Origin of the sequence: Sandarakinorhabdus glacialis, from assembly GCF_014643455.1 — a bacterium.
Classification (GTDB): domain Bacteria; phylum Pseudomonadota; class Alphaproteobacteria; order Sphingomonadales; family Sphingomonadaceae; genus Sandarakinorhabdus; species Sandarakinorhabdus glacialis.
This window is the reverse complement of the sequence record NZ_BMJM01000002.1, coordinates 1-57,671: the sequence shown is the minus strand read 5'-3', so window position 1 is coordinate 57,671 and position 57,671 is coordinate 1. Positions and strand designations below refer to the sequence as shown.

The following is a 57,671-nucleotide window of genomic DNA, read 5'->3' as shown; positions in this document are numbered from 1 at the left end:
CGCTGCTCGCGGATGACACCGTTCGCCCTGTACGCCGGGACACGGTCACCACCGAATAACCGGCACAACCGGCCTACTCCTTAAGATAGCCCTTGGCGCAGGGGCATTGCCGGGCGAAATGATTTATATCTTTCGGCCTTCCCGAAAAATGTGACGGAGGCGCGATCCTGTCGACCCCGGCGAAAGTGGCGATCATTGGCGGGGGATGCGGCGCGTTGGCAGCAGCATTCGAACTGACGCGGCCCGAACACGGCGGCCGGTTCGACGTCACCATCTACCAGCTCGGCTGGCGACTGGGCGGCAAGGGCGCTTCGGGGCGCGGCCCGTCGGGCCGGATCGAGGAGCATGGCCTTCATGTCTGGCTCGGTTTCTACGAAAATGCCTTTGCCATGATGCGCGACTGCTACGCCGAGGCGGCGCGATCGACGGGCGTTTTCGGCGACTGGCAGGACGCCTTCCTGCCCGAACCCGATATCGGCCTGTTCGCGCCGCATGGCAGCGAAGGCTGGCATCGCTGGCACGGACGTTTCTCGCCGCGCCCCGGCCTGCCCGGCGATGTCGCGCTCGGCATCGACGGCCAGGACCAGGATCCGTCGAGCCTCGCCGATTACATGAGCGCGGCGGTCGGCATGCTGATCACCTTGCTGCTCGATACCGAAGTCCGGCGCAGCGACAGCCCGCCGCCGCCCGCACCCGATGATCCCGACCAGATCATCGCCGCGATGCGCGCGCTGCTCGGCCGCGGCGTCTTTGCCGGCGGCGTTGTGCTCGTCGAAGCGCTCGGCCTGCTCCAGATCGCCATCGCCGGGCTTCCCCGGGGCTTCGAATCGATGCTGGTCCGCCTCGTCGACACGATCGCCAGTGGCATGCGCGAATGGCTCGAGACCCATCTGCTCGGCGACGACCGGCGCAGCCATGTCTGGGAGATGGTCGACCTCGTGCTGGCGTGCATCGTCGGTTGCTTCCGCGACAAACTATTGACCGATCCGCGCGGGCTCGATGCCATAAACGCGCATGATTGCCGCGACTGGCTGCGGCGGCACGGTGCCTCCGAACGCGCCGTCAATTCGGCCTTTGTCCAGGGCTTGTACGATCTCGCGCTGGCCTATGAGGACGGCGACGCCACCCGCCCCGGCATCGCCGCCGGCCAGGGCATGCGCGGCGCCTTGCGGATGTTCTTCGCCTATCGCGGCGCGCTGTTCTGGCGGATGCGCGCCGGCATGGGCGACGTCGTCTTCGCGCCGCTGTACCATGTCCTGCGTGAACGCGGCGTCCAGTTCCGCTTCTTCCACCGGCTTACCAACGTCGGCCTCGCACCCGGCGGCGAACTTGGCCCCGGTGACCGCACTCATGTTGCCGCGCTCGATTTCGACGTACAGGCAAAGCTCCACGCTGAACACTACAACCCACTCATCACCATCGCCGGACGCCCATGCTGGCCGGCCGAGCCCGACTTCAGCCAGTTGATCGATGGCGAGAAACTCGCCGCCGACAATGCCGACCTCGAATCGCACTGGGACCGCCGCCGCGCCGACACGGCGCGGCTCGAGGTCGGCCGCGACTTCGATTTTGTCGTGCTTGGCGTGTCGGTCGGCGCCATCCCCGATGTCTGTCCGGAAATTCTCGCGCGCGACGCCCGCTGGCGGCGCATGACGGCGGCGGTCAAGACCGTCGCCACCCAGGCCTTCCAGGTCTGGCTCGACCAGGACCTCGAAAGCCTCGGCTGGCACGGGCCGCCATGGCTGGCATCGGCGTTCGCCAAGCCCTTCGACAGCTGGTGCGACATGGCGCACACCATTCCCGAGGAAGCCTGGGCCGCACCGCCCGCCACCGCGGTCTATTTCTGCGGCGTGCTGCCCGACGGCCCCGCGCCGGCCGACGACGACCACGACTATCAGTCCCGTCGCAACGCCGAGGTGAAGCGCAACGCAGTCGATTTCCTCGCATCGCAGGCCAGCCGCATGTGGCCCGGCATCGGCAAGGGCGCCGACGGCTTCCGCTGGGACCTGCTCGCCGATCCCGAGCCGGGCGCTGGCGCCGCCACCGGCCCGGCGCGTTTCGACAGCCAGTATTGGCGCGCCAACGTCAACCCGACCGACCGCTATGTCCTGTCGCTGCCCGGCAGCCTCGAGCACCGCATTTCGCCGCTCGACATGACCTATGACAACATGACCATCGCCGGCGACTGGACCGATTGCGGGCTCAACACCGGCTGCACCGAAGCCGCGGTCATGGCCGGCCGGCTGGCGGCGCACGCGCTGTCGGGCGCCCCGGCGCTGAACCGCATCATCGGCTACGACCACCCCTGAGATCAACCATTCAAGGAAAGGGCGCACCATGGCAGTCGACGACAAACCCGCTCGCAAACGGCGCCCCGAACCGACGCGGACCGCACCCGATCGCACCGGCTGGAGCGGCGACCCGGCGCCGGTGGAGGCAGCCGTGGAAAACGTGCGACGGAAGAAGCCTCCACCTGCCAAGCCCGATCCCAATCCCGATCCCGATCCCACCCCCGCCGGTAGCGGCGACCTCCCCGAAGTCAGCCAGATCGTCGCCGAGGCGGTCCGCATCGGCTATCACGTCATCGGCGAGAACCTCAAGCAAGGCCGCACCGCCGCCGATCGCTTTCGCGCCGGCTCTTACCAGGCCGATGACCTGCCCAGCGACATCAACCGGCTCGGCAAGCGCATGCTGCAATTGTCGCGCGATCTCAGCACCACGGGCTTCGACCTGCTTGCGGCGGTGCTGCGCGATCCCAAGATTCTCGCCGCCATCAGACCAAGCGGCGACGACAACAGCGACAGGCCGCCGCGCATCCCGAAACCGACCCCGCAGGACCCAGTGCCGCTGACCTGCGTGTTTCGCGGCACGCGCGGCGGAACGGCGACGCCGACGACGCTGCAACCGCCGCCGCGGCCGACCATCCTGACGTTGCAGGCGCTCAAGCCGGTCGGCGGCGACCATCCCGCGATCACCGGCACGCGCTTTCGCCCGGCGCAGGCCGGCCGGGGCATCGTCGCGGTCATCACCATCCCCGACGACCAGCCCGCGGCCACTTATACAGGCGACGTCACCGACGAGGCGAGCAACACCGTGCTCGGCACACTGACCATCGAGGTGCGACCACCCGGCGCCACCCCGCCATGACAGCGGCGGCGGCGACACTCACAGCACCGCATACATTGGCACGGCAGACGCCTGCGATCGTCCCCGCGCTGCTGCGCGAATACGGCGCAGCGACCCGGGTGGCGGTCGAACAGGCCTTGTCTTCGGTCGCCGCTGCCCCTTATCTCGGCGCGCTGGTCACCGACTATCCGCGCCGGCGCGGCAAGATGATGCGGCCGTCGATCTGCATCGCGGTGGCGCGGGCCCATGGCGCCCCGCTCGATGAAATCATCGGCAGCGCGGCGGCGATCGAGATCTTCCACAACGCCCTGCTCATCCACGACGACATCGAGGACGGCAGCGAGATCCGTCGCGGCACCCCGACGCTGCACATGCTCCACGGCGTGCCGCTGGCGATCAATACCGGCGACGCGATGATGGCGATCGCGCTGCAGCCGCTCCTCGACAGCCTGCGCGCACGCGGCGACGACATCGCCTGGCAGGCGATGTCGGCCACGCTCCACATGGCGCGCCAGACCGCCGAGGGCCAGGCGCTCGAGCTCGGCTGGCGCGACGGCAACCGCACCGACCTGACCGAAACCGATTATCTCGAAATGGTGCTCAAGAAGACCGCCTGGATGTCGACGATCTGGCCGGCGCAACTCGGCGCGCTGGTCGGCAGCGGGCACGGTCGCCATGCCGCTCACCCCAACGCGGTCATCCGCTTCGGCTTTTTCCTCGGCGCCGCCTTCCAGATCCAGGACGATCTCCTCAATCTTGTTGCCGACGCCGCCTACGGCAAGGAAGCTAATGGCGACCTTTACGAAGGCAAGCGCACGCTCGTCCTGATCCGCGCCCGCCAGCGCGCCAGCCCCGCCGGCCGCAGCGACCTCGACGCGTTCCTGCGGCTCGGGCGCACCGATCGCACCGCCGCGATGGTCAACGATATCGCCGGCCTGATCGAGCGCACCGGCGCCGTCGAATACGCCCGCTGCGTCGCCGGCGGGCTCGCGGGTGCCGCCGCGCATGAATTCGGCGCCGCCTTCGGGCATCTGCCGCCATCGCGCGACACGACGTTTCTGGAAGGCTTGGTGCCCTGGGTGTTCGAGCGCCAATGACCGGCCGGGTCCTGCTTTACGGTGCCACCGGCTTCAGCGGCGGGCTGATCGCCGAGCGCATGGTCGACCTCGAGTTAATCCTTGCCGGGCGCAACGCACCGGCGCTGGCGGCGCTCGGCGCGCGTTTGCAGCTCGACTGGCGCGCCTTCGAACTCGGCGACGCGGCGGCAATCGACGCGGGACTCGCCGGCATCGGCCTGTTGGTCAACGCCGCCGGGCCGTTCATCCATACCGCCCCCGCCATGCTCGCCGCCTGCCTGCGCTGCGGCGTCGACTATCTCGATATCACCGGCGAATGGCCGGTCTTCGAACGGGCGATGGGCCTGTCTGACGAAGCCGCCGCTGCCGGTATCATGCTGATGCCAGGCGTCGGCGTCTGCATCGTCGCCACCGACTGCCTCGCCGCGATGGCGGTGCAGCGCAATCCCGGCACCACCGCGCTGCGGCTAGCGGCGTCGCGGCACAACCGGCTCGTGCGCGGCTCGGTGCGGACCATCGGCGGCATGAACGCCGCCACCATCCGGTCGCTGCGCGGCGGCGCCATCGCCTACACCCCCGCGGGCCACGACACCCGCCACTTCGATTTCGGCAACGGCCCGGCGCCGGCAGTGGCGGTGACCTGGCCGGAGATCGTCACCGGGCAATTCAGCACCGGCATCGCCAATATCGAAACCTATGCCGAGGGTGGCACGCCGACCCGGCTGGCAGTCCGCATGGCGGGCGCGCTGGCGCCGCTTGGCGAAACGGCGGCGGGACGCAGCTGGTCCCGCGCTTTCGCCGACCTGTGGCCGGCAACCGGCAACGAGGGCCCGGACGCCACTGATGCCGAGGCACTTGATGACAACGGCTTCGTCCTCGTCGCCGAAGCCATCGACCGCTGGCGGCGCGTCGCCACGCTGCGGTTGCGCATCGGCGACGGCCATGTCGTCACCGCCATCACAACCGATGCCATCGTCCGCCGCGTGCTGTCTGGCGACCGCAAGCCCGGCTTCTGGACCCCCTCAAAGCTGTACGGCAGCGATTTCATCCTCGAACTCGGCTGCGCCGAAGTGCTTCAGGAGCGATCATGACCTTCGTCGAATCGACCGATTGCCAGCAAAGCCCGCAACCCTATGTCTTCGAGGCGGTCAGCGTCACCGGCTGCACGCTGGCGGCGACCGACATCAACCTCCAGGCCTGGTGCGACCGCTTCCTGAATATCGGCGACTCGCACCAGTTCCGGCCGCTGATGCCCTTCGTCTGGGCCTGCGTCAGCCACTATCCCAAAATGTTCATCGAGGGGCAGGAGGAGCTCGGCTACACCAGCCAGAACGAATTCTTCTTCATGTTCCCGGTCATCCGTTACAGCAATATCTGGGGCATCTGGTTCCCGACCGAGCTCAGCTGGGCCTTCCCCTATATCGGTGTCACCAACGGCACCTCGGCGATCAGCGGCCAGGCTGTCCTCGGTTTCCCCAAGATGCTCGGCACCATCACCATGGAAACCGGCAGCGACGGCATCTTCACCGCCGCCGTCGCCATGCCCGGCTTCGTCCGCCGCGACCGCAACACCGAGCAGGAGATACTCCCCGTCGTTGCCATCCGCACCGGCGCCCCCGCAAGTCCGGCCAGCCCTGTGGTCGCCGCCGGCCCCACCATCACTGCTGCCCCCGCCACGCACCCCTTCCCCTGGTCGCTAGTCAGCACAGGGCTCCTGACCAGCATTTTCGAGGACGAAATCATCGATCTCCTCGAGGAAATCGACCCCGGCCTGTTTTCAGTCACCAACCTCAAGCAAATCCGCGACGCCGAGCATTCGACCCTGGCCTGCTACCAATCGCTCGTCCGCGCCGAATGGCGCCTCGCCGACTCGGCAATGACACTCTTCGACGGTGCCGAGGTCGACGTGTTCGACAATACCAGCGTCGCCATCGCCGCCGACCTCGGCCTCGTCGGCGGCGCCCCGGTCACTTCCGCACCCTCGGGCGGCAAACCCGCACCGGGCCTGCGCTTTCAGGCAATCGCCGCGTTCTCGATGCACACCGACATGCGCTTCGGCGATGTGACCAACCTCGAGCTGTAAACCAACACTTGTCATCGTCGCCCCCCGCCCTAAGTTGACGCCGTTTACATAAGGTCAGCGGCGCAACATGGCATCGGCAACATCGAAGAAAACCTACCACCACGGCGACCTCCGCACCGCGGCGATCGAGACCGGGCTGGCGCTGCTTGAGAGCCGCAAGTTCAACGACCTCGGCCTGCGCGAAATCGCCCGCACCGTCGGCGTCAGTGCCACCGCGCTCTACCGGCATTTCCCCGACAAGGACGCGCTATTGTCGGCGCTGGCTGCCGAGGGCCGCCACCGGCTGGCGGTCGCGCAACAACAGGCCGCGGACAAGGCCGGCGGCGGCAAGGCCGGCTTCAGCGCCACCGGCGCCGCCTATGTCCGCTTCGCCCTCGCCAACCCTGCGCTGTACCGGCTGATCTTCATCGGCGGCTCGAAACTCGGCGACGAGAACGGCGACGAGGCGATGCGGCTGCTCATGCAGAACGCCCGCATGATCAAGGGTGCCAATTCGCACGTCATCGCCGCGCGCGCCTGGTCGATGGCGCATGGATTGGCGATGCTGATCCTCGACGGCCAATTGCCCGCCGACGACACGCTCATCGACAGTGTCATCGACAGCCACCATCTCTAATGTTGACGGCGTTAGCTTTGCGGGGTATGTAAACGCTGTCAACTTCACAATGGAGCGCAAAATGGCAACCGACATGGCAATCCGCGAACCCGTCACGACCCTCGAACATCCGTTCCTGTCGGGCATGCACCGGCCGATGACTTCCGAAGTCAGCCTCGAGAATTTGCGCGTCACCGGCACCATCCCCCCTACCCTTGATGGCCGTTACCTCCGCATGGGCCCCAACCCCATCGACGCCGACGCATCGAAATATCACTGGTTCTCGGGCGACGGCATGGTCCACGGCCTCGCCATCAAGGACGGCCAGGCGCTCTGGTACCGCAACCGCTGGATCCGCTCCAAACGCGCCGCCGCACTGCTCTGCGAAGACGCCGCCCCCGGCCCGCGGCACGGCATCTCCGACAACGTCAATACCAATGTCGCTTCGATCGGCGGCCGCACCTTTGCCATGGTCGAGGCCGGCAGCTTCCCCGTCGAGCTCTCTGCCAGCCTGCAGGAACAGGCGTATAATCCGTTCGGCGGCACGCTGAAGGGCAGCTTCACCGCCCACCCCCACCGCGACCCGCTGACCGGCGAACACCATGCCATCACCTATGACGCGATGGCGCCGACGCTCGTCCACCACGTCGTCATCTCCGCCGCCGGCGCCGTCATCCGCGAGGAATCCGTCGCCGTCGAGCACGGGCCCTCAATTCACGACAGCGCCTTTACCGCCCGCTACGCCCTGATCCTCGACCTGCCCGTCACCTTCTCGATGGAGGCAGCCATCGGCGGCTTCGGCTTCCCCTACCGCTGGAACAAGGACCACCAGGCCCGCATCGGGCTACTGCCCCGCAATGGCGCCGGCACCGACACCATCTGGGTCGATGTCGAGCCTTGCTACATCTTCCACGTCGCCAACGCTTATGACCGCGCCGACGGCAAGGTCGTCCTCGATGCCGTTGTTTACGACCGCATGTTCGCTGACAGCACCGAAGGCCCCGACAATTCACCGCGCGGCTTCGAACGCTGGATCATAGACCCGGTCGCCCGCACCACCGAACGCTTCACCATCGACAGCGCGGCTCAGGAATTTCCCCGCCCCGACGAGCGGCTGTTCGGCCAGCCCTATCGCTACGCCTATACGCTCGGCCTGCCAGCGACCGACTCCGCCTTTCTCGGCGCCACCTTCCTGATCAAGCACGACCTCAGCGCTGACCTTGGGCCAGGCGCCCGCGAAATCCATGATTTCGGACCCGGCCGCTACCCTGGCGAGTTTGTCTTCGTGCCGGCAGCCGCCGACGCCGAAGAAGACCATGGCTGGCTGATCGGCCTCGTTGTCGATCTACCGACCGAATCCACGGAGCTTGTCATTCTCGATGCCCATGATTTCACTGCTGCGCCGGTCGCCAGGGTCCACCTCCCCCACCGCGTCCCGCCCGGCTTCCACGGCAACTGGATCGCTGCCTGATCGCGGCACGCTGACTTGAAAAACCCCTGTCACGCCGGCCCGGTATCCGACCATTTCGACGGCCAGCGCTTCTTCAACCCCGGCCAGGAGTCCACCGACCGCAGCCTCGCCGAGTTGCTGCGCTGGCAACGATCGGGCAAGCGCGTGCCGTGGCCCCGGCAAGCGCCCCCCATCGTCCCGGTCGTACCGCCGGCCCGCTCGACCTCGCTTCGCGTTACAATGGTCGGCCACGCCTGCGTCCTAATTTAACTCGCCGGCGTCAACCTGCTCGTCGACCCGCTCTGGGCCGACCGCGCCGGCCCTATGGGTCGCCTCGGCCCGGTGCGCGTCGACCCGCCCGGCATCAGGTTCGACGACCTGCCGCCGATCGACGCCGTGCTGCTAACCCACAATCACTACGATCACCTCGACGCCGTCACCACCCGCCGCCTCCACGCCGCACATTGCCCGCGCTTCATCACCCCGCTCGGCAACGACGTCCTGCTCCGCCGGATCGCCCCCGGCGTCGAAGTTACCGCCGGCGACTGGGGTGACAGTTTCGACCTCGCCGGCCTGATGGTGACGATCTGCCCCGCCCACCATTGGTCGGCGCGCACCGGCTTCGATCGCCGCATGGCGCTATGGGGCGGTTTCATCGTCAAGAATGCAGCAGCGACCGTCTATGTCGCCGGCGACACCGGCTATGGTAACGGCGCCATCTTCCGCGCCATCGCTGCCGACCATGGCCCACCAACGCTCGCCGTCCTGCCCATCGGCGCCTATGAGCCGCGCTGGTTCATGAAGGCCCAGCACGTCGATCCGTCCGAAGCTGTCGCCATCATGCAGGATTGCCGCGCCGCGTCGGCGATCGGCGTCCACTGGGGCAGTTTCCAGCTCACCGACGAGGCCCGCGAGGCCCCGCCACAAGCCCTCGCCGCCGCGCTGACCACCGCCAACATCGACCCCGCCCGCTTCCCGGCCTTCCGGCCCGGCGATATCTGGACCTAGTCGAACCCCACGAACACCGAAGCCTCGCCCACCGACCGCCGCTCAGAAACCACCGCATTCGCCGGAAAGCTCTCGTCCGGCCAGCCCAGCGCGATGCTCTTCATGATGACCTGGTCGTCGGCGATCCCCGCATGTTCGCGCACCACCGGCGACTGCATGATGCCCTGGCTGTTGATCACCGTCCCCAACCCGCGCGACCACGCCGCGTTGACCAGCGCCGTCGCCACCGCACCGCAATCAAACGGCGTGTCGTCGCTGCCGTCGAGCACCTTGTCATAGGTGATGATCACGCACACCGGCGCGTCAAACTGGCGGAACCCACGCAGTACCCAATCCTGCCGCATTTCCTTGTCGTCGCGGGCAATGCCCATCGCCGAAAAGAGCTGCTTGGCAACGCCCACCTGGCGGTCGCGGTGCTGGTTGGCGAATGCCTGGCCCGTGCGAAACTCGCGCGATTGCGGGACCCCGGACAAGGTCCGCTCGGTGTTGCCGGCACGAATCCGCGCCAGCGGCTCGCCAGTAATCACATAGAAATTCCACGGCTGGGTATTCATCGACGACGGCGCCCGCATCGCCAGCCCGATGATCTCCTCGATCAGCGCGCGCGGCACCGGTTCGGGCTTGTAGCCGCGGATGCTCCTGCGTCCCAGCACGACCTCGTCGAACAGCATTCTTGAACCTCTGAAACACCTTGTCGCCCGTCCGATACAGGATTTCGGCGCCGTCGCCAGCCGCCACTATTCGCTAGCTGCAGCGCGCGCCGCAGGTTTCGGCGTGCGCCGTAATGATCTATGCTGTCCCGCGCGATCGCTGGCAGGAGAACAGTCATGGTCAACCCCAACGGCACCCCGGTCTGGTACGAGCTCCAGACCGCAGACCCCGATGCGGCAAAGACTTTCTACGAGGACGTCATCGGCTGGTCGATCGCGCCGCCGCCCGCCGAAATGGACTATCGGATGATCGATACCGGCAACGGCTTCGTCGGCGGCGTCATGCGCCTGTCCGATGAAATGGCCGCCGGCGGCGCCCGCCCTGGCTGGAAATTTTACATCGGCGTCGACGATGTCGATGCCACCTTCGACGCCATCAAGAACGCCGGCGGCAGCCAGCACATGCCGCCCTGGGACATGCCCGGCGTGGGCCGCATGGCCGTCGTCGCCGATCCGCAGGGCATCGATTTCTACGTCATGCGCGGCGCCAGCCCGGAAAGCAGCACTGCCTTCGACCCGGCCGGCCTCGGCAAATGCAGCTGGAACGAGCTCAACACCTCGGACCAGGCCGCCGCGAGGGACTTCTACGCCGCGGTCTTCGGCTGGACCTACCCCGACAGCATGCCGATGGGCGAGGCCGGCGACTATGTCTTCATCCAGGCCGGCGACCAGGCCATCGGTGCCACAATGACCGCACCCACCGACGGCCCCCGCCCGGACTGGTGCTTCTATTTCCGCGCCCCCGATATCGACGCAGCCGCCGCCAAGGTCACTGCTGGCGGCGGCACCGTCCATGCCGGCCCGATGGAGGTGCCCGGCGGCGACCGCATCATCGTCGCCAGCGACCCCCACGGCGCCATGTTCGGCGTCGTCGGGTCGGCGTGAACCCGCCTCAGTCGAAACCCGCCCCCAGGCTGGCATGCGCCACCCCGCCATCGACGGTCAGGGTGTCGCCGACGACATAGTCCCCCGCCCGGCTGGCGAGGTAGATCGCGGCGCCCGCCATGTCCTCGTCGACGCCGATCCGCCGCGCCGGGATGACCTTCGCCACCGCCTCGCCCTGGTCGCGCGCCACCCGGTTCATCTCGCTGGCAAACGCCCCCGGCGCGATCGACGTCACATGGATCGCATCGCGCACCAGCCGCGCTGCCATCCGCTTGGTCAGGTAGATCAGCGCCGATTTCGACGCGTGATAACTATAGGTCTCGCCCGGATTCAGCCGCATGCCGTCGATCGACGTGATCATGATCACCTTAGCCGGGCGTTCTCGGCTGGCGGACTTTTTCAGCACCCCGTGGAGCGCCTGCGTCAGGAAAAACGGTGACTTGACGTTCAGGTCCATGACCTTGTCCCAGCCGCTTTCCGGAAACTCCTCGAAAGCCGCCCCCCACGCCGCGCCGGCATTGTTGACGAGAATATCGAGCTGCGGCTCCAGCGCCGCAAACCGCTCCGCCAGCGCCTGGCAGCCGGCCACCGTTGACACATCCTGCGGCAACGCGATGCAGTTCGGCCCAAGCTCGGCCGCCGCCGCCTCGCATGCCGCCGCCTTGCGCGATGAAATATAGACCTTGGCCCCCTGCGCGATGAAGCCGGCCGCAATCATCTTGCCGATGCCGCGACTGCCCCCCGTCACCAGCGCAACACGGCCATCGAGGCGAAACAAACTGGTCGTATCCATAAAATGATATCCGTGTTGAGATCAGGCCAAAACGGCTTAACGGTGTCGATGGCGAGGAACAACCTATGCAACTTCTCTATCAGACCCACTCGCCCTACGCCCGCAAGGCGCTGGTCTTCGCCCACGAATCCGGCCTCGCCGACCGCATCGAGGTCATCCACCACGAGACCAGCCCGACATTGCGCAACGAAACCGTCTGCGCCCGGAATCCCCTCGGCAAGGTCCCCGTCCTGCTCCGCCCCGGCCGGCCGCCCCTCTTCGATTCCGACGTCATCTGCGCCGTCCTCGACACCCTCCACACCGGCCCCAAACTCATCCCGCCCGAAGGCGATGCGCGCTGAGCCGCCCTCACCATGCAGGCCGTCGCCCAGGGCCTGTGCGACGCCGCATCGCCATCCGCTGGGAGACAGTCCGCCGCCCCGAACACCTCCGCCTGCCTGCCCTCGCCGCCGGCTATACCGAAAAACTCGTCGCCAGCTACGACTGGCTCGAAGCCGCGCTAGATCCGGAAACGCCCCTCCATGTCGGCCACATCTCCGTCGCCACCGCGCTCGACTGGCTCGAATTCCGCGACCTTCCCGGCTTCCGCACCAGCCACCCCAAACTCACCGAATGACAGGACGCCTTCACCCAGCGCCCCTCGATGCGCGCTACCCCGCTGTCAGGCGATGCAGTCGACTCACGCTAACCTATCAGAATCGTCACCCCGGCGAAGGCCGGGGCCCATCTCCCGCCCGTTCCCGGTAAAGCTCCCCGGCAGCCAGGAGCCGCCGTCGTCCCTCAAACTTCACAAATCCGGCAAAACCTGATCCGCCCGTCCCCAATTTGCCAGGTCCTTCGACGCCGCCCGCTTCACCATCTCCGCCCCATCGCCGATATGCCAGCGCGCCGGGCTGTCGAGATCGCGCAGTTCCTCCCACGTCACCGGCACCGCCACCGGCGCAAACGGCCGCGACCGCGCGCTATACGGCATCACCGCCGTCGCCCCCCGCTGGTTGCGCAGATAATCGATGAAAATCCGCCCGGTCCGCTTCGCCTTGGCCAGCGCCGCCGTATAGCGATCGGGCTCGGCCTGCGCCAAGGCCGCTGCGAACCGCTGCGCGAAATCCTTGACCTGCGGCCATTCCGCCGTCGGCGTCAGCGGCGCGATGACGTGCACGCCCTTGCCGCCGGTGACCATCGGAAATGTCACCAGCCCCATTCCGCCGAGCACGTCGCGCAGCTGGAACGCCGACGCCTTGACGTCCTCGAACGCCAGCCCTTCGTCGGGATCGAGATCGAACACCAGCCGGTCGGCCTTTTCGACATCCTCGATCCGCGCCCCCCAGCCATGAAATTCGATCGTCCCCATCTGCACGCACGTCAGCAGCCCTGCCGGCGTATCGACAAACAGATAAGGCTCGTCATGGCCATCCTTTTCGCGGATCGCGACATGCTTGACGTCATCGCCGAAGCTGCCGGCGTCATGCTTCTGGAAAAAGCATTTCTTGTCACGGCCTTGCGGACACCGCACCAGGCTGATCGGGCGGCTGCCCGCCCAGGGCAGCATGATCGGCGCCACCGTCTCGTAATAATCCGCCAACTGCCCCTTGCTCAGCGACCCTTCCGGAAAGATCACCCGCTCGCGGTTGCTGATCTTCACCCCGCTGTGTTCGGCCTCCGCCGCCGGCCCTGCCACCTCGAGCACCACCGCCTCGGGCTTCTTGTCCTCGCGCAAGCCCAGATAGCTCGAATGCCGCAGCACCCCCTCGTCGGTAAACTCGATGAATGCCACCTCCGCCACCAGCTTCGGCGTTATCCAGTGCGCCCCGCGCACCGCCGCCCGCGGTGCCTCGACGGTCGGCTTGTCCTGCTCCAACGGCGCCATCAACCCCATCAACCGCTCGATCTCATCGCCGTTGAACCCGGTCCCGACCTTGCCGGCGAATCGCAATTTGCCGTCCTCGTTGACGCCGAGCAGCAACGACCGAAACCCCCGCTGCTTGTCGGAAGGCAGCCAGCCGACGACGACGAACTCCTGCCGCCGAATGCACTTGGTCTTCACCCAGCCACCACTCCGCGCCCCAATATAGCGCCCGTCGACCCGCTTCGAGATCACCCCCTCCAACCCGGCGCCGCAGAAACGGGTGAACAGTTCCTCGCCGCGCCCGATGATATGGTCCGAATAACGCAAATGCCCCTGCCCGGCCCCGATCAGCGCCGCCAGCTTTTCCTTGCGCTCGGTCAACGGCAATTGCGTCAAATCCTCGCCATTCAACTCGAGCAGGTCGAAAGCAAAATAGTCGATAGCCCCCGGATTGCTCTTCAGGGCCGCCTGCAATGACTGGAAACTCGTCCGCCCATCCGGCAGCATCACCACCGCCTCGCCGTCGATCAGCGCGCTCTCCACATCCAGCCCGGCCGCATCCGCAACCAGCCCCGCAAAACGGTCCGACCAATCGAGCCCCGACCGCGTATACGCCCGCCCCTCGCCGCCGCCGACCGCGAGCAACGTCCGATAGCCGTCATACTTCAGCTCGTGCAGCCAGCGATCCCCCGGCGGCACATGATCGACCAGCGCCGCCAGCTGCACCGGCTGGAACGGCGGCAATGTTCCGCCCTTGGCGCTCTTCTTCGGCTTCGCCCCACCCGCCTTCGCATTCTTCGCCGCAGCCACCGCTTTTTTCACCACAGCCTTCCCAGCTGCAATCTCGTCCATCGTCCGCTCGCTGTCGACGCTCGTCAGAAACCCCCCGACCAGGTCGTCCGACCCACCGGCGAATTCATCACTGACCTTGCGCAGCAGCCAGTTCTCGCCCTTCTCCTTCCCCCGCGGTTTCAACCGAAACAAAATCCATTCCCCCTGCATCCGCCGCCCATGCAGCACGAAATGCAGATGCCCCTCGGGCAAGGTCTGGCGCGGATCCTTGCCGGCAATCGACTCCCACGTCCCGTTATCCCAAAGCATTACCGTGCCGCCGCCATATGCGCCCTTGGGGATCGTCCCCTCGAACCGCGCATAATCGAGCGGATGGTCCTCGGTCCGCACCGCCAGGCGCTTGTCGTCGGGGTTGGCGCTCGGCCCGCGCGTCACCGCCCAGCTCAGCAGCACGCCATCGAGCTCGAGCCGAAAGTCATAATGCAACCGGCTCGCCGCATGCTTCTGCACGACAAAGCCATTGCCCGTCGTCGCCTTGCTCGCACCCGCCGGCTCGGCCGTCCGCGCAAAATCGCGCTTGGCCTTGTAGATCGCCAGGCTGTCGCTCGCCTCCGTGACCTTCGTCGCCATATCGATCACTCCAGATGCTGCGCTATTCAATCCATAGCAGCCTCGCTTCGTTCCGCTCCCGCTTCACTCTCCGATCCTGCGCGCAAAGCGATAACTCGTCTGTTCGAACTGCAACGCCCGGAAGAAATTATGCGAATTCCGCACCTCGGTATCGCTCATCACCTCGACCCGCACACACCCCGCCTTGCCCAGCGCCGCCGTCGCCGCATCGAACATCGCGGTCGCGATCCCCCGCCGGCGATGCCCCTCATCGACAACCATCACCGTCAACCGCCCGATCAGCCCATGCTGCACCGTCGGCACCAACGCCCAGCCGCAACAGCCCACGATTTCTCCAAGTTCGGCAACGACCATTCCGCCCTTGGCCTTGCGGACCACCGTCAAATTCCGCTCAGCCGCGACTGCATCGATATTCACCCCCGTCAACTGCCCCAACAAACCCGCAATCCCGCCTGCATCGCCCGCTTTTGCCGCCCGCACCACCAGCACCGGCTCAGGCTCAGGCACAGGCGCAGGCTCAGGCGCAGGCTCAGGCTCAGGCTCAACCTCCGGCTCGGACACCGCTTCGACCTTCGCCGTCCGCGGCGATACTTTCCCGACTTTCCGCCGCTTCCCGGCAACCGGCTCGTCCTCCTCCACCACCTCATGCACAGCCGCCGGCCGCTCCGGCGTCGTTTCCGCCGAAACCTGCCAGCTACTCACCGCGCCCTTGCGCAGATACGCCTCGATATCCCCGGCCGACGCCGTCAGCCCGTCATCCCCCACCCCGAGCAGCGCCTTGCCCGCCGCATCGACCAGCCCATATTTGCCGAAGTCTCCCGTCCCGGCTTTGCGCCGCCGCGACTTGACCAGCTTCAAGCCGCGATGCTCGGCCATGCCGCGCAGTTTCTCGTCGATATCGGCCATATCGCTACAACCCGCCCCGGTCCGACCGGTTCAAGCCGGCCACCGACTCGTTCCGACGCAAAATCGATTTGCCCTGCCGCGGCCCGAGGAACGCCGTTCCCGCCTGCACGCTCAAACGCTTATGCGAGCCTGCCGCTTCCCGACCTCCGCCATGATCGACCGCGCCGCGTTCGACGACGACGCCCACACTCTCACCATCTCGTTCCGCCAGAGCACCAAATACGTCTATTACGACGTGCCCGCCGCCATTTTCGAGACGCTCTGCAAGGCCGCATCCGCCGGCACCGTCTTCAACGAACAGATCAAGGGCCACTACCGCTGCCGACGCGACACCGACCGCCGCCGCTACGGTCCGGGCTCCGAAACCTGAGCTCCCGCCCCTCACGACCTACCGAACCAGGGCCAGGCAAACTCCACAAACTGTCATCCCGGGCTTGACCCGGGACCCAGTTGCTTCTCTGCGCAGGCTGAACCCTAGGCCCGCTTCTTGGCCGGAGCCTTCGCCAGAGCCTTCGCAGCAGCCTTCGCCGGCGCCTTCCCCTCGGCCTTCGCAGCCGCCTTCGGCGCCTTCGCCTCACCCCCGCCCAGCGACTTCTTCAAAGCCGCCATCAAATCCACCACATTGCTGCCCCGCGGATCGGCACTCCCCGGCTCGGCGTCGATATTCAGGGTCTTGCCCTTTTTCTTGCGCTCGATCAGCTCGCGCAGCGCATCGACATAGCGATCGTGAAAGTCGCTCGCATTGAACTTGCCGGTCTTCTTGTCGATCAGCGTCGTCGCCAAGTCGAGCAACTCGTCATCGGGCGCACCATCGCCGATCTCGTGAAAATAGCTCGACGCCTTCGTAACCTCATCGGCATAGCGCAGCGTCTCCATGACCATGCCGCGCCCGCAAGCCTTGATGCTGACGACATACTCCCGCCCGCGCATCGCTAGTTGCCCGAGCCCGATCTTGCGGCTCCGGCGCAGCGCCTCACGCAAAACGATGAACGCTTCCTCCGCCAAGTCATCCGCCGGCACGACATAATAAGGCTTCTCGAAATAGATCGGGTCGATGTCATGGCTGTCGACGAACTGGGTCAGTTCGAGCGTCTTTTTGCTTTCCAGCCGAACCCCCTCAATCTCCTTCTCGTCGAGCAACACATATTCGCCCTTGGCATATTCGAAGCCCTTGACGATATCGTCGACATTGATCGGCCCGATGCCCGGCACGACCTTTTCATATTTGATTCGCTGCCCCGAAGGCTCGTGGATCTGGTTGAAGGCGATCGCCGCGCCACTTTTCGTCGCCGAATAGATCTCGACCGGGATCGACACCAGCGCCAGCCTGATCTGGCCCTTCCAATATGGTCGTGCCGCCATGTTCGTCCTCCCGTGACTTGCTCTTCAATAATTCGCGGGGCCCGGCAATGTTCCAGCCCCGGCACGGCCGGCTGGAACGCCGCCCGCCCCCGCGCATTGACCAGCCATGGCATTTCCCCTGCCCCTCACCCTCCCCCCGATGGAGGCAAAGCTCGTCGGTGCCCTGCCCACCGAACCCGGCTGGCAGTTCGAGCCCAAATGGGACGGCTTTCGCTGCCTCGTTTTCCGCGACGGCGACAACCTCGAACTCATGTCCAAATCGGGCAAACCGCTGTCGCGCTACTTCCCCGAAGTCGTCGCCGACCTTCTCACCATCCCCGGCAAGCACTTCGTCATCGACGGCGAACTCGTCATCACGCAGGGGGACACGATGTCGTTCGACGCCCTCCAGGCGCGCCTTCACCCCGCCACCAGCCGCATCCTCCGCCTCTCGGTCGAGACCCCGGCAACGCTGATCGCCTTCGACTGCCTCGCCGCTGACGGTGAATCCCTTGCCGACGCCCCGCTCACCGCCCGCCGCGCCGCGCTCGAACGCCTCGACGCAACCTCCGCCGCATTCCGCCTGTCGCCCTACCTCGATGATGCCGAGGCAGCTGGCGAAGCCTGGCTCACCGCCCCCAGCGCCGCCATCGACGGCGTCATCGCCAAGCGCACCGCCGACCCATACCGCAGCGGCGAACGCGCCATGCTCAAGATCAAGCGCCGCCACACCATCGACTGCGTCATCGGCGGCTTCCGCGTCACCGAGGACGGCAAGCTCGCCTCGCTCCTCCTCGGCCTCTACAACGACGCCGGCCAGCTCGATCACATCGGCTTCGTCGCCTCCCTGCCGCCCGAAATCCAGCACGGCCTGCAGGATCGCCTGCAAGCGCTTGTCGCCGCCCCCGGCTTCACCGGCAAATCCCCAAGCGCGCCAAGCCGCTGGACGGTCAAGGACAAACCTGAATGGCGCCCGCTTGAACCCGATCTCGTCGCCGAGATCAGCTACGATCAGGTCACCAGCAACCGCCTCCGCCATGCCGCCCGCTTCATCCGCTGGCGCCCCGACAAATCACCCACCCAATGCCGCCTCGACCAACTCGTCCAGGCACCCTAACCTGTCATCCCGGGCTTGACCCGGGAGCCAGTTTCTTCTTCCGCCCCGCAGCACCTACTTCGCCGCAATCAAGCCCAGCTGATCCCCATCGACTTCAACCCGCGCCGGATCGGCCAGATACGGCGCCGGCACCCCGAACCACCGCGCCCGCGCCGCCGCCCGCCCCAGCGCCGTGCTCGAACTCAGCGTGATCAGCCACGGCGCACTCGCCAGCCCGAAGATGATCGGCGACAGCCACAGGCCCAGCACCGGCTCGAACAGGCTCAGCCCGACCAGCACCGCGCACAACAGCCAATGCAGCCGCACCGTCGGCAGTATCGCCGCCAACGACAGCCGCCCGCCCTCGCGGTTCTGCGCATTCCATGCAGAGCCAACCCCGAACAACAGCCCGAACAACGCCCGCGTCTGGTTGACCGCGACCACCGGCGCCAGCAGCATCGACAGCAACGTCTCGAGCAGCACCGACTTCAGGAACGCCGCCGCCCCGCCGAACCCTGCCCGCCGCGTCCGGTTCTCGAGCACCCAGATCACCGCCATCAAGCGCGGCCCGAACAGGTACAAGATGGTCAGCACCAGCACCCGCATCGGCGGGCCTTCGGTCAGCAGGCTCTCGCGCCCCTGCAACGTTTGCGCGCACTGGATCAGGATCAGCACCAGCCACGCCGTCGAGGTCAGATACGCCGTCGCACCGATAAGCAAATGCAGCCGGCTCGTCCAGTGAAACCCCGCCGCATCGAGCAGCCGCAGATGCTGGAGATTGCCCTGCGCCCAGCGCCGGTCGCGGATGGCATGATCGACGATCGTCGGCGGAAACTCCTCATAACTGCCGTCGATCATCACCATGTGCACCGCCCAGCCGCGCCGCCGCATCAGCGCCGATTCGGCCATGTCATGGCTCTGGATCAGCCCGCCGAACGGCGGCTTGCCCGGCAATTCCGGCAGCCCGCAACACGCCGCAAAAGCGCGGATCCGCACGATCGCATTATGCCCCCAGAAATTGGCCTCCGACCCCGACCACCACAACAGCCCCGCCGACGAAATCGGGCCATAGGCGGCGGTCGCGAACTGCATCCAGTGCTGGAAAAACGTCGACGCGTTGATGATCAGCGGCACCGTCTGCAACAGGCCCACCGTCGGCCGGTTTTCCATGATCGACGCCAGCCCGGTCATGGCACTGCCGCTCATCATGCTGTCGGCATCGAGCACCAGCATATATTCATACGCTGCCCCGAAGCGCCGCACCCATTCGGCGATATTGCCCGGTTTCTTGCCGATATTCTGCGGCCGCCGCCGGTAATAGACGCGCATCGGCGCCGCGCGCGCCAGCCGCTGCCACGCCGCCTGTTCCTCCTGGCCCTGCGCGTCTCCCGAATCACTCAGGATGAAAAAATCGAACAGCGCACTGCCGCCCGCTGCGGCTATCGAGTTCGTCATCGCCTCGACCCGCGCAAACGTCGCCGCGATATCCTCGTTATAGACCGGCATCAGCACCGCGGTCCGGTGATGCAAATTGTCCGCGGGCTTGGGCACCGGCGTGAAACCCGGATGATCGCGCAGCATCATCGATCCGAACCCGACGAGCGAACTGACGAACCCGAACGCTATCCAGCAGACCAGCGGCACGAACAGCAGCAGGAACACCCCGTCGAGCAGCGTCATGCCATCGAGCGCCAGGACGAACCGCACGTCGATCGACGCCGCCAGCCCCAGCACCGCCGTCGCCGAGATCAGCAGCAACCGCCGCCCCAGCACGTTCGGCGGCCGCGTATGGAGTTCGATTGTCGCCGGTGCATTTCCGTCGAACCGCTGCACCGGCATCTCGAGCGGAGCTTCGGCCGGCAGCTGCCTCGGAAAATCAAGTCCGCTCATGACGAAAACGGCTCGATTACCGTCTCGGACAGCGCCGAAGCCCCTCGGCGCAAATACAGCCGCAGCTCCTTGGCGCTGGTCTTGTGGGGCATCACATCGACGGCAACCCGCCATAGATCTTGCTGGCCGACCACGGGATACGCCGACAAGTTCGCCATCGCCGGCGGTTCGAGGTTGATCACTGCCTCGACCTTGCTGGTCCTGGTCAGGCCGACCAGTGCCGGCCCCTGCAAATCGACGACATATTTCCGCGCCCCGGCGACCGGCGGCGCCCCCGGGATGCCCCCCGCGCCGATCCAGACATTCACTGCCCGAGCCGTCCCGCCATCCGAAGGATCCGCCGATGTCCAGCGCAGCCGATACCGGAAATCCCGCCGCTCCCCCGCCCGCGCCGGCCTGTCTCCGACCCAGAACGCCACGATATTATCCATCGTCTCGCTTTCGGTCGGGATCTCGAACAACTGCACCGCGCCCGGCCCCCAATTTCCCGCCGGTTCGATCCACAGGCTCGGCCGCCGGTCGTAACGCGCGCCATCGTCCTGGTAACTGTCGAAACTCTGGTCGCGCTGTACCAGCCCGAAACCCTTCAACCCGTCGGCGCGGAAGCTGCTCGTCCGCAACCCTTCCGGATTGCCCAGCGGTCGCCAGATGCGCTCGCCGGTCGCCGACCAGATCGCCAGCCCGTCCGAATCATGGATCTCGGGCCGCCAGTCGACCGCCTGCCGCCGCTGCCCCTCATCGTACCAGAACATGCTCGTCGCCGGCGCAATCCCCAGCCGCCGGATATCCTTGCGGATGAACAGCGCCGATTTCACATCTTGCGTCACGCCATCCGGTCCCAGCCGGTTGTCAAACGCAAATACGCCAGCCAGGCTCGGCCCATCCAGCAGCGCATGGACGATGAAATGCGTGTCCGTAATTCGCTCGATCCAGAAATCGGTGAACAGCGGAAACTCCTCCGGCCCCGACAACCCGGTATCGACGGCAATGCCCCGCGCCGAGAGCCCATATTGGTCGCGCGACCCCGACGAGCGAAAATACGACGCGCCCTGGTACGCCAGCCAGTCAGTCTGCAGATTGGCCGCCAGCACCCGGAACCCCGCTGGATCGGCCACCCCACCACCGGCGAACATTCCGTCGAGCGACGTCAACGTCCGCGCCTTGCGGCCCTCGACGATATGGATCCCGACGATATTGGGCGAATTCCGCGGCGCCGGAAGTAGCCGGACCAACCCGGCCAACCGACCCGCCTCGCCGAACGTCAGCCTGCCCGCCGCGTCGAAATCCTGCGCCTGCCGCTGCGAAACCCGCGGTGTGGCATAGGGCTTGCCCGCCAGCGCCTTCGCCCGGCCGACCAGCAATTCCCACGAAAACGCCTGCGCCGGCCCCAGACGTTCGCCTGCCGCCCCAAGCGCTGGATATGCTGCCAGCCCGGCCAGCAGTCCGAAAGCGCTGCGCCGCGATATCGCCGTTTTGCCGCTCAACTTCGCCGACTTCCTCGATTGAGTCCTGTCACCTCCCACCCATAGCCGCATTTCGTCGAATTGATGCGCCCCGGAAACCACCCACCGCGCAAGTCGCACGCCCTGCGGAAAAAGTTCAGCGCAAGCCGAGGATCACGCGCGTCCCCGGCGTCAACGCGCCATCCACCACTTCGGTGCGCTTGCCGTCGCTCGCCGCCGCCGTGATGCCCACCCGCCGCGGCGCCCCGTCGCTGTCGAGCACATAGACCGCGCTACCGCCGGCAGTGCCCAACCGCGCATCGCTCGCCTGCGCAAATTCCAGCGCCGCATTGGGCACGAACAACACGTTCCGGCGCAGCCCCAGGTCGAAATGCGCTGTCGCCGCCATGCCCGGCCGCAGGAACCGCCCCGAACTCGCCACCCGCACCGCCGCCCTGCCGCCGCCAACCCCAATCAGCCGCCCGGCAAACACCTGCCCCGGCACATCGGCCACCGTCACCCGCACACTTGCCCCGGCTGGCAACCGCGCCGCCGCCTTGCCATCGATCCGCGCCGACAGGTCGAGCTGCGAATACGGCGCCGCAATCACGAACAGCAGCGCTCCCGCTGCTTCCGTTCCCAGCCGCCGCCCCGCCGCCGCACTGGTCTGCACGACCACCCCGCCCATCGGCGCCCGCACCTCGGTCGCCGCCAGCGCCGCGCTTGCGGCAGCAACATCGGCCTGCGCCGTGACCACCGACGCCGCCACCGCCTTCACCGTCTCGGAAGCCCGCGCCAGTTCCTCGCGCGCCTGCGCCATCTCGCGCTCGGACGGTGCCGTCCCGCCCGATCGGCGCCGCACCTGCTGGAACAATTGCAGCCGCGCTTCCCTGCCCCGCTCGACATCCTGCGCCCGCGCCAGTGTTTCCCGCCGGTCGGTCAACGCCCGGCGCCGGCCGGCCAGCGCCTCCAGGAATGGCCGCGTATCGAGCCGCGCCAGCAACTGCCCCTGCACCACCCGGTCGCCCTTGGCTGCCCGCACCTCGCCAACCACCCCCGCCTGCGCCGTCCCCGCCGCGCTCGTTGCCGACGCCTCCAGCGTGCCCGTCACGTCGAGGCCGACCGGCACGTCACCGATCTCGAGCGGCTCCGAAATATAGCTGCCGGCCTGCCCGCCACTGGCAAAGCGCATCGCCAGCAAGGCAAACACCACCGTCCCGCCGGCAATCGTCAGCCACAACAGCCACCGCCGCCACGGCGCCCGCGCCGACGTCCCCAGGAACGCGTCGAGCTCGTTCGCCGAACGATCGCCCGGCTCATCCACCGAATTTCTCGCCGCCGGCCTGGCCACCCAGCGCGATATAAAGCCCGATCAACGCCAGCGCCCGCTCGACCTGCGCCTGCCGCTGCGCATTGCGCACCGATAACAACCGCGCCTCGACCTGTTCGAGCGTCGAATAATCGGCCAGCCCCTCGGCGTAATTCTTGCGCGCCAGTTGCGCCGCCGCATCCGCCGTCGCCGTCGCCCGCCCCAGGTCGATCTCGCGCAGCTTGGCCGATTGGAGCGCCGCGTTCTGCACCTCGACCTCCTGCAACGCCTTCAATACCGCGCGTTTGTAGCCGATCAGCCCGGTGCGCTGCGCCTCGGATCCCGCCCCGGCACCCGCCAACTTCGTCTGCGCCGCGCGAATATCGGCCTTTTGCCCCAGCAGGTCGGACGGCCGGCCCAGCGCCACATCGACCGGCCCAAGCGGTATCTGCGCCGTGCCGGACACAAGATCGCCCAGCGCCTCGGGTGCCTGCCCGGTCAGCACGGCAATCTGCGCGACATCGCGCAAATTCATCGCCTCGAGTTCCGAAATCCGCGCCGCATTGTCGTCGCGCCCGGCAATCGCCCGCGCCGCATCGAGCGCCGGCACAAGCCCCGCCTGCGCCCGGAATCGCGCCAGCTTGATTGCCGCCTCGCGCTGAGCCAGAAATTGCCGGATATTCTCGATCACCGCCTGCCGCCCGCGCACGGCGATATACGTCCGCGCGATCGCGACCGCGACCCGCTGACGCACCGCCTCGAGCCCAGTCGTCGCTGCCAGACCCCCCGCACTCGGCGACGCCTCCTGTACATCGAGATTGTCGGTCCGTCCCCGCTCGATCAGCGCCTCAAGCACCGGATCGCCGAATGCCAGCCACCACCGCGACAGATCCGGCCGCGCCGGCACCGGCTCCGCTTCGACGACGATCTCAGGTGCCTCGACAACTACCGTTTCGGCGTTCGGATCGACCACATCCTCGGCAACCGCCGGGCCGTAACGATCGGCCAACCCCAACGACCCAAGCCCGGGCGCCGCAACCGGCGGGCCGGCCACGCAACCGGCAACACCGGCCATGACAGCCGCCAGCAAGACCAGCCACCCAGCCAAAATCCCGTCAGTCCGCCCAGAAAAGCTCGATATTCGCATATGCCCGGGTATGTGCCCCCGATCGCCGCACTGCGGAAGCGCTTTCTCGGCGCGGATTTCAACGCCAACCAAAAGCCTGGCTGGGGCGGCAGGATCCCCAGCTAACTTCTTATGTCAACTAAGCTATTGATATTGCTACGAGAGAACTGAGAATCGCACAGTCGAGTGGCACAGTCAACAAGCACACATTCGTGCGATACAAAGAGTGACCAAGCCAACCTCGCTGATCGTGCAAACGGGACTGCATGAAGGGTTATGCCTGCTGACCTAGCAGCAACCTCTCTTCGCCGGATGGGTTGAAGGTTCAAATCGGGGACGAGGTTTGACCTTTGCGGAACACGGATACAACTGGACCTGATCAAGCGAAAGGGCTGAGGGTCTTCGCAGCGAGCTGAACCAGGTTGCCGGCATACGGCTGGCTGTGGCATCGGGATCAGCTTCGCCAGCTTTCGGAGGTTTTGGGCGGTGACAGCGAGAAGGAACTCGTCCTTGGCACAACAACCGCCAGATTCTCGGCGACGGCGCGGCTGGTCGCTTCCGCTGGCAGCGACCGCGATCCTCACCGTGCGCTGACGGCCGGAGTGGGTCTTGATAAGGCTCGCAGCGACCGCGAAGCCCTCGCCGCCGACCAGCCGTTCGTCGAGGGAGCGCTGCACGCCACCTTCGAACAGGCAGCGCAGCCGATCGCTGCCCTGGAAGCGATCGTGACGCATGGCACCGCAGCGAAGACCATTTGTGGTGAATTTATACTGGCTCCGGGCGTGAGTCCTAAAAACCTTGCTGCGACAAAAGCTAATAATCCGGTCGACTATCGGCACCAATACGGATGCCAGTTGCAGCTTACATCCAGGTCGACGTCAAAACATTTTTATAGTCGCGGCGCAATTGGCCAACACTGGCCTCCCGCTACACCGCCGTCTGCCATAGCGACGGACGTTGATCGACCGGGCGCCGGTCTTCGCCCCAAGTCGTGACTGCCGGGTTCTCGGCCTTGAGTGCACGCCCAAGCGTGGCTTCGAGGAAGGCTGGCCAGTTGGTGCCCGCGAAAACGTAGAAGCGGTCGTCACGGATCGCCGCCAGCGTCGCGTCGGCGATCGCCTCCGGAGCGAGGCCGCTGCCCTGGAAGTCCTCACTCGCCGCACGAAAGTCGGCGTTGGCGAATTCACGATCGCTCCACGGCGTATCGCCTTCAGGGCGGTTGCGCCAGCTCGCGTTGATCTTGGTCGCGACCATGCCGGGGCAGATGATATGCACGCCGATATTGGTCATCATCGCTCGCATCTCGCTGTGCAGCGACTGGCTCATGCCGAGTACCGCAGCCTTCGACGAGCAATACGGTGCATGGTCACCGTTACCGTTGAACGACGCAAGGCTGCCGGTATTGACGACGTGCGCCGGTTCGCCGTGCTCGAGCATGCGTGGCAAGAATGCCTTGACCCCGTGGACGACACCCCAGACGTTGACATCCCACACCCAGCGCCAATCGGCGAGGCTCATCCGCCACGTCGGCCCGGTGATTGAGACCCCGGCATTGTTGCACAGAATGTGGACCTTGCCGAACGCCTCGACCGCGCGCGCTTCGAGCGCCTCGACCGAGGCGTAGTCGGCGACATCGGTGCGGTGGCCGACGACCTCGACGCCCTGCTCCCGCAGCGCTGCGACGGCGGCATGGAGCGCGGCGTCCTCGATGTCGGCGAGCACGAGCTTGGCACCTTCGCTGCCGAGGCGCTGCGCGAGTGCAAGGCCGATCCCGCTCGCCCCGCCGGTGATCACCGCGACCTTGTTTTGAAAATCCATCATAATATTCTCATCCTAGCCCCGACGCGAAGAGCGCGCCCGATCCGAATAACAGGGTGAAATTCTCATAAAACTTATCAGGAGCGAAAACTAGGGGCAATCGACCATCGTCGCGACGTACCTCTTGTCTTAAATCATCAAAATTAGGCGTGGTGCATCCCGAAGACGATCTGCACGGGAGAACAGCGCGAAATTCATTGACGATGAACAGGATTAGCGGCAATTATTCGGAAACACGGTATGTCGAACACCGTCCGCAACTTTTGGGTCGCTTTCACCAGTGACCGCTGGGCGCGCAGCGCACCGGCAACGTTATTCCTGCAACCGACGGCGCGAGTCATGCCATTGTCGAACCCGAAAATCGCTGCAGCGACCCGCTACGACCGCCGCAAGGAGGAAATTCTCAACGCGGCGGCATCGCTGATCAATCGGCTCGGTTTGCGCGACGCGACACTGGCGGTCGTCGCCGCCGAGATCGGGCTTAATCTGAAGAGCCTGCGCCACTATTTCCCGCGTCGCGAGGATCTTGTCGCGACCGCCTTCCTACGCTCGATCGCGTTGCATACCGAGCTTGTCGAGCAGGCGCTGACTGCACCCGAGCGCGAACAGCGCATCCGCGCCTTCATCGACGGCTATTTCGCGCTTCAGGCGCGCGTCGCGCTGGGGCAGCAGCCGCACTTCGTGCACTTCGGCGACCTCCGCGCGCTGACGTCGCCGCACATTGAAACCGTCGGTGCCGCGTACGTCCAGATGTTCCGCCAGATCCGCTCAATTCTGCGCCGGCCCGGCGGCGACGGCGACCGGGCGACGCTCAACGCCAATGCCCATATGCTGCTGTCGCAGCTGCTGTGGTCGGTGGTCTGGCTTGGCGGTTACTTGCCGCAGGACTATGAGCGCGTTGGTCAGCGCTTTGCCGACATCCTGCTCAACGGCATCGCCGCGCGGCGGATCATTCTCGAGCCGACCGCCGCGCCGCCAATCGACCTGCCGCCCGAGGGCGACCGGCTCAACCAGGAGTCGTTCCTGCGCGCCGCGACCGAATTGATTAACGCGCAGGGCTATCGCGGCGCCGCGGTCGACCGCATTTCGTCGCTGCTTAATGTCACCAAGGGAGCGTTCTACCATCACAACGACAACCGCGACGCATTGGTCGTGGCCTGCTTCGAACGGACTTTCGGTTTCATCCGCGACGCCCAAGATAGCGCATTGTCGAGCGATCTCGACAATATGTCGCGGGTTGCCGCCGCCGCGGTCACTCTCGTCAGCCGGCAGATGTCGCCGGAGGGCGGCCTGCTGCGCACTTCGGCGTTGACCTCGGTCGGTCCCGAAATCCGAAGTACGATGGCAGCGCGAATGGCGCTTTACACGGCGCGCTTCGCCGACATGCTGAACGACGGCATCATCGACGGCTCGGTACGTCCCTGCGACCTGCGCATCGCTTCGGAGATGGTTACCGCGATGATCAACTCCGCCGAGGAACTCGACCGCTGGGTACCCAAGCTCGACCGCGACCGCGCCGGCAATCTCTATGTCAAACCGCTCCTCAACGGCTTGAACGGTCTTGCCCGCTGATCGTCACTGGTCGGCGAAGGTCCGACCTTCGGAGACCAGTCGCTCGAGCAACGGCGCCGGAGCGTACCAGGAGTTGCCGCTCCCGAGCGTCGCTGCGAGGTCGCGGATGCGCGTCAGACCAATGCCGTCGGCCCAACGCATCGGGCCGCCGGTGTGCTGCGGCCAGCCGTAACCATACAGCCAGACGACATCGATGTCCGAGGCACGCTGCGCAATCCCCTCGCCCAGGATCTTCGCGCCTTCATTGACCATCGGGAACAGACAACGCTCGAGGATCGTGACGTCGTCGGGCACCACTGCGTCGGCGCCAATCGCAAAGGTGGCGCGGATCAGATCGGAGACCGCCGGGGACGGCACCGCGTTACGGTCGTCGTCATAGTCGTAATAGCCCGCGCGAGTTTTCTGGCCACGACGATCGGCTTCGCAAAGCGCATCACGCAACCGGTCGTTGGTCTTGGCGCCCTTGCTCCAGCCGATGTCGAGTCCTGCCAAGTCGGCCATCTCGAACGGCCCCATCTTGAAGCCGAACGCCTTGAGTACCCGGTCGACATCCCACGGCATCGCGCCCTGCGCCAGCAAAGCGAGCGCCTGAATATGGCGCGGATAGAGCATGCGATTACCGATGAAACCGGGGCAGACGCCCGAAATCACGGCAATCTTGCCGATGTCGCGCGCGATCTTCATCGACGTGGCGATAACTGCGTCGCCGGTGCACACGCCGCGTACGACCTCGACAAGCTTCATGACATTGGCGGGCGAGAAAAAGTGCAAGCCGATCACGGCTTCGGGCCGCCGCGTCACCGCAGCGATCGCATCGATGTCGAGCCCCGAAGTGTTGCTCGCCAGGATCGCGCCGGGCTTGGCGATGTCGTCAAGACGCCGAAAGATCGACTTCTTGATCTCGATGTCCTCGAACACCGCCTCGATGATCAGGTCGCAGTCAGCGAGCGCCGCAAGGTCGAGACCGCCCGACAGGCGTGCCATGCGGATGTCGACCTCCTCCATGGTGAAGCGGCCGCGGCTGGCGCTGCGTTCATAATGGCCGCGCACGGTCGTGAGGCCGCGGTCGAGGGCGTCCTGCCTGGTTTCGACAAGATGGACCGGAATGCCGATATTGGCGAAGTTCATGGCGATACCGCCGCCCATCGTCCCCGCGCCGATAATCCCGACCTTGGCGACCGGCAGGATCGTCGCGTCGCCGAGACCATCGACGATCGCGGCACGACGGATCGCCTCGGTGACATAGTCAACGCCGCTGTCGGCCGGTAAAGGTGAAGATGTCATGTGCGGAACCTTGCTATTGTCGCAACAGGCGTCAGAGATATTTGATAAACCAATCGCGCGCCAAGCGCATCGAGGCATCGAAATAGATACTGTAGACATCGTAATGCTTACACGGGAACGTATGGTACGCTGCGGGAGCATTCTGGCGGATCATCATGTACGCTGCCCAACCATGTTCGAGCCGGTTGTTGAGTTCTTCGAACTCGGCGTCGATGATCAGTGTCGGTACATGGACGCGCGCAGCCCCGCCGAGCTGCGAATGCGCCGCCATCCGCGCGATGTCGGGAGTGCCCCGGAGACCCGGCACGCCGTCGAGTCCGGCCTGCGGCACGACGGGCTGGAAATTGCCACGAACCTTATCCCCGGCGCGAGCCCGGGCGGTGTCGCGGTATGACGGCGGGAAGCCGAAGCCGCCGATCTGCGCGACGACCGCCTTTACCCGCTCGTCGTGCCCAGCGACATGAACGACGTGACCGCCGCCGTAGCTGGTGCCCCACAAGCCGATGCGGTTAGGGTCGATGCCGGGCTCGGTGCCGAGGAAGTTGAGGCAGGTAACGACATCCTCGGCGCGGTCGATCGGGTCGACGGTCTCGCGAAGGACACGGACCTGCAACGTCTGCACGCCCGCCTCGAGCAGCGGTGGGGTGTCTCCATCGGGGATGATGCGGCCGTCCGAAAGCCCCCAACCGCGATAGTCGAACACCATCGCCGCATAGCCGTCGCTCGCGAAGACTTCGGCATAGCGTTCGAGTTGCGCGCCAAGCCCACCCCAGCCGTGACAGAGCAGGACCGCCGGAAATCCGCCCGCCGGCGCGTCACCAGCGGGGGTGAACAGCGCCGCACCGATCCTCGTACCTTCACTGAAGAGATTGAGATCACGGCGCGTGATTACGTCAGCCATTCTTTTCCCCCGCCGGTTTACCGTTGCGCGCTCGCCACCGCGAGCCTGTCCCGGAAATCCTGTACTGCGCAACCGGTTCCGATACCATACTGTAGTTCTCAAGCATTGCTATAGGCAATGTAACGAGGCCCACGCTTGCATAGGTGCAGCGCATTAACCGACCGACGTGCAACCGGCACAGTTTCTCAAGGAAGGGCAACCACCCACAGCGTCGCCCCGCCAGCGGGCGGGGCGACGATATGCGCAAGCTGGCGCATCGCCTGGACGTGAACGAAGCCCTCATTCGTCGCCACCGCAATATATTGCTTGCCGTCGACGCTGTAGGTCGCGGGATACGACGCCGATGCGTTGTCGAGTTTTGTCGTCCATAACGGCTTGCCGCTGCGCTCGTCGTAAGCGCGGAAACTGCGGTCGGCGAAGCCGAGATAAACAAGCCCGCCCGCGGTCATGGCACCGCCGACCGGCGGCGCGGTTTCGCGAGCTGTCCACATTATCTTGCGCGACTGGAGATCGATCGCCTGTATCATGCCAAATTTGCCGGCGCTCGCCGGATCGGGGTGTTTCTGCCAGCGCGCACCATCGGGAAATTCGTCGAAGCAGGTGTCGGTGAGCGGCGCGTAGAGCCAGCGGGTGCGCGGGCTGTAGGCGGTCGACATGAGATTGCGCGCGCCGAGCAGGTCGGGACACACGCCTGGCATGCCAAGCCGCTTAAGCGCCTGGCCCGCTGCCGGAACTGCCGCCGGGTTGATCGTCTTGGCGCCGGTCACCGGATCGATGGCAGTAATAACATTCTGCAAGCCGAGATCCATCGAGAACAGATACTGCCCCGTCGCGGCGTCGAGGACGTCGAACACCGCCGACTTGCCGGCAGTAGCGACGATCTTGCGCGGCTTGCCATCGACCGACAGGGTCAACAGTGAGCGCTCGAAAGCCCAGTCGTGGTCGATCTGGTCGTTCGCTTGATGCTGGAAGTGCCACGCCAGGCGACCGGTGTCGGCGTCGAGCGCCAGCGTCGAGTCCATGTAGAGCCCGTTGTTGGTCACGCCGGGCTTGTCGATCGGCCGACGCAGACCGTTGCCGTAATAGGTCGGAGCGACGCCGAAATAGACGAGGTTGAGATCGGGATCGTAACTGCCTGATACCCACACCGAACCGCCGTTGCGCTTGGCGAGCGGCAGGTCGTTCCAGCTGTCGCCGCCCGGCTCGCCTGGCCGGGCGAGCGTGTGGAAACGCCATGCTTCCTTGCCTGTCGCGAGATCGAGCGCGACGATGAAGTTGCCGCCCTTGACCTCGGCAAAGCCGTTGACGCCGATGATTACCTTTGTTGCGGTAACCAGCGGTGCGCTCTTGATCTGATGATGCGTTTCGGTGCCGACGTCGATGGCATGGTCCCAGACGACGGCACCCGTTCGCGCATTGAGCGCGATAAGTCGCATCTCCGATGTCGGCACGAGGATCAGGTCACCGGCGATGGCGACGCCCTTCTTGCCTTGAAACGATGCCCCAGGAGCGAGCTTGCGTTGATAGCGCCACAGGAGTTCGCCACTCGCGGCGTCGAGCGCTTCGACGATATCGCCGTAGCTGTACGCGTAGAGGACGCCGTTGCGGACGATCGGCGTCATCATGTTACCGCCGCGCGGCAAGGACCACGCCCAGGCAAGTTTGAGGCGCGCGACGTTACCGCGGTTAATCTGGTTCAATGGGCTGTTGCCGAGCGCGTCATAGGTCCGCCGCCAGTTGAGCCAGTCGGCCGCGGGCGGCTGGCGCAGCGTCGCGGGGGTGACCGATTGCACCGCGTCGAGGCGGCTCGGGCCGGGCTTGGGGGCGATCACGACGGGGACCGGGCTCACGGTCGTACTTGCAGCACCCGGCAGGATCAGCGCGGCAAGCTCCCCGTATCCCTGCGGTAGCGCGCGGTCGCCCGATGATGCACCGTTTGCCTGCAGCAGGAACGCGAGCAGGTCGACCTGACCGGCGCGGTCCTTGCTGGCCGCGGACCCCGGCGGCATCCGCTCAATCTGTCGCAACAGATCGACCGCCGGTCGTCCCACCCATTTCGCTTCAAAGACGCTGCCTTTGAGCGGCAGCGCGACACCAGCGCCCTGCAGTGCCGCGCCGTGGCAGACGGCACACCGCTGCGCATAAGCGGCAGCACCGCTCGCCGCTTGCGCCGCGGTAAAGCCGATCGTCGGCGGTCGCGACTGTCCTATCGCGCTAGTCGGCGCGATGAAGGCCGAGGCGACCGCCAGGATGCCGCCGACGGCAACGGCGAACGACAGCGTATTGTTACCGAGGCGTCGGGTCATGGCTTGGTCTTGGGCCCGACCCACTCGTCGGTCGGGCCGACCAGAATGAAGAAGGCCGGCTTGCTGCGCTTGCCGCCGCCCGCGTCCGTGGTCGCCGCGCCCAGATAGATGAAGTCGTCGAGCTTGCGCACTTCATCGGTCAGCGTCGTCTTGTTGAACGCCGAATAGTCCATAATGAAAGCCGGCTTGCCGTCGATCAGCGAGGTTCCCATGCGGGTCGCCATGCGCAGGTTGCGGTCGATGCGCCCGCCCGCGAATCGCCAGCGATTATAGCCTTCGCCCGTCGTCGCGGTTAGTGGGCGAAACGCCTTGCCCAGCCAGTAACCGCGCGGCGACGTCTCGCTGAACATATAGGCCGCATAGTTCTTCTGATACACCTCGTCCTTGGCGTCGGGGCCGAGCCCTAGGTAATGGCCGTTCATCTCGGCAAGCGCCACGGCGGGCAGCGTCTTCCACAGCGCCATTCCCTCGGCCTGGGTTAGCGCCAGCAGCTTTTCGAGCGACCACTTGCCCGACGTGCCCAGCACGGTCTGGTTGAGGTTCGGACGGCCTTTCAGGCTATCGAAATCGAAGGCGGCGGGTTGCGCACTGGCAGCACCGCTCAGCATGGGCGCGGCAAAGGCTCCGAGCCAATATTTCGACGATGAGAACGGCATGATGGACTTCCCTTCTGAAACGATATCGAGAGCGCGCCGCCGCTACGGCACACGGTAGCCGTCGTGGAGAAAATCCATGTCGGGATGCGGGGCGGTGAAGATGCTGATGTATTCGAGGTAGGGCCGCGCCTTGGCCCAGGGCGGCGGCGTAACCCGCGATGGTTCGGTCGCAGACGCTGCCTGCCATGCCGCGTAGTCGTCGAACCAGACCTCGCACATCCGCACCCAGTTGGACGCGACCTTGATCGGATGGATGGTCTTTGCACAGACGAAACGCCGGACGCCCGGTGTTTTGGCGATCTCGGGCGCGTGGACTTTGGTAAACCACGCTTCGCCCGCCTCGAGCGACACGCCGGGCGGATAGCGCATGAAGAACACCCAGCGCAGATAGGTCGCGCGCGCCTTGGGAAACGCCGGCAGGTATTTCTCGGTTGGCACGACCGGAACCCAGATCGTCGCGATCCGCGTCTTGTCCGGGAAACCCACCTTGTCGATCGGCGGCGGCGATAGCGGCTGCCACGCGGTCTGAGCCTCCGCCGCTGCGGCGGCGCTGGCGTACGACATCTCGGTCAGTCGGTAGCGCACGACATTGAACAAATCCGCTTGGGCCGGCACATCATAGCCGCGAAACGCCACATAGCCCGTCAGCCACTGCCCGACCGACTGCCGCGCCTCGCGCGAATGCGTCCGCCGATACCAGTCGTCGAGCGCCGCGTTGTCCGCCGGCTGCTCCCAGATCGAGGCGAATTTCACCTGCTGCGCGGGCGCGGCGATACCGGGGCCGGTCGCCGCCAGCGCCATCGTCAAACCGATTGTCGTGAACATTGGCGCTGCACCCTAGTCGACGATCGCCTGGCGGATGGCCCGCTCGAAATCGATATGAACCTCGCGGTTGTTCTGCTGCAGCAAGATGACCGCGGCGATCTCCTCCTTAGGGTCGGTCCAGTTCATCGTGCCGAGGTAGCCGCCCCAGCCGAACGCCCCCGCCGAGTGGCCGGTGTTGCCGTCGATCGGATCGAGCACGACCTGGACGAGCAGGCCGAAGCCGTGGCCGTACATCGGGACGGCATAGCCTCCTTCGCCGCGATACAGATCGGCGACATGATTGGTCGCCATCAGCTCGACGGTGCGCGCGCCGAGCAGGCGGCGGCCGCCATATTCGCCCTTGTTGAGGAGCATCTGCTGCAGGATCACGAAATCATCCGCGGTGCCGACCAGCCCTATCGATCCCCAGACATTGCCGTCGGCGACACTCGCCTCACCGGTCATCGCCGGGGGGATGCGCACCCAGGCGTCGTCGGCGCGCCGATAGACCGGCAGCAATCGGCCGCGCTCGGTCGCCGGGAGATGATAGTAGGTGTCGGTCATGCCGAGCGGCTTGAAGATGCGCTCGGCGAGAAAAGTCTCGAATGGCTGTCCCGATTGAAGCTCGACGATCCGCGCCAGCACTTCGCAGCCGGTGATGCCCGAATAGCTCCACCGCGTCCCCGGTTGAAAATCGAGCGGCTGGCTGGCGAGCCTGGTCACGAAGCTGGCGAGACTCTCGTGCGACCCGCGTACCGGCGGCTGCGGCGACACGCGCAGCGGATAGGCGCTGCCCAGCCCCGCAGTATGGGTCATCAGGTCGCGAATGGTCGGATCGCGGACGGCGGGCACGAGGTCGTAGCCGGGGAGCGATGCGCCGATGGCGCGCGGTGTCGGCGTCGCGCCCGGCTTCGCTACCGCGACCTGCGCGCCCTTGAACGCGGGGAGGTAACGGCTGACCGGGTCTTCAAGGCGGATCTTGCCCTCCTCGACCAACATCAGCACCGCGACCGCAGTGACGATTTTGGTCGAGGAATACATCTGGAAGATCGCGTCGGTGCGCATCGGCGTTCGAGCGTCGAGGTCGGACAGGCCATAAGCCTTGAACTGCACCAGCCTGCCGCGCCGCATCACCGCAGTGACCGCGCTGGTGATGCCGCCAGCCGCGATGTGGCGCTCGAGCACCGCATCGATAATTTTCAGGCGCGCCGCGGAGATGCCGACCGTTTCGGGGTTGGCGATCACGGCCAGCGCATTCGCCGGATTGCCACCGATGATCGTCAACGCCGCAAGTCCGGCAAATGGCGCGGCACGATGCCCAAGTCCGCTCAGCCCCACGCCGCCCCCCGCATCGCTCAGGCCGGAGTCTCGGCACCAACCCATTCGTCGGTCGGTCCAATCAGGACGAAGAAGTCGGGATGATCGCGTTTGCCGTCGCCCGCGTCGCGTGTCGCTATCCCGAAGTAGATCGCCTCGTCGAGTTTGCGCAGCTCGTCGACCAGCGTCATCTTCGGGTTGAACACCGAATAGTCGAGCACATAGCAGGGCTTGCCGTCGATCAGCGAGACGCCCATGCGCGTCGCCATGCGCAGGTTGCGCGCTATCTTGCCGCCCGAATAGCGCCAGCGGTTATAGCCCTCGCCGGTGGTATCGGTCAGCGGCCGGAACGCCTTGCCCAGCCAGAAACCGCGCGGCGATTTCTCGTCATACATGTACTTGGCATAGCCCAGCTGAAATTCTTCGTTCAGCGCGTCGGGGCCGTAGCCCACATAATGGCCGTCCATCTCGCGCATGTCGACCGCATTCAGGCCGCGCCACAGCTCGAGACCCTCGGCCTGGGTCAGTGCCAGCAGCTTCTCGAGCGACCATTCGCGACGTGCGCCCAGCGGCGTCTGGTGCAGGTTCGGCCGTCCCTTGAGCTTGTCGAAGTCGAACGGCGTTACCTGCGACATGACGGGATCTCCGGCAGTCCGGTAGAGTTCGGCAATCTGGCTTGCAGCATTCGGCATCGGCGTCTCTCCAGTTGGCGACACATGCGCTCCCCTCTTTGGCGTACGCAACGCGCTACAACGCGCTTTACGCCAATTGAGAACGATAGTATGGCTATTTTGTCATTACGCCGATGTCAAGACGGCTGGCAGGGGAGAACATAAAATGCGCGAAGCAGTAATCGTGTCGACGGCGCGGACGCCGATCGGCAAAGCCTATCGCGGCGCCTTCAATAATACCGGCGGCGCCGAGTTGGCGAGCTATGCGATCGCCGAGGCGGTGCGCCGCGCAGGCATCGATCCCGCCGAGGTCGAGGACGTCGTACTGGGCTGCGCCGCACCCGAGGGCTCGACCGGAAACAACGTCGCCTATCAGGCTGCGCTCAGGGCCGGCCTGCCGATCGGCGTCGCGGGGATGACGGTGCAACGTGCCTGCTCCTCGGGGCTGATGGGCATCGCCACCGCGGCCAAGCAGATCGTCGACGACCAGATGTCGATCGTCATCGGCGGCGGCGTCGAGTCGATCAGTCTCGTCCAGAACGAGCATGCCAACCGCTACCGCAACAGCGATGCCGTTCTGCGCCGCGACCTTCCCCAGCTCTATATGTCGATGCTCGAAACCGCCGAGATCGTCGCCGAGCGCTACGGGGTCAGCCGCGAAGCGCAGGACGAATTCGCGCTGATGTCGCAGCAGCGCACCGCGCAGGCACAGGCCGAGGAACGCCTCGACAAGGAGATCGTGCCGGTCACCGTAACGATGATCGTCACCGACAAGGAGACCGGAGCGACCAGCGAACGCGAGGTGACGCTGCGTATGGATGAAGGCAATCGGCCGCAGACGACGCTGGCCGACCTGCAAAAGCTGCAGCCGGTGTTCAAGACCGGCCAGCAGATCAAGCAGGGCAAGTACGTCACCGCGGGCAATGCCTCGCAGCTGTCCGACGGTGCCGCGGCGCTTGTGATGATGGATGCCAAGGATGCCGAGCGGCGCGGGTTGCAGCCGCTGGGCGCCTATCGCGGTCTCGCTGTCTCGGGTTGCGGACCCGAGGAAATGGGCATCGGCCCGGTGTTTGCGGTGCCACGGCTGCTCGAACGTCACGGTCTCAAGATCGACGACATCGATATCTGGGAGCTCAACGAGGCGTTCGCGTCTCAGTGCCTGTACAGCCGCGACCGGCTTGGCATTGACCCTGCAAAGTACAATGTCTCGGGCGGTTCGATCTCGATCGGCCATCCATACGGCATGACGGGCGCGCGCTGTGCCGGCCACATCCTCCACGAAGGCAAGCGCCGCGGGGCCAAGTACGGCGTCGTGACGATGTGCATCGGCGGTGGCATGGGTGCCGCCGGACTGTTCGAGATCTATTGAACTAAGCGGAAAGAATCGGCGATGACCAATCTACAGGGCAAAGTTGCGCTCGTTACCGGCGGTTCGCGCGGGTTGGGAGAATTCATCGCCGAGGCGTTCGTCAAGGCGGGTGCCAAGGTGTATATTTCCTCGCGCAAGGCGGCGGTCTGCGACGCCATCGCCGCCGAGCTTTCGGCGCACGGCCAGTGCATCAGCCTGCCGTTCGATCTTGGCGACAGCAGCGGGATCGAGGCATTGACCGGGGCGCTCAAGGAACGCGAAACCCGGCTCGACATCCTCGTCAACAATGCGGGCGCGACCTGGGGCGCGCCACTCGAAGACTTCCCCGAGGTCGGCTGGGACCGGGTGATGGACCTCAACGTCAAGTCGGTGTTCTTCCTCACGCAGAAACTGCTGCCGCTGCTGCGCACGGCGGCGACCGCGGTCGATCCGGCGCGGATCATAAACATCGGCTCAATAGCGGGCACGCATATCGGGCGTGGCGGCACCAATTATTCCTATGTCGCGAGCAAGGCGGCGGTGCATCACGTCACGCGGATGCTCGCAGCGCAGCTGGGTGCGGACAACATCACCGTCAACGCCCTCGCGCCGGGACCGTTCGAAACCAAGATGATGGAGTTTGCGCTCAACGATCCCGCGACGCGCGAGCGCATCGAGCAATCGATTCCGCTCGGACGTGTCGGCGGTGCCGATGACATCGCCGGGGTCGCGCTGTTCCTCTGCGACCGCGCGGCAGCGTATATTTCGGGGGCAATCATCCCGCTCGACGGCGGTGCGGCGGCAGCGCGCTGAGGGGTTGGCGCCGCCTACGCCGCTGACGGGGTGACACCGACCTCTGCGAGGACCTCATCGGTGTGTTCGCCTAGCACCGGCGGGACGCGCCGGATGGGCGGCCGCCGTCCGTCGAGGCGATAGGGCGGTGCCGCTTGCCAGTGACGGCCGATATGGACGCGGTCGACGCGCCACCAGAAATCGCGCGCCGTAAGGTGCGGATCATCGATCGGGTCGCTGCCCCGGAGCAGCGGCACTGCGCCGACACCGGCTGCCTGAAGCAAGCAAACCGCGTCGCTTTGGGAGCGCTTACACGTCCACCGAGCGACCGCCGCCTCGATATCGTCCGCGCGGATATTGCGGCCGGTTGCCGAGGATAGCGCCGGGTCGACCGCCCAGTCACTGCGGTCAAGCAGCCCGCACAATTTCTGCCATGCCGACTCATCGTCGACGGCGACCGCAATCCACTCATTGGCACCGATGCAGGGAAAAGCCCCGCATGGAGCGATCGCCGCGCGGCGCGACCCGCGGCGCGGCACCGGCGCGTCGGATAGCTGCACCGCGATAAAGGCGTCGGCACCGAGCTGGAACAGGCATTCGACCTGTGACAGGTCGATCGCAGCACCGCCGAGCCGTTCGCGCCCATGCAATGCAGCAAGCGCAGCGACCGCGCCGTAAAGTCCGGCGACGGGATCGCCATAGGCGACGTGCTGCATCGTCGGCGGCCAGTCCTCGAAGCCGTTCATGAACGGCAGTCCGGAGGCCTGTTCGACGGTCGAGCCATAGCCGCGGATACCGCTGAGCGGGCCGACCGCGCCGAACGCGCCCATGGCGATGCTGATCACGCCAGGTCGCAACGACTGCTGCTCCGCCGGGCCGAGCCCGAGCCGATCAAGGGTACCCGGCGCGAAATTATCGATGACGATGTCGGCGGTAGCAATCAGCAGCTTGGCGTGGGCAAGCCCCGTGGCGCTCCGCAGGTCGAGGCTGATGCCGCGCTTGTTCCGGTTGACCGCCATGAACGGCAGCTTGATCTCGCTGGCCGGCGGGACACTATGATCGTCACGCTCCCAGCCCCGCCACCAGTCTGGAAACGCCTCCGACTCGATCTTGATCACGTCGGCCCCGAGGTCGCCGAGATGCCGGGTCGTCAATGGACCCGCCCAACCCATCGTGAAGTCGACCACCCTGATACCCGCGAGCGGCCCCGCGGCGTGTGGCGGCATCGGGGGCACTGCCTCGCCGCGCTGCCCGTGCGCGGCGACGCGGAACGGCAACATTGGGGCGCGCAGCGATCCGCCGCCGAATGTTGCGAAACTCGCGCGGTCGCGCCACATCGGCTCGGCGAGCAGCCCCTGATGATCGTGCACGGGTGCGAACGGCAGACGCAGCCGGATGCCGGTCTCGACCCATTGCGCGGTCGTCCGCGTGCGCAGCGGCGCGGTCAGCATCGCGTCGACCAGATCGGCATGCGCGAGCCGGCTGATTGTCGTCGCCATGCGCGGGTCGGCGGCCATCGCGGGTTGCTCGATAAGCTCGCACAATGTCGTCCATTGCGCAGGCGTCAGCGCGGTGATGCCGATCCAGCCATCGTTGCTGCGAAAGACGCCGCATGGATAGGTCGGTACGAAGCGATTGACCCCCAATCGGCTGCTCGCCTGACCGCGCCCCGCCGGATCGATCGCCGAGATCTCGGCGAAACACAGCGTGCTTTCAAAATCGCTGATCTCGACGCGCTGCGTCGAGTGACCGCGCAGCCGCCCGAAGGCGGCACCTACGGCTGCGATGAAGGCGACGGTCCCGGAGATAATTTCCGCCGCATACCCTTGCGCAAGCAGCGGCGCGCCGCCTCGGGGGCCAAAATTATACGACGTCCCCGACAGCGCCTGAAGCAAAGGTGCCGATACGCACCAGCCGGCATAGGGGCCATCGTGTCCAAATGCGCTGATGTCGAGAACCAGCGGCATCGTTGCGGTCGTCGGCGCAGGGGGGCCGTCGACGATGACGATGGCCAGTGGACCCGACAGGCGATCCGCGGCGGCTTCGGCGTCGGGACGGGCGACCAGCCGCTTGCCCTGATCGAGCCAGCGGCCGAAAGCCTCGCCAGCGGCACCCCCGTAGCCGAGCCGAGCGTCGGCTTCGCTCTCCGGCTGAAGGACGTCGGCACCGAGAACCGCCAGCAGCCGCGCACAATAACGGGCCGAAATCGACGGGGCGAGATTGACGACCGAGAAGTGTTCGAGGGGACGGTAGCCAGCGGCGGTCACCAGGTATCGATCCACGCGCGCTTCTTGCCCTCGCGGCGCGGCGGCGGCGGCACCGAGTCGAGCCCCATGACCAGCCATTTGCGTGTCTCCGCCGGGTCGATCACGTCGTCGAAATCGCCGACGGTGGCCGAGTTCAGCGCGCGCGACCAAGCATAGGCGTCGGCGACGAGTTTCTCGTAGCGCGCGGTGCGTTCGACCAGATTTTCGATCGCCAGCAGTTCGGCGCGGCGTCCGAGCTTGACCGCTGCCTCCAGCCCCATGCCGGCGAACTCGCCCGTCGGCCACGACACGGTGAAGAAGGTCTGGTCGAAGCTGCCCGCCGACATCGCCAGCGCGCCGAGGCCGTACGACTTGCGCAGCACGACAGCGAAGAAAGGCACGGTGATGTTCGCGCCCGCGACATACATACGGCCGCAGTGACGGATCAGCGCGGTCTTCTCGGCTTCGGGGCCGACCATGTTGCCCGGCGTGTCGATCAGCGACAGGATCGGAATGTCGAAGGCATCGCACAATTGCATGAAGCGCGACGCCTTGTCGGCACCGTCGGACTCGATCGCGCCGCCGGTGGGTGAGTTGGAGTTGTTGGCGATGACGCCGACGGTGCGCCCCTCGATGCGGAAGAACGCGGTGACCATCGCCGGACCGAAGCGCGGCCGCAGTTCGAGCATCGACCCCGCATCACCAATTGTCTCGATCACCTTGCGAATATCGAACATTGCGCGCCGGTTCTCGGGCACCGCATGGCGCAGCGACCGCTGGTCGTTGGCGGACCAGCTGGCGGTCGGTCCCTGGAAAAACGCCAGATAGCGCTTGGCCGTTGCAGTCGCCTCGGCTTCGTCCTCGACCAATATGTCGATGACGCCGTTGGGCTCCTGAATGTCGATCGGACCGACCTCGTCGGGCGCATAAGCCCCGAGGCCGCCGCCTTCGATAACCGCCGGGCCGCCGATGCCGAGGCTCGAATCCTTCGTCGCGATGATGACATCGCACGCGCCGAGCATGACGACGTTGCCGGCAAAGCAATAGCCCGAATTGACGCCGACCAGCGGGACCAGCCCCGACAGCTTGCCGAGTTCGCGCCACGTCTTGACCTGGAGCATGCCGCCGCGTGCCTCGGGATTGGGTGCGCCGCCGGTGCGGCCGCCGCCGCCTTCGGTGAACAACACGACGGGCAGGCGGTAGCGTTCGGCGACGCCGAGCATACGGTCGGTCTTCTGGTGATTCTTGAAGCCTTGCGTGCCCGCAAGCACGGAATAATCGTACGACATGGCGATGCAGCGCGCTTTGTCGCGGCCGACGAGGTCGCCGTTGACGCGGCCGATCCCCATCACCATGCCGTCCGCAGCCGTTTTGACCACCCGCGCGGCGATGTCGTCGAGGCTGTCATCGTAGCGCCGGGTCGCGGTGATCAGTGGCCCGTATTCGATGAACGAACCCGCATCGCACAGGTCGTCGATGTTCTCGCGCGCGGTTCGTTTGCCCGCTGCGTGGCGCTTCGCGGTGGCCTGCGCGCGCGCGGCATCGGCGGTCAGCGCCTGGAAGCGGAGGACTTCGGCCAGGTCGGGCCGGATGGCGTCGAGATCGACCTCCGCATTCGATGTCCAGGTATCGCCCGCGACATCGCTCGCCTCGATGAACAGGATCGGCGTATCACCGAACACTGTCTCGCCGACGCGCAGCACGATTTCGCGGACGATGCCGGCGTGGCCCGCGGCGACGACGTGCTCCATCTTGAGCGCCTCCATCACCGCAACCGGCTGGCCCGCGCGCACGACATCGCCGACGACGACCGACAGCTCGATGATGGCGCCCTGCATCGGCGTCATGACCGCGACCGTTTCCGGCGGTCCGCCTAGCGCGGGCCGTACCGGGGCGGCGTCGCGTGCGCCCGCCTGACCGCGCAGTCCGAGTACCGCGAGCGGATCGCCCGCATCGACAGCGGTGCCTGCGCGCCGGACCTCGCGGGTGGCGGGTTCGAAGAAGCGCGCGGTCTCGCCTGCGGTCGCAAGGAGGTCCGCCAGATGCTCCTCAACATAGCGCGTGTGCAGCGCCTCGGGGGTCAGCGCCGGGCTCTTCAGCAACGCCTGCAACAGGTCGATGTTGGTCGCCGCGCCGACGATCTTGAACTCGCTGAGCGCACGACGCGCCTTACGGACGGCGGCGGCCAACCCGTCGGCATGGACGATGACCTTCGCCAGCAGCGAATCGTAGCGCGCGCTGGTCGTATATCCGGCATAGCCGAAGCCATCGACGCGCACGCCCGGGCCCGACGGCGGCTCGTAGACCGCGAGCGTGCCGCCACCGGGCCTGATCGACCCGTCGGTCATCATCGTCTCGAGGTTGACGCGGAGCTGGATCGCCGTGCCGCGCGGTGCCGCGATCTGGTTCTGGCACAGGCCGAGCTGTGCGAGGGTAGCTCCGTCGGCGACTGCCAGCTGGACCGCCACCAGATCGAGGCCAGTCACCGCCTCGGTCACCGTATGCTCGACCTGCAGCCGCGCATTCGCCTCGATGAAGGCGAAGCGCGGTGCGACACCGGGGCGCGCATCGACGAGAAATTCAATGGTACCGACACCGCGATAGTCCGCTGCAGCGCCCAGCCGCACCGCGGCGGCCAACATCGCCGCGCGCAACTCCTCGTCGAGATCGAAGGCAGGCGCGATCTCGACGAGTTTCTGGCGCTGGCGCTGCAGACTGCACTCGCGGTCCCAAACGTGGGCGATGCCGCCAGCTCCGTCCCCGACAATCTGCACCTCGATGTGGCGCGCGCGCGGAAACAGCTCCTCGACGTAAAGCGCCCCCGAACCGAAGGCCTGGAGCGCCTCCGAACTGCAGCGCGCATAGGCAGCTTCAAGGTCCTCGACCCGGTCGACGGGCCGCATGCCGCGCCCGCCGCCGCCGTGGATCGCCTTCAGCATGACGGCACCGCCGGCCCCCAGACCCGTCATGAAGGCAGTAGCCTCGGTCAAAGTCACCGCGGCGCTGATGCCCGGCAGGATCGGAATTCTCTCGCGTGTTGCCAGAGCGCGCGCCTGCGCCTTGTCGCCGAACAGCCGCAGCGTCGCCGGGGTCGGACCGACGAAGACCAGACCCGCATCGCCGCACGCCTGCGCGAAGTCGGCGTTCTCGCTTAGGAAACCATAGCCGGGGTGAACCGCGTCGCAACCCTCTGCCCGCGCGACCGCGATCAGCGCCGCGGTATCGAGATACGCCGCGACACCGCTGCCGGGCAGCGCCACGGCAAGGTCCGCCGCGCGGGTATGGAGCGACGCCGCGTCATCCTCGGCATAGACGACGATCGTCGCCAGACCGCGCTCGGCGGCGGTTCGCGCGATGCGAATGGCGATCTCGCCGCGGTTGGCGATAAGCAGCTTGCGGATCATTCGAATCAATTCGCGGACAGGACCGGCGACGGCACCAGCGCCTTGTCGGCCAGCGCCGCGAGCTTATCCAGATTTGCCTGATGAACGCTGCGGCTGATCCGATAAGTCAGCACACAGACGATCGCCAAGACATTGAGCGCTACTACCGCTCCGACATAGCTGAATGCCAGATCGCGCAACGTGTCGGCGCTGACGTCGCCGGGCCGCGCGTTCTGGGGGAAGCCCGTGAGTGTGATGATCGCTGCGGAGCCGAAGACGCCCAGCCCCGACACGCACTTGGCGACGAAGGTGTTGGCCGCGAAGAAGACGCCTTCGGCGCGCTTGCCCGTCCGCACCTCGTTGTCCTCGACGACATCGGCGAGCATCGACGCGATCAAGATCGACCAGATGATGGTCAGGGTGGTGATGGTGACGCTGAAGATCATCAGCGTCGGCAGCAGTGCAGGCGATCCGTTCTCAGGGAAATAGCCGGCGAGACGCGCAAAATAGGGGATCGGGATCAGCGCGATCATCACCACCGCGACGCCGATCGCCGCGCCGCGCTTGTCGAAGCGGCGCGACAATACCGGCGTCAGGGTCAACGCGAGGAATGCCGAAATAAAGCTGCCCGAAATCAGGATGGAGATTTCGGTCGGCTGGAGGCGCCAGAAATAGGTGTAGAAATAGGTCAGCAGCGCAAAGGTCAGCCCGGCGGAAAGGGCGATCAGCATCCCGGCGATCAGTACCGACAGCGCCGACCGGCTCGACAGCGTCTGGATGATCTCGCGCACCACCTCGCCAACCGAAGTCGTGGATCGGGGTTGCGGCGACTTCAGCCATGGAATCGCCGAATGCGTTCCAAGCGACGATGCGATGATCGCCACGAACATGATGATCGACGCCGCGACGCCGTAGCTCGAATAGCCGGCGGGATTCAGCTGGCCCACCGGATAATCCGGAGTCGATTGCAGAAAAACGCCAAAAGCCAGCATCGACATGGTCAGACCACCGACCCAACCGAAGAAATAGCGGAAGCTCAGATAGCTCGTCCGCTCGTCGTAACTCTCGGTCAGTTCGGCGACCAGCGCTGCGCTGGGTATTTCATAGACCGCGATGAACAGGCGCACCGCGATCGAGACGCCGAGCAGATAGGCGAACAGCAGCTCCTGCGACAATCCACTCGGCGGCGAAAACAGGAATAGATAGCCCAGCGCCACCGGGATGGCGGCCCCGTACATGAAGGGATGACGCCGACCCCAGCGCGATGACAGATTGTCCGACCAGTACCCGATCATCGGATCGGCGATCGCATCGAGGATCAGCGCGATCATGATCGCCAGTCCCGCCAGCCGCGCGTCGAGCCCCATGACCTGATTGTAGAACAGCAGCAGCAGGACGCTGAAGCCGTTGTCCTTGACGCCAAACGCGATTGAACCAACGCCGTAGAAGAATTTGATCCGAAAGCTGCCGCGGCCTTTTGCGACGTTCGGCGCATCACCGACGTCGGACGCAGTTTCGCGCTGGTTCGCCATCATACACTCCCCCCGGCATGGCGTGATTGGTTTCACGCTCGACACCGCTTCAAGAGTATTAGTATGTCATTTAACGGTGTTTGGCCATCACGATTCGCGTGCTCGCGGACGGACCGGGGGATTCCGATTTTCGCAGGCCCGAGGGCACGTCTAAATCGCGCAAAATCAAACAGAAATTGTTGATTCTAAAGTTGTTTTTCCGATTACCGGCGGGGCAACGCCACTCGTCGTCCTGGCAAAATGGCCACTCTGGTAGCTGAAGTGACCGATAAGTTTTTGCCCGACGCGAAATATACTTTTCAAACTTAGGAAATAGGGTATGCACAGATCATGATACTCGAAGCATCGTCGATCCGTAGGGTCGTCGAGAGCAAGTTCGGGACATGACTGGGGGGCTACCTTGAAGAATTTCGCATGCGCGCTTGCGTTGAGCACCGGCATAGTCTGGCCCATCGCGGCGATGGCGCAAATTGCCACTGAAACCGATGCGACCAAGGGGCAAGAAGCCCAAAGCGGCGCCGTAGTCGCGGCACCGAATGCTTCGCCTGCCGCGCAGGGAAGGCTGGCCGACGAGATCATTGTCACCGCCACCAAGCGCGCCTCGCCGCTCGAGTCGGTTCCGGTTGCTGTCAGCGTCGTCACCGGCGAGACGATCAAGAACCTCAACATTACCAACCTGAGTGAATTGTCGCGCCAGACGCCTAGTCTGTCGATTGCCGAGGGCGGCGAGCAGACCGGCGTGTCGATCCGCGGTTTCTCGGCAGGGCTCAACTTCGGCTTCGACCCCGCAGTCGGCCTGTTCATTGATGGCATCTACGCCGGCCGCGAGCGTCAGTTTCGCGGCACCTTCCTCGATGTCAGCCGGGTCGAAGTGCTGCGTGGGCCGCAAGCCGCGCTATTTGGCAAGAACACCAGCGCGGGTGCAGTGCTGATTACAACCGGCCAGCCGGTTGACCGCCTGGAGTTCAACAATCGCCTCGAATGGACGCCGCGCTCCGATCGCTATGCCTATGAGGGGGTCCTCAACGTACCGATAACCGACACGCTGGCGACCCGCGTGGCGGTGCGCGTTTCCGACGAGCAAGGCTTTTTCCGCAACACCCTGACCGGCGACCGCGAAGAGCAGCAGCGCGATGTCATCGTCCGCGGGACCGCGCTGTGGAAGCCGACCGATCAGCTGACAGTTCGCCTGAAGGGCGAGTATTCGGATTACAAGCGCACTGGTCGCGCGTTTCAAGTATCGCAGGTTAGCGGCCTCGCGGTCGGTCGTCCGCTGCTGACGACGGTCTCGCAGGCGGCAAGCACGACCCCATTGGTGCCGTTCGCCCAGGGCGAGGCACCGCGTCCGATCGCTGCCGCCTTCTCGGATGTCGGTGCCGCAGCACGGCTATCGACCTATCGCGCTTACGATCCCAAGTTCGAATTCGACAAGAACTATACGCTCTCGAAGCAGCGTGAGACCGCACAGGTTCATTCGAAGAATGTCGCGCTCGAGATCAACTACGATTTGGGGCCGGTCACGCTGACCTCGGTGACCGGCTATTCGGCCTACGATTCGGACGATGGCCGCGACGTCGACTGGAACCCTACGACGTTTCTGTATCAGCCCATCACCCAGGACTATAAGCAGTATAGCGAGGAATTGCGGCTGACATCGGCGACGGGCGGTAAGTTCGACTACCTCGTCGGCCTGTACCTGCTGCGTCAGGAGTTCTTCGTCGACCGTCAGACCGATGTCGACATCAACCTATTTTTCGGATCCGTCGGCAACGTCGATCGCCGCTATGCGACACTGGCGCGCTTTGCGCAGGACACGACTTCGGCGTCGGTGTTCGGTCAGGGCACCTACAACTTGACCGACCGGCTGCACGTGACGGTTGGTGGGCGGTACAGCTACGAGAAGAAGAAGATCGACGACTTCCTCGACTATGCGCGCTTTGGCACTAAGATCCCGCTCGATCCCAACAATCCCGCCGACAACGCCCTGCTTGCCACCGCTCGCGCGTTCGCGCCGGGTCTGGTCGGACAGCGTCACGCCAATAGCGCCAAGCGAAGTGAGACCAATTTCACTCCCGAAGCGCGCGTTGCCTTCGATCTCGAAGGTGGCGGACTGATCTATGCCAGCGTCGCCAAGGGCGTTCGCAGCGGCGGCTTCAACTCGGGATCGGTCAGCCCGACCGAGGCCGATCTGGAGTTTGGCGCCGAAAAGACGACCGGATTCGAACTCGGTACCAAGCTGGTCCTGTTCGACCGCCGGGTCCGCGTCAATCTCGCCGCCTTCTATCAGACTTTCAAGGATCTCCAGACCTCGGTCTATACCGGCGAGAGCTTCGACCTGCGCAATGCGGGCAAGGCGCGCTCGCTCGGACTCGAGGGCGACATCAACATTCGAGCATCGAGCCGACTGAGCCTGTCGGGCGGCTTCCTGTTGCTGCGCTCGAAGTTCATCGAGAACACCAACGTCGCCTGCAACATCACCCAGCAGTATTTCGGGCAGCCTGGCTGCAAGCGCTTCGGTAATGGTTTCGTTCAGGATCTGTCGGGCGCGCGCTTCGGTCCGCGCTTCAATGGCCAGGCGGGTGTAAACTACACGCTGCCGATCACCGACTCACTCGAACTAGATAGCTATGCCAGCCTGACCTATCGCGGAACGAGCCGTGGCGGCAACGATCCCGACGTCGACCAGCCGTCGACCACGACGATCGACGTCGGCGCGACGCTCGGGCGGAAGGACAAGGGCTGGTATGCGGGCGTGCTGCTCGAGAACGTCACCAACGTGCAACACTACTTCTTCGAGTTCGAAGCTCCTGCCCAGATCGGCACGCGCATCGGTGCTCTCCAGTTGCCCCGCCGCGTGACGATGCGCGTTGGAGCGAACTTCTAGCACGGTGTAACCAGGCCTTGCTCGAGTCGATCAGATCGACCGGAGCAGGGCCTGAATTTGTGCTTCGAGTGCGGAAGCGTTCGAAGCTACCCCGGCACTCGGCCTTATCGACCGATCAGATCGCCAGCCCGTCAAGACGGTAGAACCGGGCGGCGCTGCCCGCGAACAAATCGCGTCGCTCGCCGGTGGACGCGCCCGCCGCAAGGCGCTTGAAGCTGTTCCACAACACCGCATAGTCGACACCCCATTTGTCGACCGGATAGTTGCTTTCGAACATGGCGCGATCCGCACCAAAGGCTTCGATGCAGGTTTCGATATACGGCCGCCACAGGTCGGCAAGGACCGCCGATGCCGGTCGGGCCTCGGGCCCAAGCCCTGGAAACGCGCAGAAAGGCATCGCCAACCCGCCCAGCTTGACCATGACATTCGGGCAACTGGCGAGATCGCGGATCGCGTCGCGCCAAATGTCAAACCGCTCGGCATGGCGTCCGGCATAGCTGCTTAGTCCGAGCGGAGTACCGACATGGTCAAGGACGATTGCGGTATCAGGAAACGCGCGTGCGAGATCGGCCACTTCGCCAATTTGGGGCTCGAGGACCCAGGCGTCGAACGACAGGCCGAGCCGACCAAGCTGCGCGAAGCCTTCGCGAAAGACTGGGTCGCCGTAGAGCCCGGCCGGTGCATGTGCGAGCGGCCCGAGCACCAACGGATCGGGGTCGTTCGCACCGATGTGCCGGATGCCCCGGAAACGACCGTTACCCGCGGCGATCTCTGACTCGAGTACCATCGCTGCAGCGTCGCCGCGGGTCAGGTCGGCATGACCGACGATGCCCGCGCAAGCCCGCAGCTGGCCATAGATACCGCTGGCGCTCTGCGCCGCGATGCCATTGACGAATTCGACCTCTCCGATCGGTTTGAGATGCGTCGGCGCATCGGCGCGGTAAAAGGCGCCGCACTCGACGAACACCGTGCCGATGATGTTGTGGCCGCTGAGCGTGTCGGCGCGTAGCTCGTCGAGCAGATAGCGTGGCGAGTTTTTTACGATCGCGCCGAACGCATGCGCCGTCTCGGGGATCATGCCGAGCACCGGCTGAAAATCCCAAAGATGGTGGTGCGGATCGACGATCGGCAATGTGGGCTCGAGAATATCCTCGATCATGTCGCAACTCCCATTTTTTTCGCCGTCCGCAGCATCTGCGCTGCCATCTTGGCACCGCGACCAGATACCGGCAGCTTATGCAGCCATAACTCCCATTCTAATCTTCTGAAAGCCGCGCTGTAATACTGAATGTACTAGCTAACCCAGATCGCGCTGGCGTTAGGCAAACATACGCGGTATCTTAAAATTTATCGGTACCGGGTTGGGGAACCTCGCGTTGATGATCGGTCACATTTTTCGTGAGAACCCGCGATGAGCGGCGCGGCATCGCTTTCGAGTGGCGCGACGCCGATGGCCGTCGCTGCCGCGATCGGTCGCGCGACACTGTTCGACAAACTCGCCTACGGCGTCGGCTCGATCGCCTATGGTGTCAAAGACAATGGCTTCAGCGTCTTGCTGCTGCTGTTCTATAATCAGGCTCTCGGACTTTCGGCGCAGTCGGTTGGCCTCGCGATCATGATCGCGCTTGTCGTCGATGCGTGCGTCGATCCGGTGGTGGGAAACTGGTCGGACAACTTCCGCTCGCGCCTCGGACGCCGCCATCCTTTCATGTACGCAGCGGCCGTGCCGATCGCGGTGTCCTATTATTTCCTGTGGAACCCGCCAAGCGGGCTCGGGGAACCCGCTCTGCTGACTTATCTGATCGGCATTTCGATCGTCATCCGGCTGTGCATCACCTTTTATGAGATTCCGAGCAGCGCGCTCGTCGCCGACATGACCCACGACTATGACGAGCGTACCAGCTTCCTGAGCTACCGCTATTTCTTCGGCTGGATCGGCGGTCTGGCAATGGGGGTCGTGGCATTCAGCGTCTTTCTGCGACCATCGGCAGACGATCCATCGGGACAACTCAACCTGCAGGGCTACGCCAACTACGGGCTCGTCGCGTCGCTGCTGATGTTTGCGGCGATCATGGTGTCGTCACTGGGGACGCAGCGCCGCGCTGCAGCGTTCCCCAAACCGCCGCCGCGACGCCGGTTTGTGCTGCGGCGCTCCGTGCGCGAGCTTTGGGAGACGCTGTCCAACCGCGCCTTCGGGGTGCTGTTCCTTGCAGGCGTATTCAGCTTTGCGGCGGCGGGAATCGCGGCATCGGTGCTGACGTATTTCAGGATCTATTTCTGGGAACTGACTGGCGACCAGATCTCCTTCCTGATGGTCGGCAATTTTGCATCGGTGTTCGTGGCGCTGTTCTTCGCGCCGCGAATTGGCCGCGCGCTTGGCAAGAAGCGCGCTTATATGGTCCTCGCGGCGACCTACATGTCGTTGTCGCCGCTGCTGTATCTCGGCCGTGTCTTCGATCTGCTGCCAGCCAACGGCAGTCCGGTTCTTTACGCTCTGCTGTTCGGCCAAAGCTTCTTCGTAACGATCATCGTCATTTCGATCGGGGTGATGGGGGCCGCGATGATGGCCGATGTCGTCGAGGACAGCGCCGCCAAGACGGGTCGGCATAATGCCGGGCTGTTTTTCGCGACGAACACCTTCATGCTCAAGTCGATGTCGGGGGTTGGGGTATTCGGCGGCGGGCTGATCCTCAGCTTCGTCAATTTTCCGCAACAGGCCAGACGGGGCAGCGTGCCGGTCGATGTGCTTAACCAGCTTGCGATCATCGAGCCGTTGATCATTTTCGGACTGCAGGCCGTGGCGCTGCTGTGCATCCTCGCCTACCCGATCACCCGGGCGGTACACGAAAACAACGTTCGCAAAGTGCGCGATGCCGCGGCGCAAAAGCCGCTTGCCGAGGCGGCAGCCTGATGATCGAACGGACCAGGCCGTGGCTGGTGGCGCTGCTGACAATGACTGCGGCATTGGGGGCGGGGCGCGCCGACGCACGCCGCGCCGATTGGGTCTGCCCCCCCGGCTACGCGGTTAAGGCAGGACTGAACATCGACTTTCCGAGCGACGGCAAGCGCCGCGCCTTCGTCGTCGTGCCGCCCGAGAACGCCGCTCGCCGGGTTCCCGTCTGGGTCCCGCTGACGGGCACTGTGGAATCGACCGACGCCAATCTGCATGTCGCCCGCAGCGGTGCCAACGCGGAGATGGCGAAACGTGGTTTCATGGTGATCGGCCCGGTGCGCGACTGCGCGGTCCAGGATCCAAAGCTGTCGGCTGGGGCATGCATCGGGGTCGGGCGCAACGGCTGGAACTGGAACCCGTGGAACGATGGCCGCGCGGCGTCGGCGGAGGGTGCGAAATGGGCGAACGACGCCGGGCCCGACGCACGCTTTCTTAAAGCGATGGTGCGCTGCGTCGGGACGAAATGGCCGCTTGACCGCAAACGCCTGTTCATCGGCGGCATCTCGGCGGGCGGGACGATGACCAACCGTGCGCTGCTGTTCGACTCCGATTTCTGGGGCGGCGGCCTGCCGATCTCAGGTGAGTGGTACATCGGACGCGACGACCATACAGCGCTGCGCTTCAACGAGGCACGCGCCGCGGTCGCTGCCGCGCCCACGCAGATTTTCCAGGGCCGCGTCGGTCCGCAGCCGCTTCCCACCAGACTCGGCCCGATGGTGGTGATCACCGTTTGGGGCGGCGAGCGCGACCTGTGGAACTGCGGCACCGTGCTATGCGCCGACTATCGCCCTAGCACGCAGGCGGGGGCGAACTACTTCAGCGCGCAACCGAAAATCGTCCACGTCGCCTGCAGCGCTACGCACGGGCATATGTGGCCGCAGGTCAATACGCAGGCGTTCAATGCGTGGGCGCTGGCGACGCTCGCGTCGCACCCCAAGGGCAGTCGGGCCCGCGACTTCGCGCTGACCAACCCGCCACCGGGCTACCAGTGCCGCGTCGGCAGCTACACTGATCACTATTAGCGCCGACGCGCATTCCGGAGACGATTTGTGAAATTACTGGGCCGAATGGCCATCATTGCAGCTATGCTGCTGACGACCAGCGCGGGCGTCGCGCAAGTCGCCGGCACCTCGAACGGCGCAGCACTTTACGCCGACCGCTGCGCGGCATGTCACGACAACGCTACCGACCGCACCCCGACTCGCGCGTTGCTGTCGCAGAATCCGCCCGGCTTTATCGTCGCTACGCTACGGACGGGCGTCATGATGCCGATGGCGGAGGGCTTGAGCCCCGCCGACATCGCTGCAATAGCAATTTACCTCGGCAAACCGGCGAGCCCAGACACGATCCGCGACATCGACCCCGCGCGGATCTGGGGTGACGGCGTCGCGGGTACGCCGCTCGATGCACCGCGCTGCACCGCGCCGCCCCCGCCGGTCGATGCAGCCAAGCGAGGCGGCTGGAACGGCTGGAGCGTTGCCGCCGACAACGCGCGCTTTCAACCCCGCCCCGAACTGCGACCGCGCGATGTACCCCGGCTCAAGCTTAAATGGGCATTCCGCTATCCCGGGGCCAAGAACGGCCAAGCGACCGTGCTCGGCGAGCGGCTGTTCGTTACCAGCATGTCGGGTGCGGTCTATGCGCTCAACGCGCGCACTGGCTGCGTCTATTGGCGTCATGCCGCGGCGGCGGCGACGAGGACGAGCGTCACCGTGATGAAGCTGCCCGGCACAACGGGGCCGCGTCACGCGGTATTCTTTTCGGACTGGACCAAGAGCGCGGTCGCGCTCGATGCCGACACCGGCGCGCAACTGTGGAAGACCGTCATCGACGATCAGTCAGGCCAGCAGTCGACCGGATCACCGACGGTGTGGGACGGCAAGATCTACGTGCCGATCTCGTCGGGTAACGAGGCCTACGCGCAGAACGATCTGTGGGAGTGCTGCCGCTTCCGCGGGGCGCTCGTCGCGCTCGATGCGGCGACTGGGCGGCTGCTGTGGAAACGCTACACCACCGAGGTCGAGCCGCGCATCTTCAAGACTAATTCGGCAGGACGCCCGATGTGGGGGCCGTCGGGCGGCGCGATCTGGAGCGCGCCGACGATCGATCCGGCGCGGCGGCTGGTCTATGTCGGGACCTCGAACTCGTACACCGACGTACCCTACGACAACAGCGACGCGGTCATGGCGATCGACGCCGACACCGGCGCAGTGCGCTGGGTCAACCAGTTGACCCCGAACGATAACTACATCGACGGCTGCTGGCCGCGGCCCGGCCGGGTGCGGCCCGCGAACTGTCCGTCGCCGGTCGGCCCTGATTTCTCGATCGGCGCGTCGACGATCCTCCACGATGGTCCCGGCGGGCAGTTGCTGCTGGTCGGGCAGAAGTCGGGCGCGGTATTCGCGCTTGACCCGGCGCGGCGCGGCAAAAAAATATGGGAGCTCCGCCTCAGCCCCGGCAGCGCGCTCGGCGGCGTCGAATTCGGCATGGCCGCCGACCGCGACCGCCTGTACGTTGGGATCAGCGATATCGTTGCGGGCCCGCAGGGCAAGCCGGGCCTCTACGCGGTGAAGATCGCCGACGGCACGCCGCTCTGGTCGATGCCGACGTCGTTGAAGCCGACCTGCCGGTGGCAAACGCGGTGGTGCCACGGCGCAATCTCGCAGGCGGTGACGGTGGTCCCCGGCATCGTCTTCGCAGGCAGCTATGACGGGCATTTCCGCGGGCACGATGCCGCGACCGGGCGCATTGTCTGGGACTTCGATACCGGCAGCACCTTGTTCAAGACGCTTGACGGCGGCGAGGCCCATGGCGGCGTGATGGACGGTGCCGGCCCGACGGTGGCGGGCGGCATGGTCTATGTCCATACGGGCTATGCCGGACGGTCAGGCGCAAACGCCGGCCGCAACCTGCGCGCCGCCGAGGGCAATCTGCTCCTGGCTTTTTCGGTCGATGGTAAGTGAGCAATGATATGAACACCAAGATCGCCGCGTATGTCGCACGCCCGTGCGGAAATTTTGCTGACCTGGTCGCATTGCAGGCGCGCGCTGCGCCCGATCGCATCGCGATCATCTGCGACGGCGAGCAGATCGACTATGCCGGGCTTAACGCGCGCGCCGACTGTATCGCGGCGTCGCTGCAACGCGACGGCGTCGTCAGCGGCGGGGTCGTCGCGATCTGCGCCGCGAGCTCGATCGATTACGCCGCGATCTTCATCGCCACGCTGCGCGCCGGTGCGGCAATCGCACCGCTGTCGCCGTCAGCGACCCCGGCGCAACTCGCCGCGATGATCGCCGACAGCACGCCGAGCTATTTGTTCGTCGATGCTGCCGCCGCCGCGCACCTTGCCGCCGTCGACGGGCTTGCATTCATCACGCTCGGCGCGGCATTCGACGCCTGGCTAGCGCCCCCCGGCACTACGCCGACACCCGTCGAGGTTACCGCCGAGCAAGCCTTCAACATCATCTATTCGAGCGGCACGACGGGCACGCCCAAGGGCATCGTTCAGTCGTTCGCGATGCGTTGGCCGCACAATCATCTTGGTGATCCGCCCGGCTACGGCCCCGGAGTGGTCGCGGTGATCTCGACGCCGCTTTACTCGAACACGACGCTGGTCAGTTTCCTGCCGACACTGGCGGGCGGCGGTACCATGGTCCTGATGCCCCGCTTCGATGCACGGGAGTTCCTCGTGCTCAGCGAGCGGCACCACGCCAATATCGCGATGCTGGTCCCGGTCCAGTACCGCCGCATCCTCGATGTTTCTGACTTCGATGCTTTCGACCTGTCGAGCTACCGCATGAAATACGCCACCTCGGCGCCGTTCTCGGCCGAACTCAAGGCGGAGGTGCTGCAGCGCTGGCCGGGCGGGCTGGTCGAATATTACGGCATGACCGAGGGCGGCGGGTCGTGCATGCTCGTCGCACACGAACACCCCGACAAGCTGCACACCGTCGGACGGCCAATGGACGGGCATGAGATGCTGGTCATCGACGCCGACGGCAACGCCGCACCGCCAGGGGTGCCAGGCGAAGTCGTCGGTCGCTCGCGGTCGATGATGAACGGCTATCGCAACCAGCCCGAAAAATCCGCCGAGGCTGAATGGTTCGATCCCGCAGGCGTTCGCTACATCCGCACCGGCGACATCGCCAGCGTCGATGCGCAAGGCTTTTTCACGCTGATCGGACGCGCCAAGGACATGATCATTTCGGGCGGCATCAACCTGTATCCGATCGACCTGGAAAGCGTGCTGAACGAGCATCCAGCGGTGATCGAGTCCGCCGTCGTCGGCGTCGCGTCGCGTGAATGGGGCGAAACGCCGGTGGCGTTCGTGACGATGCGCACACCGCTTGAAGCCGAGGCGTTACGCAGTTGGGCCAACCAGCGGCTCGGCAAGATGCAGCGCATCAGCGCAGTGCAGATCGTCGACGAACTGCCGCGCAACGCTATCGGCAAGATCGTCAAGCGGGCGTTGCAGGACCGCTACGCCGCCGAACAAACCGTCTGAGCAAAGGAAACGACAATGAGCGAGCGCCTAAAGGGCAAAGTCGCGGTGATCACCGGCGGCACCAGCGGCATCGGCGAAGCGACCGTCGAACTGTTCGTCCGCGAGGGAGCGCGCGTCGTCTTCACGGGCCGCAATGCCGTCAAGGGTACCGAGATCGCCGCGCGTCTCGGTGCCGCCAGCCGCTTCGTTCAAGGCGATGTGCGGCATGAGGCCGACATCAAGGCGGCGATCGACACCGCGGTCGCCGACTTCGGCCGCCTCGACTGCCTGTTCAACAATGCCGGTGGACCGACGCCCGGCGGCCTTGAGACGGTCACTCCGCAGGATTTCCACTACGCAATGGACCTGCTGCTCGGCAGCGCGGTGTTCGGCATCAAGCACGCAGCGCCGATTATGAAGGCGCAGGGGAGCGGTTCGATCATCAACAACTCGAGCGTCGCCGCGCTGCGCACCCACATGGGCGAGTATCTCTACAGCATGGCCAAGGCGGGCGTCACGCAGCTGACCAAGGTCGCGGGCATGGAACTCGCGCCGTTCGGCGTTACGGTGAATTCGGTCTCGCCGGGCGGTATCGCGACGCCGATCTTCTTCGGCGGCTCGGCGCGCGCCAATACCCTCGACCCGGCGCATGTCGATGCCAGCATGGACAAGCTGCGCCGCAACCTCGCGGCGTCGACGCCTCTGCGTCGCGCCGGCCTGCCGCACGACATCGCCCACGGCGTGCTGTATCTCGCCAGTGACGAGGGCCGCTACGTCAATTGCCACGACCTCGTCATCGACGCGGGGATGACCGCGGCGGGAAGGACAAAGTTCGGTGACTAGTTGTACGTTCGGCGGCGTCGGATTTCACTGCGCTACGTCCCTAGTCGACGCCAGCGATCGGTTCAGGAGGCTGATCAGTCTCACCCCAAGAACCTGGCGGCCCTGTAAAACGCCGAAACGCCCGCCTAAACGTCAAACGACCCTAACTTGGGCGAATTAGGCGTTCAATCAGAAAACAAGGGTCAGACGCTCGCGTTCTCTGACCGGTCCCCACCGAGTGGTCCGGTTTGATTGTCAGTGCATTATTGCCTCCGGTGCCATTGCCGCCGGTAGGTGGAGCGAAGCGGAACCGGACGGCGGCAATGGCGGCGTCACCGTTTCCGGGGCCGGCGGTCGGTAGCCGAGGCTGCTGTGCGGGCGCACGGTGTTGTAGTGCCGCCGCCAGGCTTCGATCAGCACCTTGGCTTCGGCGAGGCTGTAGAAGATCTCGCCATTGAGCAGTTCGTCGCGAAGCGAGCCGTTAAAGCTTTCGTTGTAGCCATTTCCCATGGTGAGCCCGGCGCGATGTAGAGCGTCTTCACGCCGATCCTGGCGAGCCATTCCTGCACGGCGGTGGCGATGAACTCGGCACCGTTGTCCGATCTGTAAGCGCGGTCTGAAGGCCGCCTTGCGCGTGACGCCCGAGTTGCGTTGTTTGCACCCCTTTGATCTGGGGTTTGCTGGTGTCGGATTTGGGTGACGAGGGAGCGACTGGTCATACGAGCAGTCGTATGACCAGTCGGATCGAGGTGGTGGCACGCGTTTCCGGCCGCCGATATTGGACGGTCGGTCAAAAGCTCGGGATGTTGCGTGATGCTTTCGGCTCGGGCGGATCGGTACGCACGGCGATCGAACGGCACGAGATTTCGAGCGGGTTGCTCTACACATGGCGCAAGCAGGCAATGTCGGGCGAGTTGACCGGGATTATGCCGGTGGCAGCAATGCCGGATTTCGCCGAGGTCCGGATTGGACTTGTAACGGTTTCGTGTCGGTGACTTGAGCATAAAACACTCGTTCAAGGAGACCGGAGAGATGATGAAGCATACGGATGATTTCAAACGCGAGGCTGTTAGGGTCAGGACCCATTGATCTGAGAGGCACGATCTGATTCAGGCTCCGTGAGGAGACCGTGCATGAGCAACCTGTACTGGCTGACGGACGAGCAGATGGCGCGGCTTGAGTCATATTTTCCCAAGAGCCATGGGAAGCCGAGGGTTGACGATCGTCGGGTGTTGAGCGGCATAGTCTTAATCAATCGCAATGGGTTGCGCTGGTGCGATGCGCCCAAGGACTACGGCCCACACAAGACGCTTTACAACCGTTGGAAGCGGTGGAGCGAGAGGGGCGTTTTTGTCCGTATAATGGAAGGATTGGCCGCCGCAGGTGCTGCNTCGCACCAAAGGGGGCATGAACACCAAGCTCCATGCCGTCACCGACGCAAATGGCCGACCGCTCAGCTTCTTCATAACGGCGGGCCAGGTCAGCGATTATACCGGCGCCGCAGCGCTGCTGGACGATTTGCCCAAGGCACAATGGATGCTCGCCGACCGCGGCTACGACGCAGACTGGTACAGGGACGCCCTTCAGGCAAAAGGCATCACACCCTGCATTCCGGGACGAAAATCCCGGATTGTGCCGATTAAATACGATAGGGTCAGGACTCGTTGATCAGAGCCAGAAGATGACTGTAGCGGCGAGCGCGATGGCGGAGAAGAAGACTGTAGGACATCGATCGTAGCGGGTGGCGACGCGGCGCCAGTCCTTGAGGCGGCCGAACATGATCTCGATGCGGCTA

Annotated in this window: 48 protein-coding genes and 2 pseudogenes (1 of these 50 running past the window's edge); 27 read left to right on the top strand and 23 right to left on the bottom strand. The window is 65.3% G+C overall.

Features of this window, described 5'->3' with window-relative positions; translation table 11 throughout:
- The 10 genes from IEW98_RS03190 to IEW98_RS03150 form a co-directional block, all read left to right on the top strand.
- On the top strand, positions 1–59 hold the final stretch of the coding sequence (locus IEW98_RS03190; RefSeq protein ID WP_188761499.1) for a hypothetical protein. The gene continues 1,939 nt to the left of window position 1, outside the view; only the last 59 of its 1,998 coding nucleotides appear in the window; the start codon falls outside the window, past its left edge; the stop codon is at positions 57–59.
- Between the two features lie 126 nt (positions 60–185).
- Positions 186–2,309, top strand: coding sequence for an NAD(P)-binding protein (locus IEW98_RS03185; RefSeq protein ID WP_279380334.1), 2,124 nt, complete (start codon positions 186–188; stop codon positions 2,307–2,309).
- A 28-nt stretch (positions 2,310–2,337) separates the two neighbouring features.
- Entirely contained in the window at positions 2,338–3,147 is an 810-nt protein-coding gene (locus IEW98_RS03180; protein ID WP_188761498.1) for a hypothetical protein, read from the top strand.
- Complete coding sequence (locus tag IEW98_RS03175; RefSeq protein ID WP_188761497.1) at positions 3,144–4,223, top strand: polyprenyl synthetase family protein; 1,080 nt, start codon at positions 3,144–3,146, stop codon at positions 4,221–4,223. Before IEW98_RS03180 ends, IEW98_RS03175 begins: the two co-directional genes overlap by 4 nt.
- Complete coding sequence (locus IEW98_RS03170; RefSeq protein WP_188761496.1) at positions 4,220–5,293, top strand: saccharopine dehydrogenase family protein; 1,074 nt, start codon at positions 4,220–4,222, stop codon at positions 5,291–5,293. The genes IEW98_RS03175 and IEW98_RS03170 overlap by 4 nt, the downstream gene beginning before the upstream one ends.
- Entirely contained in the window at positions 5,290–6,285 is a 996-nt protein-coding gene (locus IEW98_RS03165) for a hypothetical protein (RefSeq protein WP_188761495.1), read from the top strand. The genes IEW98_RS03170 and IEW98_RS03165 overlap by 4 nt, the downstream gene beginning before the upstream one ends.
- Before the next feature lie 67 nt (positions 6,286–6,352).
- Positions 6,353–6,901, top strand: coding sequence for a TetR/AcrR family transcriptional regulator (locus tag IEW98_RS03160; protein ID WP_188761494.1), 549 nt, complete (start codon positions 6,353–6,355; stop codon positions 6,899–6,901).
- A gap of 61 nt (positions 6,902–6,962) precedes the next feature.
- Positions 6,963–8,351, top strand: coding sequence for an 8'-apo-carotenoid 13,14-cleaving dioxygenase (locus IEW98_RS03155; protein ID WP_243450528.1), 1,389 nt, complete (start codon positions 6,963–6,965; stop codon positions 8,349–8,351).
- 15 nt (positions 8,352–8,366) lie between these two features.
- Entirely contained in the window at positions 8,367–8,600 is a 234-nt protein-coding gene (locus tag IEW98_RS16315) for a hypothetical protein (RefSeq protein ID WP_243450527.1), read from the top strand.
- Between the two features lie 15 nt (positions 8,601–8,615).
- On the top strand, positions 8,616–9,338 hold the full coding sequence (locus IEW98_RS03150) for an MBL fold metallo-hydrolase (protein ID WP_279380342.1): 723 nt from the start codon (positions 8,616–8,618) through the stop codon (positions 9,336–9,338).
- Here IEW98_RS03150 and IEW98_RS03145 read toward each other — a convergent pair.
- Entirely contained in the window at positions 9,335–10,009 is a 675-nt protein-coding gene (locus IEW98_RS03145) for a nitroreductase (protein ID WP_188761492.1), read from the bottom strand. The genes IEW98_RS03150 and IEW98_RS03145 overlap by 4 nt on opposite strands.
- A gap of 156 nt (positions 10,010–10,165) precedes the next feature.
- Between IEW98_RS03145 and IEW98_RS03140 the strand changes: the two genes are divergently transcribed.
- Positions 10,166–10,933 carry a VOC family protein gene (locus tag IEW98_RS03140; protein ID WP_188761491.1) on the top strand — a complete coding sequence of 256 codons (768 nt, stop codon included), beginning with the start codon at positions 10,166–10,168 and terminating at the stop codon, positions 10,931–10,933.
- 7 nt (positions 10,934–10,940) lie between these two features.
- Here IEW98_RS03140 and IEW98_RS03135 read toward each other — a convergent pair whose 3' ends face one another.
- Positions 10,941–11,726 (bottom strand): SDR family oxidoreductase, encoded by a 786-nt coding sequence (locus IEW98_RS03135; RefSeq protein ID WP_188761490.1) that lies wholly within the window; start codon positions 11,724–11,726, stop codon positions 10,941–10,943.
- Between the two features lie 65 nt (positions 11,727–11,791).
- Here IEW98_RS03135 and IEW98_RS16105 point away from each other — a divergent pair, with 65 nt between their 5' ends.
- Positions 11,792–12,067 (top strand): glutathione S-transferase N-terminal domain-containing protein, encoded by a 276-nt coding sequence (locus IEW98_RS16105; protein WP_207792491.1) that lies wholly within the window; start codon positions 11,792–11,794, stop codon positions 12,065–12,067.
- 35 nt (positions 12,068–12,102) lie between these two features.
- On the top strand, positions 12,103–12,342 hold the full coding sequence (locus IEW98_RS16100; protein ID WP_207792490.1) for a glutathione S-transferase family protein: 240 nt from the start codon (positions 12,103–12,105) through the stop codon (positions 12,340–12,342).
- A gap of 171 nt (positions 12,343–12,513) precedes the next feature.
- Here the strand turns inward: IEW98_RS16100 and ligD are convergent, their stop codons facing one another.
- A complete protein-coding gene (gene ligD / locus IEW98_RS03125; RefSeq protein ID WP_188761489.1) occupies positions 12,514–14,994 on the bottom strand; it encodes a DNA ligase D in 2,481 nt (826 codons plus the stop codon).
- Positions 14,995–15,057: 63 nt separating this feature from the next.
- Positions 15,058–15,900 carry a GNAT family N-acetyltransferase gene (locus tag IEW98_RS03120; RefSeq protein WP_188761488.1) on the bottom strand — a complete coding sequence of 281 codons (843 nt, stop codon included), beginning with the start codon at positions 15,898–15,900 and terminating at the stop codon, positions 15,058–15,060.
- A gap of 151 nt (positions 15,901–16,051) precedes the next feature.
- Here IEW98_RS03120 and IEW98_RS03115 point away from each other — a divergent pair, with 151 nt between their 5' ends.
- On the top strand, positions 16,052–16,270 hold the full coding sequence (locus tag IEW98_RS03115; RefSeq protein WP_188761487.1) for a KTSC domain-containing protein: 219 nt from the start codon (positions 16,052–16,054) through the stop codon (positions 16,268–16,270).
- 104 nt (positions 16,271–16,374) lie between these two features.
- Here the strand turns inward: IEW98_RS03115 and ku are convergent, their stop codons facing one another.
- Entirely contained in the window at positions 16,375–17,262 is an 888-nt protein-coding gene (gene ku / locus IEW98_RS03110) for a non-homologous end joining protein Ku (RefSeq protein WP_188761486.1), read from the bottom strand.
- Positions 17,263–17,368: 106 nt separating this feature from the next.
- Here ku and IEW98_RS03105 point away from each other — a divergent pair, with 106 nt between their 5' ends.
- Complete coding sequence (locus IEW98_RS03105) at positions 17,369–18,358, top strand: ATP-dependent DNA ligase (RefSeq protein WP_188761485.1); 990 nt, start codon at positions 17,369–17,371, stop codon at positions 18,356–18,358.
- A 54-nt stretch (positions 18,359–18,412) separates the two neighbouring features.
- Here IEW98_RS03105 and mdoH read toward each other — a convergent pair whose 3' ends face one another.
- The 4 genes from mdoH to IEW98_RS03085 all read right to left on the bottom strand — a co-directional run bounded on the left by mdoH (position 18,413) and on the right by IEW98_RS03085 (position 24,053).
- On the bottom strand, positions 18,413–20,227 hold the full coding sequence (mdoH, locus tag IEW98_RS03100) for a glucans biosynthesis glucosyltransferase MdoH (RefSeq protein WP_188761484.1): 1,815 nt from the start codon (positions 20,225–20,227) through the stop codon (positions 18,413–18,415).
- The gene (locus tag IEW98_RS03095; RefSeq protein WP_243450525.1) at positions 20,224–21,711 is read right to left on the bottom strand and encodes an OpgD/OpgG family glucan biosynthesis protein; all 1,488 of its coding nucleotides are present in this window, start codon (positions 21,709–21,711) and stop codon (positions 20,224–20,226) included. The genes mdoH and IEW98_RS03095 overlap by 4 nt, the downstream gene beginning before the upstream one ends.
- A gap of 115 nt (positions 21,712–21,826) precedes the next feature.
- Positions 21,827–22,993 (bottom strand): efflux RND transporter periplasmic adaptor subunit, encoded by a 1,167-nt coding sequence (locus IEW98_RS03090; protein WP_188761482.1) that lies wholly within the window; start codon positions 22,991–22,993, stop codon positions 21,827–21,829.
- Complete coding sequence (locus IEW98_RS03085; RefSeq protein WP_188761481.1) at positions 22,986–24,053, bottom strand: TolC family protein; 1,068 nt, start codon at positions 24,051–24,053, stop codon at positions 22,986–22,988. The genes IEW98_RS03090 and IEW98_RS03085 overlap by 8 nt, the downstream gene beginning before the upstream one ends.
- A 473-nt stretch (positions 24,054–24,526) precedes the next feature.
- On the opposite strand from IEW98_RS03085, the gene IEW98_RS03080 reads away from it, so the two are divergent.
- Complete coding sequence (locus tag IEW98_RS03080) at positions 24,527–25,099, top strand: hypothetical protein (protein ID WP_188761828.1); 573 nt, start codon at positions 24,527–24,529, stop codon at positions 25,097–25,099.
- Here IEW98_RS03080 and IEW98_RS03075 read toward each other — a convergent pair.
- Positions 25,032–25,925, bottom strand: a complete 894-nt coding sequence (locus tag IEW98_RS03075) for an SDR family NAD(P)-dependent oxidoreductase (protein WP_188761480.1) — start codon at positions 25,923–25,925, stop codon at positions 25,032–25,034. The genes IEW98_RS03080 and IEW98_RS03075 overlap by 68 nt on opposite strands.
- A gap of 237 nt (positions 25,926–26,162) precedes the next feature.
- Between IEW98_RS03075 and IEW98_RS03070 the strand changes: the two genes are divergently transcribed.
- The gene (locus IEW98_RS03070; protein WP_188761479.1) at positions 26,163–27,494 is read left to right on the top strand and encodes a TetR/AcrR family transcriptional regulator; all 1,332 of its coding nucleotides are present in this window, start codon (positions 26,163–26,165) and stop codon (positions 27,492–27,494) included.
- Between the two features lie 3 nt (positions 27,495–27,497).
- On the opposite strand, the gene IEW98_RS03065 is transcribed toward IEW98_RS03070, so the two are convergent.
- The 7 genes from IEW98_RS03065 to IEW98_RS03035 form a co-directional block, all read right to left on the bottom strand.
- A complete protein-coding gene (locus IEW98_RS03065; protein WP_207792489.1) occupies positions 27,498–28,778 on the bottom strand; it encodes a 3-hydroxyacyl-CoA dehydrogenase in 1,281 nt (426 codons plus the stop codon).
- A gap of 31 nt (positions 28,779–28,809) precedes the next feature.
- Complete coding sequence (locus IEW98_RS03060) at positions 28,810–29,679, bottom strand: alpha/beta hydrolase (protein WP_188761477.1); 870 nt, start codon at positions 29,677–29,679, stop codon at positions 28,810–28,812.
- A gap of 185 nt (positions 29,680–29,864) precedes the next feature.
- Positions 29,865–31,985 (bottom strand): outer membrane protein assembly factor BamB family protein, encoded by a 2,121-nt coding sequence (locus tag IEW98_RS03055; protein WP_188761476.1) that lies wholly within the window; start codon positions 31,983–31,985, stop codon positions 29,865–29,867.
- Positions 31,982–32,641, bottom strand: coding sequence for a hypothetical protein (locus IEW98_RS03050; protein ID WP_188761475.1), 660 nt, complete (start codon positions 32,639–32,641; stop codon positions 31,982–31,984). Before IEW98_RS03050 ends, IEW98_RS03055 begins: the two co-directional genes overlap by 4 nt.
- A gap of 42 nt (positions 32,642–32,683) precedes the next feature.
- Entirely contained in the window at positions 32,684–33,466 is a 783-nt protein-coding gene (locus IEW98_RS03045; protein WP_188761474.1) for an EthD domain-containing protein, read from the bottom strand.
- A 12-nt stretch (positions 33,467–33,478) separates the two neighbouring features.
- Positions 33,479–34,729, bottom strand: a complete 1,251-nt coding sequence (locus tag IEW98_RS03040) for a serine hydrolase domain-containing protein (RefSeq protein WP_188761473.1) — start codon at positions 34,727–34,729, stop codon at positions 33,479–33,481.
- A gap of 71 nt (positions 34,730–34,800) precedes the next feature.
- The gene (locus IEW98_RS03035) at positions 34,801–35,454 is read right to left on the bottom strand and encodes a hypothetical protein (RefSeq protein ID WP_188761472.1); all 654 of its coding nucleotides are present in this window, start codon (positions 35,452–35,454) and stop codon (positions 34,801–34,803) included.
- A 145-nt stretch (positions 35,455–35,599) separates the two neighbouring features.
- Between IEW98_RS03035 and IEW98_RS03030 the strand changes: the two genes are divergently transcribed.
- Complete coding sequence (locus IEW98_RS03030) at positions 35,600–36,802, top strand: acetyl-CoA C-acyltransferase (protein WP_188761471.1); 1,203 nt, start codon at positions 35,600–35,602, stop codon at positions 36,800–36,802.
- 21 nt (positions 36,803–36,823) lie between these two features.
- Entirely contained in the window at positions 36,824–37,594 is a 771-nt protein-coding gene (locus IEW98_RS03025) for an SDR family oxidoreductase (protein WP_188761470.1), read from the top strand.
- Positions 37,595–37,608: 14 nt separating this feature from the next.
- Here the strand turns inward: IEW98_RS03025 and IEW98_RS03020 are convergent, their stop codons facing one another.
- From IEW98_RS03020 to IEW98_RS03010, 3 genes are read right to left on the bottom strand one after another with little or no spacing between them, the layout of a single operon-like run.
- A complete protein-coding gene (locus IEW98_RS03020; RefSeq protein ID WP_188761469.1) occupies positions 37,609–39,855 on the bottom strand; it encodes a CaiB/BaiF CoA-transferase family protein in 2,247 nt (748 codons plus the stop codon).
- Complete coding sequence (locus IEW98_RS03015) at positions 39,837–43,223, bottom strand: acetyl-CoA carboxylase family protein (protein ID WP_188761468.1); 3,387 nt, start codon at positions 43,221–43,223, stop codon at positions 39,837–39,839. The genes IEW98_RS03020 and IEW98_RS03015 overlap by 19 nt, the downstream gene beginning before the upstream one ends.
- Before the next feature lie 5 nt (positions 43,224–43,228).
- On the bottom strand, positions 43,229–44,737 hold the full coding sequence (locus IEW98_RS03010; protein WP_188761467.1) for an MFS transporter: 1,509 nt from the start codon (positions 44,735–44,737) through the stop codon (positions 43,229–43,231).
- 397 nt (positions 44,738–45,134) lie between these two features.
- Between IEW98_RS03010 and IEW98_RS03005 the strand changes: the two genes are divergently transcribed.
- Positions 45,135–47,618, top strand: coding sequence for a TonB-dependent receptor (locus tag IEW98_RS03005; RefSeq protein WP_188761466.1), 2,484 nt, complete (start codon positions 45,135–45,137; stop codon positions 47,616–47,618).
- Between the two features lie 115 nt (positions 47,619–47,733).
- Here IEW98_RS03005 and IEW98_RS03000 read toward each other — a convergent pair whose 3' ends face one another.
- A complete protein-coding gene (locus IEW98_RS03000; RefSeq protein WP_188761465.1) occupies positions 47,734–48,777 on the bottom strand; it encodes an amidohydrolase family protein in 1,044 nt (347 codons plus the stop codon).
- A gap of 252 nt (positions 48,778–49,029) precedes the next feature.
- Between IEW98_RS03000 and IEW98_RS02995 the strand changes: the two genes are divergently transcribed.
- From IEW98_RS02995 to IEW98_RS02980, 5 genes are read left to right on the top strand one after another with little or no spacing between them, the layout of a single operon-like run.
- Entirely contained in the window at positions 49,030–50,529 is a 1,500-nt protein-coding gene (locus IEW98_RS02995; RefSeq protein WP_188761464.1) for an MFS transporter, read from the top strand.
- Complete coding sequence (locus IEW98_RS16690) at positions 50,529–51,593, top strand: alpha/beta hydrolase family protein (RefSeq protein WP_279380333.1); 1,065 nt, start codon at positions 50,529–50,531, stop codon at positions 51,591–51,593. Before IEW98_RS02995 ends, IEW98_RS16690 begins: the two co-directional genes overlap by 1 nt.
- Before the next feature lie 45 nt (positions 51,594–51,638).
- Positions 51,639–53,534 carry an outer membrane protein assembly factor BamB family protein gene (locus tag IEW98_RS02990; protein ID WP_279380332.1) on the top strand — a complete coding sequence of 632 codons (1,896 nt, stop codon included), beginning with the start codon at positions 51,639–51,641 and terminating at the stop codon, positions 53,532–53,534.
- 8 nt (positions 53,535–53,542) lie between these two features.
- Positions 53,543–55,075: a class I adenylate-forming enzyme family protein gene (locus IEW98_RS02985; protein WP_188761463.1), complete on the top strand. Its 1,533-nt coding sequence runs from the start codon at positions 53,543–53,545 to the stop codon at positions 55,073–55,075.
- 15 nt (positions 55,076–55,090) lie between these two features.
- Positions 55,091–55,897 carry an SDR family NAD(P)-dependent oxidoreductase gene (locus tag IEW98_RS02980; RefSeq protein ID WP_188761462.1) on the top strand — a complete coding sequence of 269 codons (807 nt, stop codon included), beginning with the start codon at positions 55,091–55,093 and terminating at the stop codon, positions 55,895–55,897.
- A gap of 234 nt (positions 55,898–56,131) precedes the next feature.
- On the opposite strand, the pseudogene IEW98_RS02975 reads toward IEW98_RS02980, so the two are convergent.
- A pseudogene (locus tag IEW98_RS02975) lies at positions 56,132–56,481 on the bottom strand (integrase core domain-containing protein); the annotation flags it as partial.
- Between the two features lie 126 nt (positions 56,482–56,607).
- Here IEW98_RS02975 and IEW98_RS02970 point away from each other — a divergent pair.
- Both IEW98_RS02970 and IEW98_RS02965 read left to right on the top strand, forming a co-directional pair.
- On the top strand, positions 56,608–56,871 hold the full coding sequence (locus IEW98_RS02970; RefSeq protein WP_188761461.1) for a transposase: 264 nt from the start codon (positions 56,608–56,610) through the stop codon (positions 56,869–56,871).
- Positions 56,872–57,009: 138 nt separating this feature from the next.
- Positions 57,010–57,535 (top strand): annotated as a pseudogene (locus IEW98_RS02965) (transposase); the annotation flags it as partial.
- A 9-nt stretch (positions 57,536–57,544) separates the two neighbouring features.
- On the opposite strand, the gene IEW98_RS02960 reads toward IEW98_RS02965, so the two are convergent.
- Positions 57,545–57,671 (bottom strand): transposase (locus tag IEW98_RS02960; RefSeq protein WP_188761460.1); only part of this gene is annotated, 127 nt, incomplete at its 5' end.

Excerpts from the sequence above, each read along its gene's own strand:
- IEW98_RS03180 (WP_188761498.1), top strand. The coding sequence starts at position 2,338 with ATGGCAGTCGACGACAAACCCGCTCGCAAACGGCGCCCCGAACCGACG.
- IEW98_RS03175 (WP_188761497.1), top strand. The coding sequence starts at position 3,144 with ATGACAGCGGCGGCGGCGACACTCACAGCACCGCATACATTGGCACGG.
- IEW98_RS03170 (WP_188761496.1), top strand. The coding sequence starts at position 4,220 with ATGACCGGCCGGGTCCTGCTTTACGGTGCCACCGGCTTCAGCGGCGGG.
- IEW98_RS03165 (WP_188761495.1), top strand. The coding sequence starts at position 5,290 with ATGACCTTCGTCGAATCGACCGATTGCCAGCAAAGCCCGCAACCCTAT.
- IEW98_RS03160 (WP_188761494.1), top strand. The coding sequence starts at position 6,353 with ATGGCATCGGCAACATCGAAGAAAACCTACCACCACGGCGACCTCCGC.
- IEW98_RS03155 (WP_243450528.1), top strand. The coding sequence starts at position 6,963 with ATGGCAACCGACATGGCAATCCGCGAACCCGTCACGACCCTCGAACAT.
- IEW98_RS03145 (WP_188761492.1), bottom strand. The coding sequence starts at position 10,009 with ATGCTGTTCGACGAGGTCGTGCTGGGACGCAGGAGCATCCGCGGCTAC.
- IEW98_RS03140 (WP_188761491.1), top strand. The coding sequence starts at position 10,166 with ATGGTCAACCCCAACGGCACCCCGGTCTGGTACGAGCTCCAGACCGCA.
- IEW98_RS03135 (WP_188761490.1), bottom strand. The coding sequence starts at position 11,726 with ATGGATACGACCAGTTTGTTTCGCCTCGATGGCCGTGTTGCGCTGGTG.
- IEW98_RS16105 (WP_207792491.1), top strand. The coding sequence starts at position 11,792 with ATGCAACTTCTCTATCAGACCCACTCGCCCTACGCCCGCAAGGCGCTG.
- ligD (WP_188761489.1), bottom strand. The coding sequence starts at position 14,994 with ATGGCGACGAAGGTCACGGAGGCGAGCGACAGCCTGGCGATCTACAAG.
- IEW98_RS03120 (WP_188761488.1), bottom strand. The coding sequence starts at position 15,900 with ATGGCCGATATCGACGAGAAACTGCGCGGCATGGCCGAGCATCGCGGC.
- IEW98_RS03115 (WP_188761487.1), top strand. The coding sequence starts at position 16,052 with ATGATCGACCGCGCCGCGTTCGACGACGACGCCCACACTCTCACCATC.
- ku (WP_188761486.1), bottom strand. The coding sequence starts at position 17,262 with ATGGCGGCACGACCATATTGGAAGGGCCAGATCAGGCTGGCGCTGGTG.
- IEW98_RS03105 (WP_188761485.1), top strand. The coding sequence starts at position 17,369 with ATGGCATTTCCCCTGCCCCTCACCCTCCCCCCGATGGAGGCAAAGCTC.
- mdoH (WP_188761484.1), bottom strand. The coding sequence starts at position 20,227 with ATGAGCGGACTTGATTTTCCGAGGCAGCTGCCGGCCGAAGCTCCGCTC.
- IEW98_RS03085 (WP_188761481.1), bottom strand. The coding sequence starts at position 24,053 with ATGGCCGGTGTTGCCGGTTGCGTGGCCGGCCCGCCGGTTGCGGCGCCC.
- IEW98_RS03075 (WP_188761480.1), bottom strand. The coding sequence starts at position 25,925 with ATGATGGATTTTCAAAACAAGGTCGCGGTGATCACCGGCGGGGCGAGC.
- IEW98_RS03070 (WP_188761479.1), top strand. The coding sequence starts at position 26,163 with ATGTCGAACACCGTCCGCAACTTTTGGGTCGCTTTCACCAGTGACCGC.
- IEW98_RS03065 (WP_207792489.1), bottom strand. The coding sequence starts at position 28,778 with ATGACATCTTCACCTTTACCGGCCGACAGCGGCGTTGACTATGTCACC.
- IEW98_RS03060 (WP_188761477.1), bottom strand. The coding sequence starts at position 29,679 with ATGGCTGACGTAATCACGCGCCGTGATCTCAATCTCTTCAGTGAAGGT.
- IEW98_RS03055 (WP_188761476.1), bottom strand. The coding sequence starts at position 31,985 with ATGACCCGACGCCTCGGTAACAATACGCTGTCGTTCGCCGTTGCCGTC.
- IEW98_RS03050 (WP_188761475.1), bottom strand. The coding sequence starts at position 32,641 with ATGCCGTTCTCATCGTCGAAATATTGGCTCGGAGCCTTTGCCGCGCCC.
- IEW98_RS03045 (WP_188761474.1), bottom strand. The coding sequence starts at position 33,466 with ATGTTCACGACAATCGGTTTGACGATGGCGCTGGCGGCGACCGGCCCC.
- IEW98_RS03035 (WP_188761472.1), bottom strand. The coding sequence starts at position 35,454 with ATGCCGAATGCTGCAAGCCAGATTGCCGAACTCTACCGGACTGCCGGA.
- IEW98_RS03030 (WP_188761471.1), top strand. The coding sequence starts at position 35,600 with ATGCGCGAAGCAGTAATCGTGTCGACGGCGCGGACGCCGATCGGCAAA.
- IEW98_RS03025 (WP_188761470.1), top strand. The coding sequence starts at position 36,824 with ATGACCAATCTACAGGGCAAAGTTGCGCTCGTTACCGGCGGTTCGCGC.
- IEW98_RS03015 (WP_188761468.1), bottom strand. The coding sequence starts at position 43,223 with ATGATCCGCAAGCTGCTTATCGCCAACCGCGGCGAGATCGCCATTCGC.
- IEW98_RS03010 (WP_188761467.1), bottom strand. The coding sequence starts at position 44,737 with ATGATGGCGAACCAGCGCGAAACTGCGTCCGACGTCGGTGATGCGCCG.
- IEW98_RS03000 (WP_188761465.1), bottom strand. The coding sequence starts at position 48,777 with ATGATCGAGGATATTCTCGAGCCCACATTGCCGATCGTCGATCCGCAC.
- IEW98_RS02995 (WP_188761464.1), top strand. The coding sequence starts at position 49,030 with ATGAGCGGCGCGGCATCGCTTTCGAGTGGCGCGACGCCGATGGCCGTC.
- IEW98_RS16690 (WP_279380333.1), top strand. The coding sequence starts at position 50,529 with ATGATCGAACGGACCAGGCCGTGGCTGGTGGCGCTGCTGACAATGACT.
- IEW98_RS02990 (WP_279380332.1), top strand. The coding sequence starts at position 51,639 with ATGGCCATCATTGCAGCTATGCTGCTGACGACCAGCGCGGGCGTCGCG.
- IEW98_RS02985 (WP_188761463.1), top strand. The coding sequence starts at position 53,543 with ATGAACACCAAGATCGCCGCGTATGTCGCACGCCCGTGCGGAAATTTT.
- IEW98_RS02980 (WP_188761462.1), top strand. The coding sequence starts at position 55,091 with ATGAGCGAGCGCCTAAAGGGCAAAGTCGCGGTGATCACCGGCGGCACC.
- IEW98_RS02970 (WP_188761461.1), top strand. The coding sequence starts at position 56,608 with ATGACCAGTCGGATCGAGGTGGTGGCACGCGTTTCCGGCCGCCGATAT.